This window comes from Rathayibacter sp. AY1F9, assembly GCF_002932155.1.
Taxonomy (GTDB): Bacteria; Actinomycetota; Actinomycetes; order Actinomycetales; family Microbacteriaceae; genus Rathayibacter.
In genome coordinates this window covers 1-46,900 of the sequence record NZ_PSVA01000027.1, presented here as the reverse complement: position 1 = coordinate 46,900, position 46,900 = coordinate 1, and the positions used below count along the sequence as shown (strand labels likewise).

Here is a 46,900-nt window from a genome sequence, read left to right as displayed (position 1 = left end):
TGACGACGAAGGAGGAATCCGCCCGATCGAGCACCGCCGAGCTCACCGCCGAATCGCGTTCCAGCGATTCGCCGTAGCGGTACGCTCCCCGCTCCACGACACGCCCCCACCTCGTACAGCCGACCGCGGAGCCGATGACGACGAAGGAGGAATCCGCCCGATCGAGCACCGCCGAGCTCACCGCCGAATCGCGTTCCAGCGATTCGCCGTAGCGGTACGCTCCCCGCTCCACGAAACGCCCCACCTCGTACAGCCGACCGCGGAACGGATGACGACGAAGGAGGAATCCGCTCAATCCAAGAGCAGCGCCGGTTCCTCCAGCACGCTGGCGACGTCGGCGACGAAGCGGCTGACGACGTCGCCGTCGACGACGCGGTGGTCGAAGGAGCCGCCGACCGTGGTGACGAAGCGGGGGCGGACCTCGCCGTCGACGACCCAGGGCTTCTGCTTGATCGTGCCGAGGGCGATGATCGCGACTTCGCCGGGGTTGAGGATCGGGGTGCCCGTGTCCATCCCGAAGACGCCGATGTTGGTGATGGTGATGGTGCCGTTCTGCATGTCGGCGGCGGTGGTCTTGCCGTCGCGGGCGTCGAGGGTGAGCTTCTCGAGGGCCTGGGCCAGTTCGAGGAGGCTCATCGACTGGGCGTCCTTGACGTTGGGGACGAGCAGTCCGCGCGGGGTGGCCGCGGCGATGCCGAGGTTGACGTAGTGGCGGACGACGATCTCGGTGTCGGTCCAGGCGGAGTTGACGGTGGGGTTGCGGCGGACGGCCCAGATGATGGCCTTGGCCATGATGAGCAGCGGCGAGACCTTGACGCCGGCGAAGTCGGGCGAGTTCTTGAGGCGCTTGACGAACTCCATGGTGCGGGTCGCGTCGACGTCGACGAAGACGCTGACGTGGGGCGCGGTGAACGCGCTCGTCGACATCGCGGCGGCGATCGCCTTGCGGACGCCGCGCACGGGGATGCGCTCCTCGCGGTCGTCGCCCCAGGCGGGGGTCTGGATGTTGCGGAAGACGCTGGCCTGGGAGGCGTGGCGGATGACGTCGTCGCGGGTGACCTCGCCGGCGAGGCCGGTGGCCTGCACCTCGAGGAGGTCGACGTCGAGGTCCTTCGCGAGCTTGCGGATCGGCGGCTTCGCGATGACGGGGAGCGCGGCGGCGGCCGGCACGGAGGCGGGCCGGGCCGGGGCCGTCGGGCGGGCGGCGACGCGGGCGCCGCGGACGCTGGTGCCCTGGGGGTCCAGCGGCGGGCTGACGACGGCGGCGCCGAGGCGGCCGGGAGCGGAGAGGACGAGGGCGCCCGAGACGCTCGACTTGGCGGGGACGCCGACCGCGCGCATCCAGCGGCCCGAGCCGTCGTAGACACCGCACGTCGCCATGACCGCGACCACGTCGCGCGCGACCGACGCCGGCACGACCCGCTCGCCGGTCCCCGGGTGCACGCCGCCGAACGCGAGGGTCGCGCCCATCGCGGCCAGGTCGCGGACGTCGACCAGCACGGCGCACGCCCGGGCGTACGCGGAGACGGCGTCGTCGGCGCTGCGATGCAGGGTGCCCTCCGCGCGCATCAGGTGCGCGAGGGCGTGATTCCGGTCGCCGAGGAGGTGCTCGTCGGCGGCGACGCTCTCGTCGACGGAGAGCGGGCGGCCGGCGAAGGCGGAGAGGCCGCGGAGGATCCGCTCGCTCCGGCCGTCGGCGTCGCCCCCGTCGACCAGGGCGGCGGTCAGCAGCGCTCCCGCGTTGACCATCGGGTTCGGCGGACGCCCGGTGCCGTTCTCGAGCTTGAGGGCGTCGAAGGCCTCGCCGGTGGGCTCGATGCCGACGCGGTCGAGCGCGTCGCCGCCGGTGTCGAGGAGCGCGAGCGCGAACAGGAACGGCTTCACGGCCGACTGGATGCTGAACCGCTCCTCCGCGTCGGCGCTCGCGCGGACGGACCCGTCGGGCAGGACGAGCGCGATCGCGCACAGACCCGGGTCGGCGTCCGCGAGCGCGGGGATGCTGTCGTCGACCTCGCCCCCGTCGTCCGGCAGCACCTCCCGGCGCAGCGCCTCGAGGTCGAAGGCCAGGGGATCGGGGAGGGGGCTCATCCGTCCACTCTGTCAGGGCGGGGAGCCCGTCGCGTCCCGGGCCTCAGACGAGCCCGAACTCCGCGTCCAGCGCGTCCAGCTCCGCGGCGAACGACGCGCGCAGACTCTCCTTCTCGTCGGCGGGCAGCCAGGAGGCCTCCGCTCCGGTGAGCGCCATCGCGCGCAGCTGCGCGGCGGTCGCGCCGATCGGGCCGGCGGTGAGGCGGTACTCGTCGGCGAGCGTGGTCGGGAACATCCCGGGATCGTCGGAGCAGGGCACGACCCGCAGTCCCGCGTCGAGCATCGCCCGGATGGACGCGCGCCGCCAGGGCCGCCAGGAGCGGCGAGAGGTCGTCGAGGCGACGGTGAACACGACGCCCTGCTCGCGGACGCGCTCGACGACGGCGGGGTCCTCGAGGACGAAGTAGCCGTGGTCGATCCGGTCGCAGCCCAGCAGATCGAGGCAGGTCGTCGTGTTGGCCGCGGTCGGGGCGTGCTCGGAGGAGTGGGCGGTCCGCCCAGGCCGGCCTCCCCGGCGAGGCGGTAGGCGTCGGCGAAGCGCTCGGGCGGACCCGCCGTCTCGAGGTTGTCGAGCCCGATCCCCGCCACGTACTCGTGGGGGTGGCGGACGACCTCGCGGACCAGCTCGAGCGCCTCCTCCCCGCTGCGGCCCGCGGCCTGAGCCGGGACGGTTCCCGACGGGGCCCGCGGGTCCGCGCGGCTCCGGGAAGCCGGACGCGGTCCCGCGGGTCGGACGCCGCTACGCCGTGAGCGCGACCGCCGTCCACGAGACGGGCGGGAGGGTCAGCGTCAGCACGCCGTCCTCGAGCGTCGCCGTGGCCTCGCGCAGGCGCACGCGGTTCTGGTCGTCACGCGTGTTCTTCGCGTAGGGGTCCTCGTCGAACAGGGCCAGCGCCTCCGCGATGCTCGAGACTCCGAGGCCGCTGACGTCGACGGTGACCTCGATCGGCTCCGTCTGCGACCGGTTCACCAGGAAGACGGCCGCGCGGCCCTCGTCGACGGTGGCGACGGAGTCGATGAGCGGAGCGTCGCCGTGACGGGCGGTCGAGTAGGTCCCCGCGTCGATCCGGGGGCGCAGCACCGAGCCGGAGGCCAGACGCGCGGTGGTCGAGAACGGGAAGAACGTGGTCTGGCGCCACGCGGCTCCGCCCGGCTCGGTCATGATCGGCGCGATCACGTTGACGAGCTGCGCGAGGGAGGCGGAGGTGACCCGGTCGGAGTTCTTCAGCAGCGTGATCATCAGGTTGCCGAGGACGACGGCGTCGGCGACGGAGTAGACGTCCTCGAGCAGGCGCGGGGCGTAGGCCCACTCGCGGGTGCTCTGGTCGCCCTCGGCGTCGGCCTTCTCCTTGGCCTGCCACTCCTCGAGGTACCAGACGTTCCACTCGTCGAAGGAGAGCTTGATGTCCTTCGTCTTCTTGAGCTTGAACTTCACGTGGTCCACGGTCGCCGCGACGGTGGCGATGAAGTACTCCATGTCGAGGGAGGAGGCGAGGAAGGAGCCGAGGTCTCCGTCGTACTCCTGGTAGTAGGCGTGGCACGAGACGTACTCGACGTCGTCGTACGCGTGCTCGAGGACCACGCGCTCCCACTCGCCGAAGGTCGGCATCGACGAGCTCGACGAGCCGCAGACGACCAGCTCGAGCGAGGGGTCGGCGATCTTGAGGGCCTTGGCGGTGCGGGAGGCGAGCTTGCCGTAGTCGTCGGCGCTCATGTGGCCGACCTGCCAGGGGCCGTCCATCTCGTTCCCGAGGCACCACATGCGGATGTCGTAGGGCTCGGTCCCGCCGTTGGCGATGCGCTGGTCGGCGAGAGCGGTGCCGGCCGGTCCGTTGGCGTACTCGAGGACGTCGAGCGCCTCGAGGACGCCGCGGGTGCCGAGGTTGACGGCGTACATGATCTCGCTGCCGGTCAGCTCCGCCCACTTCGCGAAGTCGTCCAGCCCGACCTCGTTGGTCTCGAGCGAGTGCCAGGCCAGGTCGCGGCGGCGGGGGCGCTCGGAGCGCGGGCCGACGCCGTCCTCCCAGCGGTAGCCCGAGACGAAGTTGCCGCCGGGGTAGCGGATCGTCGTGGTGCCCAGCTCCTTGACCAGCTCGACCACGTCGAGGCGGAAGCCGTCCTCGTTCGAGGCGGGGTGGCCGGGCTCGTAGATGCCGTCGTACACGCAGCGGCCGAGGTGCTCGACGAACGAGCCGAAGAGGCGCGGAGTGACGGGGGCGACGACCGCGGCGGGGTCGAGGCTGATGCGCGCGGTGGCGGCGGGGGCGTCGGTCATGAGGGCCTTTCGGGCTTCGGGCTCCCGCAGCGGGCTCGGCGGCGAGCGGTCTTTCTAACGTTGTACACGATGGTCCGCCCCGGCTCGGCCGCTGTCAAGAGCGGCACCGGCCCCCTCCTGCCTCGCTGCTCGCCGCTGCCGACGGCGGCAGACCTCTTCGGGCGTCGCGTCTCCCCGCCGCCGCTCAGCGCACCTGTGCTCGACTGGGCGGGTGCCCTCCTCCGATGCCGTCACCGACGCCTGCTCCGAGCTCGCCGACCGCGCCGACGCCCTCGCGGCGTCGCATCCCCGCCCGCGCGCGTTCCTCGCGGCCGTCGCGAAGGACGTCGCCGGCATCCGCAGCGCCCCGCTCGGCGCTCTCGACCTGGCGCACGGCGGCCGCAACCGGGTCCGGGGGAAGGGCTTCCGCCGCCCCTACGACGACGGCACCCGCGGCCAGGCCCGCCACTTCGCCGGCGTCGCGGGCGCCACGCTGTACCTCGGCGGCCCGCTCGCGCACCTGTTCCTCCGGACCGTCGGCGGCGACGTCCGCGGCTCGGCCGACGACCGGCTGACGACGCGGGCCGTGGAGTGGAGCCGGCTCCTCCGCCGCGGCGAGCTGGCCGTCGTGGACGCGGGAGCGTGGATCCGCCGCGAGATCTGCGGCAGCGGGACCTGCGCCTAGGCCCCGGCCGACGCCCAGCCGACCGGCGGGTCCTCCGCGATCGGCCGGCCCGCGGTCGACTCCCGGGCGACCACGGTGAACGCCGCCTCGTGGAGCGTCCCCGGGCCGGTGCGGGTGCCCTCGATCCGGGCCTGCAGCACCTCGACCGCGGTGCGCGCGATCTCGTCGCGCCCCGAGTCCACGCTGGAGAGGCTGGGGGAGGAGTAGCCCGCCTCGTCGATGTCGTCGAAGCCGATCACCGCCACCTCCTCGGGCACGCGGACCCCCGCCTCCTGGAGCGCGCGGACCGCGCCGAGCGCGAGGGTGTCGTTGAGCGCGAACACGGCGTCGAAGTCGAGCCCGGAGGCGAGCACGCGGCGCATCGCCTCGGCGCCGCCGGAGCGCCGCCACGGGCCCGAGACGCCGATCATCCGCTCGTCGTAGGCGATGCCGGCCTCGGCGAGCGCGGCGCGGTAGCCCTCGAGGCGGAGCGACGCCGAGCTGACCGCGGCGTCGGGGTGCGTCCCGAGCGCCACGATCCGGCGCCTTCCGGAGGCGAGCAGGTGCGCGGTGGCCGCGTGCGCCGCCGCAGTGTTCTGCATGGTGACGTGGTCGACCAGCCCGGTGAAGATCCGCTCGCCGAGCAGCACCAGGGGGAAGCCGACCGCGAGCGCGTCCTCGTCGGCGAGGCCCAGCGGGCTGAAGAGCAGCCCGTCGGTGAGCTGCCGGCGCTCGCTCGCCAGCACGCTCCGCTCGCGCTCGGGGTCGCCGCCGGTCTGCTCGATCAGCACCGTCAGGCCGCGCTCGTCGGCGGCGCGCATCACGCTGTCGGCGAGCTCGGCGAAGTAGGGGAGGCTCAGCTCCGGCAGGGCGAGGCCGATCACGCCGGTACGGCCGCGGCGCAGGCTCCGCGCGGAGAGGTTGGGCCGGTAGCCCAGCTGCGCGATGGCCGCCTGCACCCGGGAGCGGGTGGCCGGGCGCACGTGCGGATAGTCGTTGATCACGTTCGAGACGGTCTTGATCGAGACGTCGGCGGCGCGGGCGACGTCGTGCAGCGTGACGGCCACGGTCCTCCCTCCGCTCGGCCCTCACGCTACCCCGGGGCTCCGCTCCGGCCTGTCGCGGATCGACGCCGGGGCGGCGTGCGGGCGGGGCGCGTCGCCGGAGCAGGACGCGCCCCGCGGCCGATCAGGTGTACCAGCTGGGCTCGGGGACGGTGTCGAGCAGGGCGAAGACGCCGACCTCGCGGCGCTTGTAGGGCAGCGGATCGTGCAGGGAGTGGGTGCGGAGGTTCCGCCAGTAGAGGTCGAGTCCGACCGAGCTCGCGGAGGCGCGGGCGCCGGTCAGCTCGAAGACGCGGGTCGCCGTCGCGAGGCCGTCCTCCACGATCCGCGCCTTGGCCGCGGCGATCCGCACGGCGATCTCGCCGCGGCGCCGAGGCGTCAGCTCCTCGCGCGGAGCGTGCAGCGCGGCCGAGAGCGCGGCCCCCGTCGCGTCGATCAGCGCCTCGTCGGCCCAGAGCCGGGACTGCAGGTCGCCGTATCCCTCGAGCACGTACCACTCGTCGCCGGCGCGCTCCTTGTCGTCGCCGCCGTACGGCCAGGCCCGGGTGCGCTCGCGGGTGTACTGCGCCGCGCGCTCGAGCGCTCCCTGCGCGATGCCGAGGTAGAACTCGGCGAAGACCTGCTGGATGACGGGCACGTTGAGGGTGTTGTAGACGAGCGGACGGTAGACCTTGTCGACGAAGCCGGCCGCCGCCGCCCACGGCACGCGGACGCCGCGGATCTCGACGGAGCCGGACTCGGTGAGGCGCTGGCCGAGGCTGTCCCAGTCGCGGCCGAAGACGATCCCCTCCTGATCGGTGGGCACGATCGCGAAGAGGTGGGTGTCCGTCCCCTCGAGCACCCCCTCGAGCACGGTCAGGTCGCTGACCACGCCGCCGGTCGAGAACGACTTGCGGCCGGTGAAGACCAACTCGTCGCCCTCCTCCCGCACGGTGAGGTCGGAGTCGCGCGGGTTCACCGCGCCTCCGTAGAGGAGGTCCCCCTCGGTCGCGAGCTGCTCGACCGCGATGATCTGCTCAGGGGTCCCCACGAGGCGGGCCGCCCAGGCCCAGAGGTAGTGGTAGCCGAGCAGCTGGCCGATCGAGCCGTCGCCGCGCGCGACGGTGCGGACGACGCGGAGGGCGGTGGTCCACTCCTGGGCGCCGCCGCCGTGCTCGGCGGGCCCGAGCAGCGTGACGAGGCCGGCCGCCTTGAGCAGGGCGACCTCGGCGAAGGGGGCGGCGCCGGCGCGGTCGCGCTCGAGGGCGTCGGTCGCGAGCACGGCGGCGACCTCCTCGGCGCGGACGAGCCAGGCGTCGGGGGAGTCGGGCCGGGGGGCGGCCGACCAGTGCTCGGCGGCGGCGCCGATCGGCGTCGCGGCGTCGGCGCCGGTGGTCGTGGGTGCGGTGGTGGTCACGGTGTCCTCGTCTCGTCGGGGGCGGTGTGCAGCGACTGTGCCAGGGGCGAGGTGCTCGGAGCGAGGCGCGTGTCGCCCCGTGTCCGCGTGTGTCCGCGGATGACCGGCGGGCGCCTCTGCACGATTTTGACAATCGTTATCAATAGCCGTTAGCGTGGGGGCACCCGCCCGGCCCCTGACCCAGATCGGCTCACCGTGAAGACCCGCCTCCTCGCCCTCACCGCCCTCCTCGGCGGCACCGCGCTCGCCCTGAGCGGCTGCTCCGGAGCGGGCAGCGCCTCCGACAGCTCCTCCGCCGCCGCCGCGGGCGGGCCCGTGAAGGTCGTCGCGTCGACGAACGTCTACGGCGACCTCGTCTCGAGCATCGGCGGCGACCTGGTCGAGGTGACCAGCATCATCGACAGCCCGGACAAGGACCCGCACGAGTACGAGGCCACCGCCCGCGACCAGCTCGCCGTGTCCGGCGCGACCCTCGTGATCGAGAACGGCGGCGGCTACGACCACTTCCTCGACACCATGATCAGCGCGGCCGGCACCGAGGCCCCCGTCATCACGGCCACCGTGATCGCCGGCCTGGAGGACGTCCACGACCACGCGGAGGAGGAGTCGGAGGGCGGGCACGAGCACGCGGAGTTCAACGAGCACGTCTGGTACGACCTCTCGGTGATGAAGGAGGTCGCGGGGCGGATCGGCGACGAGCTCGCCGCGCTCGACCCCGACAACGCCTCCGCCTACTCCGCCAATCTCGCCACCCTCGACGAGGGGCTCGACGCCCTGATCGCCCGCGAGGGCGAGCTGAAGGGCACGCTCTCCGGCCGCTCCATCGCGATCACCGAGCCCGTCCCGCTGTACATGACCGATGCGCTCGGCCTGACCGACGCGACTCCCGAGGCCTTCAGCGAGGCGGTCGAGGAGGGCACCGACGTCCCCGCGACCACGCTCCAGGAGACGCTGGCGCTGTTCTCCGGCGAGGCCGTGGACGCGCTGATCTACAACGAGCAGACCGAGGGCGCGCAGACGGACGCGGTGCTCGACGCCGCGAAGGCCGCCGGGATCCCGGCCGTCCCCGTCACCGAGACGCTGCCCGAGGGCGACGACTACACCGGCTGGATGACCGCCAACCTCGACGCGATCGAGGGAGCCCTCTCCCAGTGAGCCACGACTCCCCGACCAGGCCCGTCTCCCCGGAGGCGGGCCCTTCGGCGTCCGTGCTGCGGCTGCGCGGCGCCGGCCTCCGCTTCGGCGACCGCGAGCTGTGGAGCGGCGTCGACCTCGACGTGCGCGCCGGCGAGTTCGTCGCGGTGCTCGGCGCGAACGGCTCCGGCAAGACGAGCCTCCTGCGCGCGGTGCTCGGCCAGCAGCAGCTGAGCGCGGGGGAGCTGCAGGTGCTCGGCGAGCCCGTGCACCGCGGCAACCGGCGCATCGGCTACATCCCGCAGCAGAAGCTCGCCGACGAGGGCACTCCGCTGCGCGCCCGCGATCTGCTCGGGCTCGGGATCGACGGCCACCGGTTCGGCCTGCCCCTGCCCTCCCGCTCCCGGCGCGCAGCCGTCGACGCGCTGCTCGAGGCCGTCGGCGCCACCGCCTTCGCCGACGCCCCCATCGGCAGCCTGTCCGGCGGCGAGCAGCAGCGCGTCCGCGTCGGCCAGGCGCTCGCGGGCGACCCGGCGCTCCTGCTCTGCGACGAGCCGCTGATCGCGCTCGACCTCGCCCACCAGCGGGCGGTCAGCGAGCTGATCGACCGGCACCGCCGCGAGCGGAACCTCGGCGTCCTCTTCGTCACGCACGACGTGAATCCGGTGCTCGGCATGGTGGACCGCGTGCTCTACCTCGCCGGCGGCCGGTTCCGGATCGGCACCCCCGACGAGGTCCTGCGCTCGGAGGTGCTAAGCGAGCTCTACGATGCACCCGTCGACGTGATCCGCGCCCGGGGCCGGGTCATCGTGGTCGGCGCACCCGACCACTCGCACGTGCACGAGCACGAGGAGGGGCAGTCGTGACGGACGTCTGGTCGCAGATCTTCGACTTCTCGGACTACGGAGCGCTGCTGTCGCTCCTGATGAACTCGGTGATCGCCGGCGCGGTCCTCGGAGTGGTCGGCGGGCTCATCGGCGTCTTCGTGATGTCGCGCGACATGGCCTTCGCGGTCCACGGCATCAGCGAGCTCTCGTTCGCGGGGGCGTCCGCGGGGCTGCTGCTGGGCGTCGGCGTCGTCGAGGGATCGATCGTCGGCTCGCTGATCGCGGCGGTCCTGATCGGCGTGCTCGGCTCGCGCGCCCGCGACCGCAACTCGATCATCGCGGTTCTGATGCCGTTCGGACTCGGCATCGGCATCCTCTGCCTGGCCCTCTACCCGGGCCGCAGCGCGAACAAGTTCGGCCTGCTCACGGGTCAGATCGTCGCGGTCGACGACCCGCAGCTCGGGTGGCTGATCGGCATCTCGGTGGTCGTCCTCGTCGGTCTCGCGCTGATCTGGCGCCCCCTCACCTTCGCGAGCGTCGACGCCGACGTGGCGGCCGCGCGCGGCATCCCCACCCGGGCGCTCTCGATCGCGTTCATGCTCCTGCTCGGCCTCGCGGTCGCCGTCTCGGTGCAGATCGTCGGCTCGCTGCTCGTGCTCGCGATCCTGGTGACGCCGGCGGCCGCGGCGCTGCGCCTGTCCGCCTCGCCGGTGGTCGTGCCGCTGCTGAGCGTGCTCTTCGCCGTCGGCGCGCTGGTGGGCGGCATCCTGCTCGCGCTGGGCGGATCGATCCCGATCAGCCCCTACGTGACGACGATCTCGTTCGCGATCTACGCGGTCTGCCGGATCATCGGCCGCAAGGGCGTCCGGCGCTCCCGGCTCGCCGTCGGCGGCGGGCGGTAGCGTGGCCCGGGTCGTGCGGAATGGAGGTGGTCCAGTGGTCAAGCGCAACACGTGGCAGCGCGAGGCGGTGCGCGAGGCTCTCGGGCGTCGCGAGGACTTCGTCAGCGCCCAGGGCCTGCACAGTGCGCTGCACGCCTCCGGCTCGCCGATCGGGCTCGCGACGGTCTACCGCGCGCTCTCGGACCTGGCCGTGGAGGGCGAGGCCGACTCGCTGCAGTCGCCCGAGGGCGAGAGCCTCTACCGCGCCTGCACGCCGGGGACGCACCACCACCACCTGATCTGCCGCCGCTGCGGGCTGACGGTCGAGATCGCGGCCGACGAGGTCGAGGAGTGGGCGCGCTCGGTCGCGTCGCAGAACGGATTCACGGACGCGCACCACGTCGTGGACGTCTTCGGGCTCTGCGCGGCCTGCACCACGGAGCTCGCCGAGGCCTGAGGCCGGTCCGGCCGGGAGCCCGTCCGCGGGCGACCGTCGATCCTGGTCCGGCTCAGGCCGGGAGGAACACCCCGATCGACCGGTCCTTCACCACGGAGCCGGCGGGCAGCACCCGCCCGCTCATCGCGAGGTAGACGCCCGGCGGCAGCAGCTGCACGGCGGCCACCGCGGTGCCGAGGTTGAACGCGGCGTCGCTGTCGAGCATCCGTGCGGGCTGCATCGCGCCGGTGAGGACGACCACCCGATCGCGGACGACGCCGAGGGCCTCGGCCGTCGCGGTCATCGTGTCGGTGCCGTGGGTGAGGACGATCCGGTCCTCCTCGGCGGCGAGCACCCGCTCGCGGATGAGGGCCCGATCGGCGTCGTCGAGCTCGAGGCTGTCCTTGGCGAGGACCTCCTCGACGCGGAACTCGAGCGTGGTGAGCACCGGGGAGAGCAGGCGCGGCACCATCGGGGCGCCGATCTCGAGCTCGCCGGCGAGCGAGTACTCCTTGTCGACGGTGCCACCGGTGGTGAGGACGAGGATGCGGTCAGTCACGCGATCAGACTAGGCGCCGCCTCCGACACCGGCACGTTCGTGCGCAGTGGCCGCGCCACGGCGGCGCCGGCGGCCCGCATCGGGAACGATGGAGCGCATGACATCCTCCTCCCCCTCCCTCCTCCGCACCGGCGCCAAGGTGCTCCTCGGCTCCGCCCTCCTCTTCGCGGGGGTGAGCCACCTCACCCGCAAGCGGGAGGAGTTCCAGGCGCAGGTCCCCGAGTGGGTGCCGCTGGACAAGGACGCGGTCGTGCTCGCCTCGGGCGTGGTCGAGATAGGGCTCGGCGCCTCGCTGGTGCTCGCGCGCCGCCGGGCGCCGCTGGTCGGGGCCGCGGCCGCCGCCTTCTTCACCGCGATCTTCCCGGGCAACGTCTCGCAGTGGGTGACGCGGACGAGCGCCTTCGGCCTCGACACCGACCGCAAGCGCGCCGTGCGCCTCGCGTTCCAGCCGCTGCTGGTGGCGTGGGCGCTCTGGTCGACCCGTCGTCCGCGGGGCTGATCCCACTCGGCTGATGCCGCTCGGTGGGCGGCACGGCGCCGGCCGCGAGCGCGTGCCGTCCGCCGCCGGCCGCGGAGGATTCCCTTCAGACGTCGTGCTGCGCCTCGGCCAGCAGCGGCGCGAGCAGCTCCTCGATCCGGCGCCGCGCCCCCTCGGCGTCGCCCGCGGCGATCGCCTCGACCAGCTCGGCGTGCTGGCGGGCGTGCACGTCCTCCTCGCCGACGACGTCCTCCTCCAGCACCGACTCGAACATGCCGGTGAGGCCGTCGTAGAGCTCGACGAACAGGTCGTTGTGAGTCGCGACGACGACGGCCCGGTGCAGCGCGGTGTCCGCGGCGATCCGCTCGGCGAGCTCCGGCGCCTCCCACGAGCGGGCCCGGCGGGCCAGCAGGGCGCGGAGGGAGGCGACGTCCTCCCCGGTGCGGCGCTCGGCCGCCAGCGCGGCCGTCGCCCCGTCGATCGCGAACCGCAGCTCGAGGCCCTCCCGGCGGGCGGCGCTCGGGATGCGGCGGCGCAGCGACTCGGCGAGCTGCGAGCGCGCGGTGACGAACGTGCCGCGCCCCTGCTCCCGCCGCACGAGGCCCGCCTGCACGAGGGCCTGGACGGCCTCGCGGACGGAGTTGCGTCCGGCGCCGGTCCAGCGGGCGAGCTCGGCCTCCACCGGGATCCGCTCGCCGACGGCCCAGCGGCCGGAGCGGATCTCCTCGTGGAACAGCGCCGTGACGTGGTCGATCACGCTCTCGCGCTGGAACGGCGCCGCGGGGCTAGACTCGCCAGAATTCATCCCATCATCCTATCTCTCGGGGACTCCATGACCGCAGCACCGACGCTCCGCGCCACCGCCCTCCTGGCCCTCGCCGCCATCGCGATCACCGCGCTGAACCTCCGCACCGCCGTCACCGGCTTCAGCCCGCTGCTCGACACGATCGGCGCCGATCTCGGCTTCGGGCCCTCGCTCTACGGGGCGCTGGGGACGATCGTCACCGCCTCCTTCGCCGTCTTCGGCTTCGTCGCCGCGGCCGTCTCGCGCCGGATCGGCCTGGAGCGCACGCTCGCGATCGCGACGCTGGTGACCACACTGGGCATCGCCCTCCGCGCGCTCAGCCCGAGCCCGGTCGCTCTGGTGCTCTCGACCGTCGTCGCCTTCGCGGGCGTGGGCACCACGAACGTGCTCATCGTGCCGATCGTGAAGCGGTACTTCGCCGAGCGGATCAAGACGGTCAGCTCGCTCTACCTGGCGCTGCTGCAGGTGGGCCAGTTCGTCGCTCCGCTGGTCGCGGTGCCGCTGGCCTCGACGGCGGGGTGGCGCTGGGCGATCGGGATCTGGGCCGTGATGACGGCCGCGGCCTGCCTGCTCTGGGCGGCGCTCGCGGCCCGCGGAGGAGGCGGGGCGGCTCCGGCCGCCGCCGGCGGCCGCGTGGACGGGGCCTGGCGCACGCCGCTGCTCTGGGCGATGGTGCTGATGCTCGGGATGACCGGTCTGCACACCTACGGGATCATCACCTGGCTGCCGACGATCCTCGTCGACGCGGGCGCGGATCCGGCGCAGGGCGGGGCGCTGCTGGCGCTGTTCTCGGTGTTCGGCCTCGCCGCCGCCTTCGTGGTGCCGCCGCTGACGCTGGGGATGCGCAACCCGGTCGTGGTCGTGGTGGTGTGCTGCGCGCTGCTCGCGGTCGGCTACGCCGGCCTCGTCGTCGCTCCGCTGGAGGGAGCCGTGGCGTGGGTGGTCTGCCTCGGGCTCGGCGTCAGCACGTTCCCGATGACGCTGACGCTCGTGAACGCGCGGACGCGGACGACCACCGGCTCCTCGACCCTCTCCGGCGCCACGCAGGGGCTCGGCTACGGGCTCGCCTGCCTCGGTCCGCTGCTGATCGGCGTGCTCTACGAGGCGCAGGGGGACTGGGGCGGCGCGTACGCGCTGCTGTTCGCCGGAGTGGCGGTGCTGCTGGTCAGCGGGATCGTCGCGTGCCGTCCGCGGTTCCTCGAGGACGAGGCGGCGCTCCGCCGGGCCTGAGCGGCGGCGCTCAGCGCGACGCGGCCGGAGCGAGCGCGGAGACGATCCGCCCCAGCCCGAAGCGCCAGGCGCTCTCCACATCGCCGCCGAGGGTGAAGGCGCCGGTGATCTCCATCCCGATGAACCCCGTCGCCCAGGCGGTCAGCGTGCGCGCCGCCTCGAGGGCGTCCTCCTCGCCCGCCAGCTGCGCGGTGAGGTCCAGCAGGCGGGCGCTCGCCGCGTCGCGGTACTCCTGGGCGGTGACGGGCGTGCCGGGAGCGGGGGCCGTCACGAGGAGGAACGCGGTCGGCCGGTCTCTGGCCGGAGCTCCTGGCCGAGCTGCGCGCAATGGGCCGCACCCTCGACGACGTGCGCGGCGTCGTGCTGACCCACGGCGACTCCGACCACGTGGGCTTCGCCGAGCGCCTGCGCCGCGACCACGGCGTGCCGGTCCACGTGCACGCCGCCGACGCCGAGCGGGCGAAGGGCGGGGCGAAGCCGAGGACCGCGACACCGCGGCTGCGCGTCCTGCCGCTCCTCGGCTTCGCGGCCTACGCGCTGCGGAAGGGCATCGCGACGGTCGCGCCGCTCACCGAGGTCGTCGAGGTGCACGACGGGCAGACGCTCGACCTGCCGGGCGCTCCCCGCGTGATCGCGCTCCCGGGCCACTCCCCGGGGAGCATCGCCGTGCACGTGCCGCTGGCCGACGCGGTCTTCGTCGGCGACGGGCTGACCACCCGCCACGTGCTCACCGGCCGCACGGGTCCGCAGCCCGCGCCCTTCACCGACGAGCCGGAGCAGGCGCTCGCGTCGCTCCGGGCGCTCCTGCCCACCGGGGCGCGCTGGGTGGTCCCGGGCCACGGAGCGCCGTGGAGCGGCGGTATCGAGGCGGCGGTCCGGCTGGTCGAGAGCGCCTGAGGCGCGGAGCCGTTCAGGAGGCGGGGACGAGCTTCCAGCGGTCGGCGAGGATCTCGAGGCCCTTGTCGAAGGTCGCCGACCACGCCGTGACGTCGTGGGCGCTGTCCGGCACCTCGAGGTAGGTGGCGCTCATGCCGGCGGCGACGGCCGCGGCGTAGACGGTCTTCGCCCCGGGGAGGAACGAGGTGTCCTCGGCGCCGACGCCGAAGATCGCGACGGTGCCGGTGTAGGGGGCGTTCGCCGCGAGGACGTTCACCGGCTTCGCGGCCTCGTAGGCGGCCTGGTCGTCGCCGAACCCCTGCGCGACCGTCGCCGCCTCGCTGCCGAGGGTCGGCGCGAGCTCGCCCGAGGCGTCGACGATGTTGCCGAAGAGCGACGGGTGGCCGGCGCCGAGCTGGATCGAGCAGGTCCCGCCCTGCGAGAGGCCGCCGATCGCCCAGTGCTGCGCGTCGCCGAGCACCGGCAGGTTGGCGCGGATCCAGTTCGGGACGTCGACGGTGAGGTAGGTGGCCGACTTCCCGAGCGGCGAGTCGACGCACATCGGGTTCCTGTCCGGATCGCCCAGCTGGTCGGGCGACACGACGATCGGCGCGAGGCCGGCGTGCGCGGCGGCGTAGGCGTCGAGGGTCTGCTGGAACTTCTCGGTCGAGAGCGGATCGGAGGGCGACCCCGGCTGCCCCGAGAGCATGATCATCACCGGCAGCAGCGGCGGGGTCGCGGTGAGGGCCGCGGGCGGGAGGTAGACCACGGCGTCGCGGGCCGGGAAGCCCGACGCGGTGGCGGGGATGGCGACCGTCGAGACCGAGCCGACGGCGGGCATCCCGGCCGGGGCCGTCCAGGTCGCGAGGTCCGAGTGCGGTCCGTCCGCGGCGGCGACCGGCACGGAGGAGTCGGAGTACGCGCTGATCCCGAGCGCGCTGCGCACCGTGGGGTACTGGCCGAAGTCGATGTTGACGGTCATCGCGGCCGCCGCGACGACGAGCACTCCGGCCGCGAGCGATGCGAGAACCCCCCGCGCGCGGCGGCGGGCGATCGCGTGCCCGAGGACGACCAGGGCGACGCCCAGCCCGCCGATCCCGAGGCCGATCGCGACCCGGGTGACCGGCGTGAAGTCGACGCCGAACGGGCCGTCGGGCCCGTCGACGAGGGCGGCCAGGGCGGCGCCGCCGATCAGGCCCAGGAGGAGGACCGCGACGGCGATCCCGCCGCGTCGGGAGCGCCCGCGGCGGGGAGCGCGGACGTGGGCGGCGAGCAGGAGGAGGAGCGCTCCGATCGCGAGCACGTAGACGGCGACGACGAGGGGGCCGGAGACGAGGCTCAGGTCGAGGAGAGAGGTCATGCGTCGATCCGGTCGGAGGGTGCTCGGGCGGGCGTCAGTCTGGCGGCGGTCTCTGGAGGAGAGCCGGGAGCTGTCGGGAGCGATTCTCCTCCCCGGGCGCGGATCCACCGAGCTCTCCACCGATCGGGCGCAACCCCGCGCGCCGCGCCGCCGCTCCCGCCTAGCGTGGGACTCCCGACGCACACCGCGCCCTCACGAAGGAGCCCGCACCATGACGCAGCACCCCCGCCTCGAGACCTCCTCCCGCGAGGCCCGCGCATGAGCCGCGGAGTCGCCGTCGTCACGGGCGGCACGGCCGGGCTCGGACGCGCCACGGTCCGCGAGCTCGCCTCCCGCGGCTGGGACGTCGCCGTGCTGGCGCGCGGCGAGGACGGACTGGCGGCCACGGTGGCCGAGATCGAGCAGAAGGGCCGGCGCGGGCTGGGCATCCCGACCGACGTGGCCGACCGCGAGGCCGTCGAGTCGGCGGCCGACCGGGTCGAGGCCGAGCTCGGCCCGATCGAGCTGTGGGTCAACGACGCGATGGTCGGCGTCTTCGGCGAGTTCCTCTCGACCGAGCCCGCCGACTTCGAGCGCGCCGTGGGCGTCAACTTCTTCGGCTTCGTCAACGGCACCCGCGCAGCCCTCTCCCGGATGACCCCGCGCGACCGCGGGCACGTCATCCAGGTCGGCTCCGCCCTCGCGCACCGGGGCATCCCGCTGCAGGCCGCGTACTGCGCCTCCAAGTTCGGCGCCCGAGGCTTCACCGAGGCCGTCACCGCGGAGCTGCTGCACGCGAAGAGCCGCGTGCGCCTGTCCGAGGTCGACATGCCGGCGCTCAACACCATCCAGTTCAACTGGGTGAAGTCGCAGCTGCCGCACCACCCGCAGCCCGTGCCGCCGATCTACGAGCCCGAGGTGGGCGCGATCGCGATCGCCGACGTGGCCGACAAGCCGCGCCGCCGCACCTGGGTCGGCGAGCCGACCGCTGGCACCATCCTCGGCGACCGCTTCGCCGGGCGCTTCATGGACTGGTACCTCGCCCGCAGCGCCTTCGACGGTCAGCAGGCCCCCGACAAGACGGAGCCGATGCTGCCGAACAACGTCTACGAGCCGGTCCCCGGCGATCACGGCGCCCGCGGCCTCTTCAGCGACCGCGCGCACACCATGACGCCCCAGATCTGGATGATCCGCCACCGCGCCCTGAGCTACGCGGGGGCCGCCGCGGCCCTCGCCGCCGGCGCCGCGGGCGTCGTCTCGGCCCTGCGGAGGAAGTGACCGTGGTCGACGCCGTCGTCATCGGGGCGGGCCCCAACGGCCTCGCCGCCGCGGTCACGCTCGCGCGGGCCGGGCTCTCGGTCACCGTGCTCGAGCGCAACGAGACGATCGGCGGCGGCGCGCGCACGGCGGAGCTGACGCTGCCCGGCTTCCACCACGACGTCTGCTCGGCGGTGCACCCGATGGCCCTCGCGTCCGGCTTCTTCCGCGCCTTCGGGCTCGACCGGCGCATCGAGCTGGTCGTCCCCGCGGTCTCGTACGCGCATCCGCTCGACGGCGGCCGCGCGGGCATCGCCTACCGCGACCTCGACCGCACGGTCGAGGCGCTGGGGCGCGACGGAGCGGCGTGGCGCGCCCTGATGGGACCTCTCTCCGAGCGGGCCGACCGCGTCGCGGGCTTCACCAACGACGCGCTGCTGCGGATCCCGACCGACCCGAGCGTGCTGATCCGCTTCGGACTGCGGGTGCTCGAGCAGGGCACCCCGGTGTGGAATCTGCGCTTCCGCGAGGACGTCGCCCCGGCGATGTTCTCCGGGGTCGCCGCGCACTCGATCCGCCCGATGCCGAGCCCGTCGACGGCCGCGGCCGCCCTGGCGCTCGGCGCCTACGCCCACGCGCGCGGCTGGCCGGTGCCGATCGGAGGCAGCCAGTCGATCGTCGACGCGCTCGCCGACGACCTCCGGGCGCACGGCGGCACCATCGAGACCGGCGTCGAGGTGACCTCGCTCTCGGAGCTGCCCCCGGCCCGCGCCGTGCTCGTCGACGGCACGCCGACGGCGCTGCTCGCGATGGCGGGGGACCGGCTGCCCCCGGCGTACGCCGCGGCCCTCCAGCGCTTCCGCTACGGCAACGGCGTGGCCAAGGTCGACTTCGCCCTCGACGGACCGGTGCCGTGGACGAACCCGGAGCTCGCCAGCGCAGGCACGCTGCACGTGGGAGGCAGCCGCGCCGAGATCGCGGCCGCCGAGCGCGACGTGAAGCGCGGCCGGCACAGCCGCAGCCCCTACGTGCTGGTGGCGCAGCCCTCGATCGTCGATCCGACCCGGGCGCCCGAGGGCAAGCACGTCCTCTGGGCGTACACGCACGTCCCCCGGTACTCGCCCGCCGACCAGCAGGAGGCGATCACCGCCCAGATCGAGCGCTTCGCCCCCGGGTTCCGCGACCGCGTGATCGGCGCCTCCTCGATGACCGCCCGCGACATGCAGGCCTACAACCCGAACTACCTGGGCGGGGACATCGCCGCCGGAGCCGCGAGCGTCGCGCAGCTGCTCTCGCGCCCGGTCCTCACGACCGACCCGTGGCGGACGCCCGCGAAGGGGCTCTACCTCTGCTCCTCGTCCACCCCACCCGGGCCGGGCGTGCACGGCATGGCCGGCTGGCACGCCGCCCGCAGCGCGCTGCGGCACGAGTTCGGGGTGCGCGAGTCCCCCGACCTGTCGCCGGAGGCGCACCCGGCCTGAGCCGCCGCCGTTGCGCTGCGCCCGTCGCCGCCCCCGGCCTGCCAGGCTGAGGGACGGCGCCGCCACGCGCCCCACCACCACTCGAAGGAGTCCGCGATGTCCCGCACCACCCGCGTCGTCCACTGCCCGCCCGAGTCCGTCTTCGCGGTGCTCGCCTCCGGCTGGCTGTTCCCGAGCTGGGTCGTCGGCGCGTCGCGGATGCGGAAGGTCGACGCCGACTTCCCGCACGTGGGCTCGCAGCTGCACCACTCCTTCGGCCTCTGGCCGCTCGTGATCGACGACCGCACCACGGTCCTCGAGTGGGACCCGCCGCGCCGGATGGTCATCCAGGCCGCCGGCTGGCCGCTCGGCGAGGCCCGGGTGCGCGTCGAGGTCGAGCCGCACGCGCGCGGCGCGAAGGTGCGGATGCACGAGGCGCCCGTGAAGGGCCCGGGCACGCTCGTCCCGAAGCCGCTGATGCACTCGTTCCTCTGGATCCGCAACCGCGAGGCCGTGCGCCGGCTCGCCCACATGGCCGAGGCGGGAGCCGCGGGCCGCACGCTCGCGCCCGCCTCGCTCCCCTCGCCCGCCGACCGCGCCGGGATCGACCGGCCGAAGCACGTCTGGGCGCGCCTGACCGGAGCGATCGGGTCGATCGCGGTCGGGACGCTCGTGGTCCGCGGCGTCCTCGCGGCCGTGCGGCGCGCCCGGAGCTGACGGGCCCGGACCCGACGGCGCCCGGAGTCGGCGGCGCCCCGGAGACGACGGCGCCCGGGTCGGACGCCGCTCGGCTCGGACGCCGCCCGGGTCAGACGATCCGCTCGACCAGCCGCACGTGCTGCACCGCGACGCGCTTCGGCTCGCCCGCGAAGGCGGCGTCGCGCTCGGGCGAGGCCAGGTACGCCCGCTCGACCTCGGCGAACGCGTCGGCGTCGCCGGCCGTGCTGACCGCCCAGACGAACTCGTTCACCTCGCGGTCGGCGTAGGCGAACTCGATCCGGAAGCCGTGGGCCTCGCGCGCCGGCACGATCCGCTCGGGGAACCAGGCGAGGAAGTCGTCCATCACCCCGTCCATCAGCTCGTAGCGTCGGAGTTGGATCGTCCTGGTCTCGGCTGCAGCGCTCATGCTGCGACGGTACCCGCCCGGCGGCCGCGCCGTCGCCGCGCTACGCTCGCCGCCGACAGCCCCACGACGAGGAGGACAGCACGGACCCCCGCCACCGCTCCCTCGCGCTGCTCGTCGCCGGCTGCTTCTTCATGGAGAACCTCGACGCCACGATCGTGACGACCGCCGCGCCCGCGATCGCCGCCGACCTGGGCGTCGACTCCGCCGCGGTCTCGATCACCGTCACCGCGTTCCTCCTCACCGTCGCCGTCCTCATCCCGGCCTCGGGCTGGCTCAGCGAGCGCTTCGGCGTGCGCCGCGTCTTCACCACCGCGATCGCCGTCTTCACCCTCGCCTCCCTGCTCTGCGCGCTCAGCCCCACGCTGCCGCTGCTGGTCGGCGCCCGGGTCCTGCAGGGCGTCGGCGGCGCGCTGATGGTGCCGGTCGGCCGGCTCGCGGTGCTGCGGGCGACTCCGCGGGAGGGGATCATCCACGCCATCGCGATCCTGGTCTGGCCGGGACTGGTCGCCCCCGTGATCGCGCCGTTCCTCGGCGGGCTGCTCACCACCGTCGCCTCCTGGCACTGGATCTTTTTGATCAACCTGCCCCTCGGGGTCGTCGCGTTCGCGATCGCGCGCCGGATCGTCCCCGCCACCTCCGAGAGCGCGCCGACCCCGCTCGACGTCACGGGGCTGGTGCTCGTCGCGGTCGGGCTCGGCGCGCTGGTCGGAGCGGCGGGGCTCCTCACCGGCTCCGAGCTGGACGGGCGGGCGGTGGCGCCGCTGCTCGTCGGCGCGGTCGTGACGGCGCTCGCCGTGCGGCACCTGCGCCGCGCCGAGCATCCGCTCGTGCGGCTCGACGCCTTCCGCTTCCGCACCTTCCGGGTCGCCAACGCGAGCGGATCGCTCTACCGGGCGACCGTGAACGCGGTGCCGTTCCTGCTCCCGCTGCTGTTCCAGGACGCGTTCGGCTGGAGCCCGGTGCAGGCCGGCTCCGTGGTGCTGGCGCTCTTCGCCGGCAACCTGGCGATCAAGCCGGCTACGACTCCGCTGCTGCGGCGCCTCGGCTTCCGCGGGGTGCTGGTCGCGGCGAGCGCGGTCGGGGCGGCGTGCATGGCGGCGATGGCGTTCCTCGAGCCTGCGACTCCGGTGGCGCTCGTGGTGGCGCTGCTGGTGCTGAGCGGAGTGGCCCGCTCGGCGGGCTTCACGGCCTACAACACCGTCACGTTCGCCGAGGTCCCGCAGGAGGGGATGTCGGGCGCGAACACCCTCAACGCCACCACGCAGCAGATCGCGGCCGGCCTCGGAGTCGCGGTGGGCGCGGTGGCGCTCTCCGTCGGCACCGCGATCGGGCCCGGCCTCGTCCCGTACCGCGTCGCCTTCCTCGCCCTCGCGGTGCTGACCCTCGTGCCGCTCGCCGCCGCCGCCCGGCTCCCGCGCGACTCCGGGAGCGCCCTCACCGCCTGACCCGCGCGGGCGTCAGGCGAGGCCGAGCGCGATGCCGTCGAGGATGTCGTGCGCGGTCGAGTGGACCCGGTCGACGCCCGGCGATGCCTCGTGGACCGCGCGGAGGACCTCGCCCCAGACCAGCGCGCCGGCCGCCAGCACGTCCTCGCGCCCCGGGCGGACCCAGGGGAGGGCCGCCGTCCCCTCCGGAGACAGCGCGGCGAGCTCGTCGCAGGCGGCGAGGACGTCGGAGAGGGGGAGGGACGTCTCGAGCGCGGCGCGGTCGGTGGTGCGGAGGACGTGCGCGGTGATCGTCAGCACGGTCGCGGCGACGCCGACGACGCTCCGGGCCTGCGAGAGGTCGACGGAGGAGGCGGCCAGCGCGGCGCCCACGTCCGCCCGCATCGCCGCGCGCTCGCCCTCCGTCGGTTCGGCGGCCCGGCGGTGGCGCTCGGTCAGGCGGACGCTGCCGACGTCCATCGAGTGCGCCTGCTCCGGCTCCGCTCCGCCGAGCACGAGCTCGGTCGAGCCGCCGCCGAGGTCGACGACCAGCACGGGCCGGGCGGAGTCGACGGCCGAGACCGCGCCGCGGAAGGAGAGCCGCGCCTCCTCCTCGCCGGAGATCGTCTCCGGGGTGACGCCGAGGATCCGCTCGACGGCGGCGAGGAAGTCCTCGCGGTCGGCCGCGTCGCGGGTGGCCGAGGTGGCGACGAAGCGGAGGCGCTCGGCGCCGGCCTCCTGCGCGGCGGCCGCGTACTCGCGGGTGACGGCGAGGGTCCGCTCGAGCGCGGCCGGGTCGAAGCGGCCGGTGCGGTCGACCCCGCGGCCCAGCCGCACGAGCTCGGTGCGGCGCTGGACGTCCCGGAGGCGGCCGCCCTCCACGTCGGCGATCAGCAGGCGGAGGGAGTTGGTGCCGCAGTCGAGCGCCGCGACGCGCGTGGGGGAGGACATCCGCCCATTCTGCCCGCGCGGCCCGGGCCGGAGGCGGGCGATAGCCTGGGGGAGAGACGAAGGAGCCGCCCGTGCACGAACACCACGTCCGCGTCCACCGCAGCGACGAGGAGCTCCCGCGACACGGGCAGCTCGCCCACGCGCTCGCCGAGGTCGCCGCCGATCCGGTCGAGATCGACGACGAGGTCGCCGAGATGGTGGTCAACCGGGTCATCGACAACGCCGCCGTCGCCACCGCGTCGCTCCTGCGCCGCCCGGTCGTCGCCGCCCGCGCGCAGGCTCTCGCGCACCCCGCCTCCATCGGCGGCCAGGGCTCGGTCGTCCTCGGCGTCGACCCGGCCCGCCGGGTCTCGCCCGAGTGGGCGGCCTGGGCCAACGGAGTCGCCGTGCGCGAGCTCGACTACCACGACACGTTCCTGGCGGCCGAGTACTCGCACCCGGGCGACAACATCCCTCCGCTGATCGCCGTCGCCCAGCACGCGGGCATCGGCGGGGCGCAGCTCGTCCGCGGCATCGTCACCGGCTACGAGGTCCAGGTGGACCTGGTGCGCGCGATCAGCCTGCACCGGCACAAGATCGACCACGTGGCGCACCTCGGCCCCTCGGCCGCCGCCGGGATCGGCACGCTGCTCGGCCTCGACGTCGCGACCATCGAGCAGGCCGTCGCGCAGGCCCTGCACACGACGACCGCCACGCGGCAGTCGCGCAAGGGCGAGATCTCGAGCTGGAAGGCGTACGCGCCGGCCTTCGCGGGGAAGATGGCGATCGAGGCGGTCGACCGGGCGATGCGCGGCGAGGCCAGCCCGTCGCCGATCTACGAGGGCGAGGACGGCGTCATCGCCTGGATGCTCGACGGCGCCGACGCGAGCTACGACGTCCCGCTGCCCGACCGCGGCGAGGCCAAGCGCGCGATCCTCGACACGTACACGAAGGAGCACTCGGCCGAGTACCAGGCGCAGGCGCTGATCGACCTCGCCCGCCGCCTGCACCGGACGCACCCCGAGGCCGCCGATCCCGAGCGCGTCGAGCGGATCGTCCTGCACACCTCGCACCACACGCACTTCGTGATCGGCTCGGGCGCGAACGACCCGCAGAAGTACGACCCGGCCGCGTCCCGCGAGACGCTGGACCACTCCGTGCCGTACATCTTCACGGTGGCGCTGCAGGACGGCGCCTGGCACCACGTGCACAGCTACGCCCCCGAGCGGGCCGCCCGCGCCGACACCATCGCGCTCTGGCACCGGGTCACGACGCAGGAGGACGCGGAGTGGACGCGCCGCTACCACTCCACCGATCCGGGCGAGAAGGCGTTCGGCGCGCGCGTCGAGATCCTGATGACGGACGGCACGACGATCGTCGACGAGATCGCGGTGGCGGACGCGCATCCGCTGGGCGCGCATCCGTTCAGCCGCGAGCAGTACGTGTCGAAGTTCCGCACGCTCGCCGCCGACGTGCTCGAGGAGTCCGAGATCGAGCGCTTCCTCGACCTCGCGCAGCGCCTGCCCGAGCTGACCCCGGAGGAGGTCGGCCGCCTCAGCGTGATCGCCGCTCCCGGCGTCCTCGCCTCGATCGAGCCCCCGCGCGGCCTGTTCTGATCCCTCCGCGGGAGGGTCGTCCGCACGCACGGTGACGCGCGCACGGACGGCCTCCCGCGGCGGGGAGCGCCGTCGTCAGGCGGTCTGCTCGGCGACCCAGTCCTGGATCTCGGCGATGAAGCGCCGGCGCGAGAAGACCCGGGTGCGAGCCCGGAAGGCGTCGACGTCGAGCGCGAGCGCACGCCGCAGCAGGTCGCTCCAGTCGGGATCGCCCTCGAGGTCGGCGATGACGCCCCCGCCGGCGAGGGACACGCTCTCGCGCACTCCGCCGATGTCGGTCCCGATGACCGGCGTCCCGCAGGCCATCGCCTCGACGGGCATGATCCCGAAGTCCTCGACGGCGGGGAAGACGTACACGAGCGCCTGCGCGTAGAGCGCGCGGATCAGCTGGTCGGAGGGCGAGATGACGAAGGTCACGTCGGCCCGGATCTCCTCGGCGTAGGCGCGGAGCCGCGCCTCCCAGGGGCCGTGCCCGGCGATGACGACCGGGAGCCCGGTGCGGGCTCCGGCGTCCATGACCTTCTCGAGGCGCTTGTAGGGGACGAACCGCGAGGCGCCCAGGATGAACGGCCGGGCGAGCGAGTCGAGGAGGCGCAGCTCGTCGTCGTCGAGCGGGGAGCGCCAGTCGGTGATCGTCGAGAGCAGCTCGGTGTTCACCGGCGGGTAGATGACCCGCGACGGCTGGTGCCACGCGTCGCGCACCCGCTGCCCGGTGAAGAGGCTGTTCACGGCGATGGAGGAGGCCTCGGCGGCGCGGAGGCGGTCGATCGGCTTGAGGAGCAGGCTCGCGGTGCGGGCGGCGAGGCTGCTGCCGCGGCCGTCGCGGTCGGGCTCCCAGATGTAGCGGGCCGGGGTGTGCGCGTAGACGAGCTTGCGGGTCGGTCCGCTGGTGCGGACGTGGTGGGCGAAGAGGTGCGAGCTGACCAGCACCCACTCGCGGGAGGCGCCGACCGGGAGCCGCCACGTGGGCAGCATCGCCGGCAGGGCGAGGACCTTGTGGCGGCGCAGCGGCGTGCGCGCCAGCCAGGACTCCGATACGGGCCTGCCGACGACCTCGGCGCAGTCGCTCCAGAGGACGCGGACGTCGGCGTCGGCGAAGGCCTCGGTCATCGCCTCGAGCACGCGCTCGGCGCCTCCGCGACGCTCGACCCACTCGTGCACGATCAGGCCGGGACCGACCGGCGGGACGGATCGGGAACGGGTGGTCGCGTCGATGACGGCAGTGATGATGGGCCCCTTCCCCCGGGCGTGCGGTGAGGATCGGGCGGCCATCCGGAGACGGGAGCGGCTCCGAATGCTTATCCGTCGTCGGTGACCGATCAGCAGTGCAGTAGAAGCTAACCGGCTCGTGGAGAAGGAATCGAAAGGCGAGTACGAGTCGTCGCAGAACGACGGGGAAAGGAGAGTCCGATAATCCGGATAAGCCGCGAGTGGAATGGCGAGGATCGTCTGGAGTGCGTCGCGGAGGCGCTATTCCCTCGGAGATCACAACGATGGAGGAGAGTCGCGGAGAAGAAGAAATCACTCTTTCAGTGACGCCGTGCCGGAAGGATCAGGAGACGCCGATGCGCTGCAGGGTCTGCCACCGCCACTGGTCGCGGACGCCCTCGCGGACGGTGCGCACCGCCCGCCAGCCCAGCTCCCGCTCGGCGCGTGCCGGGTCGGCCCAGCTCGCCGCGAGGTCGCCCGGCCGGCGCCCCACGGCCCGCCACCGGACCGTCTCCCCGCTCGCGCGCTCGACCTCGTCGATCAGCTCGAGGACGCTCGTCGGCGAGCCCGTGCCGAGGTTGTAGACCCGGTGCCCGGGCCGCGCGCGCTCGAGCGCCGCGACGTGCCCGGCCGCGAGATCGCAGACGTGGATGTAGTCGCGCAGCCCCGTGCCGTCGGGGGTCGGGTAGTCGTCGCCGAGGACGTCGACGCACCGGGAGGGGTCGCCCGCGGCCCGCGTCAGCACGGGCAGGAGGCTCCCCGGCGCCGTAGCCGGATCCTCGCCGATGCGCCCCGACGGGTGCGCGCCGATGGGATTGAAGTAGCGGAGGCTGACCGCGCGCAGGAGGGGATCGGCGCGCGCGGCGTCGCCGAGGATCTCCTCGATGACGCGCTTGGTCGCGCCGTAGGGGCTCGCCGCGCTCAGCCCGGCGGGGGAGTCCTCCCCGACCGGCATCGCGCCGCCCGGGCTGTAGACGGCCGCCGAGCTCGAGAACACGACGGTGCGGATCCCCGATTCCGCCGCGACCGAGAACGCCGCGGTGGCGAGCCCGACGTTGACCGTCCAGTACTCGAGGGGCCGCCGCACCGAGTCGCCGACCGACTTGAGCCCGGCGAGCAGGACCAGGGCGTCGACCGGTCCGTGGGCGGCGAGGAAGCGGGTCAGCGCGGCCGTGTCGCGCGCGTCGGCGATCAGGCGGGGGACCACTGAGCCGGTCAGCTCCTCCACCGCGTCGAGGGTCCGCTCGCTCGCGTGCGAGAGGTCGTCCACGACCAGCACCTCGTGGCCGCTCTCGAGGAGCGCGACGGCGGTGTGGCTCCCGATGTAGCCCGCTCCGCCCACCAGAAGGACTCGCATGCGGGGGAGCCTAGATCGGCTCCCGCACGGCGTCGGCGCCGCTGCCGGGCCCGCGGGTCCGTCGATCCGCGCCGCCGTCACCCGTGCGCGGGACGCCCTCTGCCGCGGTCGTAGCCCGCGATCGCCGCGGACTCGACGGCGAGCGCGACCAGCTTCTCGCCGACCGGGCGGGGCACCACTCCGAGCGCGGCGTCCGCGACTCCCGCGACCAGTGCCGTCCGCCGCTCGCTCCCGCCGCGGGCCAGGAGGCGCACGGCCGCGTCCCACGCGCCGGCCGCGGGCACCGCCTCCCGCACCTGCTCGGGGTGCAGCCGCTCGAAGGTGCGGCGGGCCGCCCCCGAGAGGAACGCGCGCCGGCTGCGGACCGCCGCCGAGACGGAGGCGCCGTGGTGCAGGGCCTCGGCGCCGGGCTCGATCCGCACCGGCACTCCCAGGCGGTGCAGCCGGTAGCCCCAGTCGACGTCCTCCCAGCCGTACTCGCGGTAGTCGGTGCTGTAGCCGCCGACCCGGTCGTACGTCGCCCGCGTCACCGAGACGTTGCCGCCCCAGTAGCGCCAGGAGGCGTCGGAACCCGCCGCGTAGGCGCCGCGGCGGAAGCGCTCGCCGGCGGGCCGGCCGTAGGCGCGGGAGTAGGCGGTGCCCGGGTCGACGTCGGGGCAGAGGCCGACGACGCCGGCGACCGCGTCCCGATGGGCCCCGACGTGCGCGGCGGCCCAGCCCGGGCCGGGCTCGAGGTCGTCGTCGCAGCGGATCAGCACGTCGCCCCGCGCGGCGTCGAAGCCGGCGGTGAGCGCGGCGGAGCGCCCCCGGTTCTCGGGGAGCACGACGCGGCGCACGGGCACGGGGGAGGCGTCGAGGGCGCGCTCGCTGGCATCGACGACGCCGTCGAGGACCACGACCACGTCGAGGTCGCGGTGGGTCTGAGCCGCGAGGGCGGCGAGGAGGCGGGGCAGGCGCGCCGCACCCGCGTAGCTGGGGACGACGACGCTCGCGACGCTCATCGGGACTCCTCGCCGCGCGGGCTGCTCTCGACCAGGAGCAGCTCCTCCAGCCCGCTCAGCACGCGCGCCAGGTCGTCGGCGATGGCGCCGGGATCGGTGGTGTGGAGGCGGGCGAGCCGGTCGGCCAGGCCGGAGAAGTCCTGCGGCTCGTCGTCGAGCGCGCGCCAGGTCGCGGCCACGCTCTCGCGCAGCGCGTAGGGGCTGCCCATCGGGGAGACGTCCAGCGGGAGCACCAGGACGCGCCCGTTCAGATCGACGGAGGCCGTGTCCGGGCGGCGCCGCCAGAGAAGGAGCCGGGGGTCCTCTGCCATCTTCTCCGCGTCCTCTCCGCTGATCGCCGCCACTGCGAGTAGAAATCCGCCAGCGCCTCTTATCGCGACGCCTCTCTCGCTATGTTTGCCGCCGACGCGCCAAGGGGTGTACGTCGAGCGACAGCACCGGAGGGCCGCCAATGTCGGAGTCTAATCCGCTCGCATCCAGCGATATCAGCGATAAGAGCGAGAAGAAGAGCGCGAATTCCGCGGGCGTCTTCGCACGGCGGACGGTCGTGGCCGGAGCGGTCTGGTCGGTGCCCGCGGTGATGCTGGCGCAGTCCGCCTCCGCCGTCTCGATCAGCTGCTTCCCGGTGGGCACGGTCTTCCAGGCGGTCGCCCGCGGACGCCTCCTCAGCGGCTTCCTCGGCGGCGTGAACCTCGACAATGTCGCCGGTGTCTCGGGCGTGACGGCGACTGCGCCGGCGTCGGGACCGAATCCGCCCGACCCGGTCGTCGTGACGGGCGGCGTCAACGCCACGGTACTGAACGGCATCGCCGTGAACGCGACCGGGCTGACCGGCACGCTCTCCTCCCTCCTCACGCTGGCGGCTCCCGCCGGCGTCGGCACCCTCAACCAGTACGCGGAGGCGAGCACCACCGGCACCGTCCGCGGAGCCTCCGGTGCGATCACCAATGCCGGCCAGCTGGCGCTGACCCCGACGTCGGGGAGCTACCCCGACTTCGGCACCGTCAACCTGCAGGCGATCCTCGCCGCCGTCGGCGGGCCTGGTCTGTCTGACCTCCTGACCAACGTTGCCGGGCTCACTCTGCAGATCGGCGCCGTCACCGGACGCGCAGCTCTTCAGTCGGCCTGCGTGCCCGGGTCGGACAACCTGCAGCGCGACTACCAGATCACCAGGCTGAACCTGGTGCTCACGTCGACGGCGCTGACAGCTCTCGTCACTCAAGTGACGACCGCCCTGACGACGATCGGCAATATCGGTCTTGTCACCGTCGACACCGCCGCCATCCTCGCGGGGAACCTGCCGGGTGGAGGTCAGCCGATCCAGGCGAGCCTCGGGACGACTCCGGCGACACTGACCATCGATCTCGCCTCCCTCCTCGGGCCGGCTCCCGGGCAGCCCGGGAACACGCAGTTCGGCTCCTACTCCGCCTTCCTCAACAACCTCCCGCCGAACTCGACGCTCCTCGTGGACAGCGGACTCGGCGTTCCGGCGGCGGCCCTGACCGCCTTCACGACGTCGCTGGTCACCGTGCTCACACAGCGGCTGCGCGAGAACATCAGGATCCTCGGGATCCCGCTGAACGGCGCTGGCGTGCTCGCCAGCGTCTTGACCCTGGTCCTGAACGTGCTGAACCCGCTGCTCGCGGCCCTGCCTGCTCTTGTCGGAGCCGTTGTCACCACCGCGATCACCCCGGTCTTCGCCGCCCTGCGGGACGTCATCCAGATCGACGTCAACGCGCAGAACCGCTCGACCAACCCGACCGGGCCCGCCGCCCTCGAGGCGCTCCCCGTCGGCCGCTACGACGTCGCGGCGCTCTACATCCGCGCGGTGGGGCTCGTGAACCTGCTCGACCTGTTCATCGCCCGCGGCTCCGTCGGGCCGAACGTCCGCACGGGCTAGCCGCGCGCTCGGCGCCGTCAGGCGCCGTGGACCACGAGGCCGTGCTCGACCATCGCGTCGAGCACGGCCTCGACGTGCGCCCGGGGGTCGCCCGCGGGCGGGGCGCCGTGCTCGGCGATGACGGCCCCGGTCAGCGCGTCGACCGTCGCGGGCGTTCTGAGAGCACGCCACAGCACCGGGCCGATCCCGGTCAGCGTCTCGACCCGCTCGTCGAGGAGGCAGCTGACCACTCCGTCGCGCTCGACCCACTCGACGCCGGCGGCGCGCGCGAGCAGGCCCGGGCCGGGCGCCGCCGGATCGGCCTCGGGTGCATCGGCGACGACCGGCGACGGCTCCCCGATCCGCTCCAGGAGCGGCAGCACGGTCTCCGCCTCGCGGTAGCGGAGCACCTGCGCCCCGCCGACGGAGTCGAGCAGCCCGGCGAGGTGGTGCAGCGCCGCGGGCAGCCGTGCGAAGTGGCTCAGCTCGGGCAGCAGCACCGAGAGCGCCTCGTCGAAGGCGATCGGCTCGAGCCGGGGCTCCGCCGGGCCGGAGGGGTCGCGGGCGATCAGGAGCAGGGTGGCCAGGCGCAGCGGAGCGTCCGGCAGCGGCTGCAGGCCCATCGCGGCGGGGGAGCGGTGCCGCTTCCAGTCGCCGCCGTCGAGGAGGGCGACGGGCTTCCGGAACGGCAGCACCCGCCCGTCGCGGCGGACGGCGAGCGTCTCGTCGGTCACGTACCCGTACCGCCGAGCGGCGAGGCTCACGAGGGTCGACTTCCCGGCACCGGGCCGGCCGACGAACGCGACGACGCGGCCGTCGGTCAGGGCGACCGCGGAGGCGTGCACGCTGAGCAGCCGGCCCTCGCAGGCGTCGGCCGCCGCGAGGGTGAGCGCGGCGCCGATGTGCTCGGCGAGGGCGTCCTCGGTCGGCTGCGCGATCACTCCCGGCTCCCCGACCGGCTCGGTCAGCGACACCCGGTACTCGGAGCCCGGGCGATCGGCGTCGTCGTCCACGTCGTTCCACGACTCCTCCACCTCCGTCACGAAGCGGTCGGGGACGGTGTCGTCGAAGGTGAAGCGCACGCCGAGCCCGAAGGGGGCGCGGATCAGCCGGCGGGTCATGTCAGGTCCTGTCCGTCCGTCGGAGGTGGTCCCACGCGAGCGGAGCCGTGCGGGCGCCGCGGCGCAGCCGCCGCCACCAGCCGGCCGCCACGTCGATCCGGCGCGGGCCGATGGCGGGGTCGGCGGCACGCAGGGCGTGGGGAGCGGGGAAGACGGCGCGGGCGAGGAGCAGCGGCCGCTGCCGCCAGCCGGCCGCGCGCACGGCCTGCACCCACCCCGCGGAGGCGTGGGGCGAGCTCGCGTTGATCCGCCACGCCCGCAGCTCGGCCGCGGGCACCTCCCCGGCGCGCGCGCGGATGCCGAGCGCGTCGAGGAAGGGCTGCGCGGTCTGGACGGCGCCGAGCTCCTCCGCAGCCGCCCGGAGCGGAGCGTGCAGCTCCGCGCGGGCGGCCACCGCCTCGACGAGCAGGTCGTAGTCGGAGGGCCGCGTGAGGCGCGGGTCGGTGATCTGCCAGGCGTCGCGGAGCGCGTGCAGCGCCAGCACGAGTGCCGAGTCGGCGACGCTGGCGGTCGCGACCGGACGGCCGGCCAGCTCCACGATCCGGTGCCGGCTCCACAGCGCCTCGAAGGCGTCGCGCGGCGGCACGAGGAATCCCGGCCACCGCCAGTGCACGTCGATGTCGACCGGCCACGCGGCGTGCCGGTAGGAGCGCGAGTGCTTGGCCGCGAGCGTCGGTCCGTCCGGCCAGGGCCGCTCGGTCCAGCCGTCGGCGGCCAGGAGAGCCAGGATCCGGGGCAGGTCGTCGGGGGCGACCAGCAGGTCGACGTCGCCGGAGGCGCGGGGCGGCCGGAGCCGGTCGGCGGCGGCGGTCGGTCCCTTGAGCACGAGTGCGCGCAGGCCCGCCGCGTCGGCCCGCCGGTGGACGAACGCCGACACCAGCGGCACGGCCTCGTCGGCCCAGAGAACGCCCACGAGCTCCATCCGGTCAGTATTCCAGCGCTCCCGCGGCCCGCGGAGCCCGTCCGGGGCGGTGGAGCCGGGCGCTCGTCTCGGTGAGGATGGGCCCGCGGGCCGCGGGGGCGCCGCACGGAGGCGGGCGGGGCGGCGGATGATCCACGGGGGAGCGGGCGGCGCCGGGCGGCCTCCGGTGGCGCTCGCGACCAACAACGGCGACATCGGCGGCGGCGAGGTGATGCTGCTGAGCATCGCGGAGGCGCTGGAGGCGCTCGAGGTCCCTGTCGTGGTCGTCGGCCCCTCGGAGCCGCGTGCGCTCGTCGCCGCCGCCCTCGCCGCCGGCCACCGGGTCGTCGAGCTCGAGGCCGCGGGCAGACCCGCCTGGATGCGCGCGCTGCGGCGCTGGGACGCCTCCTCCCGCGAGGGCGTGCTGTGGTGCAACGGGCTGGTGCCGGCCGTCGCGACCGCAGGGCGTCCGCGGCGGATCGTGCATCTGCACCAGCGCCCGTCCGGCCTGCAGCGGCTGCTCGCGCCCGTGGCCCGCCGCGGCGCGCTGGCGACCCTCGTCCCCTCTCGCTACCTCGCGGGGGTCGTCCCCGGGTCGACCGTGCTGCCGAACTGGAGCCGCCGCGTCGAGCTGCCGGAGGCGCGGCCGCGGAAGGACGGGACGACCGTCCTCGGCTTCCTCGGGCGTCCCTCGCTCGCGAAGGGGGTGCGGGTCCTCACCGAGGCGCTGGCGCTGCTGGAGGCCGGGGAACCGGGCGCGTATCGCCTGGTGCTGGCGGGCGAGCCCCGTTTCGTGGCGGAGCGGGAGCGTCGCGAGGTGGAGGCGGCCCTCGCTCCGGTCGCCGCTCTGGTGGACCGGCCGGGGTGGATCGAGCCCGGCGACCTCTTCGCGCGGATCGACCTCCTGGTGGTGCCGTCGGTGCAGCCGGAGTCGTTCGGCCTGGTCGTGACGGAGGCGATGTCGGCCGGCGTCCCCGTGGTGGTGAGCGACGCCGGTGCGCTCCCCGAGGTCGTCGGCCCGTCGATCGGCGCCACGTTCCGAGCCGGGGATCCGAGGGCTCTGGCCGAGCTGATCAGAGCCCGGAAGAAGAGAGGACTATCGGAGTCGCGGGAGAGGGATCGTGCCCGCTGGAACGATTCCTACTCGCCGTCCTCCGGGAAGTCGGCTATCGACGGACTTCTGGCGCGGATGGCCCTCTCCGATGATTCCTGATCCTCCCGCCAGGAGACCGATCCGCTTTCCGGGGAATGCCGCGGGGAGCCTCTCCTCCTCCCTCGGGAAAGGACGACGATGACCCGCGAACCGGAAGTCCTCAGAGTGCTCGGACTGTTCCTCAAGCACTCGACACTGCGCCTGGCTCCGGGCGAGCCCTTCGCCCGCGGGAGGCTGCCGTACCGGGCCGACCTCCTCCGGGACGACTCGACGCGGCTCCTCGTCCCCGGTCACGCGTCTCGGCCCGCGCACGTGAAGCTCCGCGACGTCGTGGAGCACCGCACGGGGCTGAACGTGGACACGCAGCTGCGCGCACTCCGGGCGGTCCGCTCGGCCGACGCGGTGCTCTGCGTGCTCGAGCCGGAGGCGGGCCTCCCCGCCCTGCTCCGGCGCGCGCGGCTCGGGCCGTACGGCCGCACGCCGCTCGTGGTCCTCTCCTGCTGGTGGGCGGAGGAGCTGCTCAACGGCTCGCCGGAGCGGCGCCGACAGGTGGTCCGGCTGCTCCAGGGCGTGGACCGGCTCGTCGTGCTCAGCGAGAACCAGCGCGAGGTCTTCGCCCGGCACGGCGTCGACGAGCGGCGGATCGCACCGGTGCTCTTCGGGGTCGACTCCGACTACTACCGGCCCGTTCCGCCGCGTCCGAAGCGGTTCGAGGTGCTCGCCGTCGGGGTCGACCGCGGGCGCGACTTCGACTCGCTGGTCGCCGCCGCCGAGCGCCTGCCGCACCGGCGGTTCGACATCGTGACCACTCCTGCACGGCGGCCGTCGCGAGTGCTGCCGGCCAACGTCGTCCTGCACGATCCCGTCCCGGTCGGCCGGCACCGCGACAACCTGCGCGACGCCGAGCTCGTCGTCGTCACCAGCCACGACCTCGCCTACCCGACGGGCCAGAGCGTCCTGCTGGAGGCCTCCGGCTGCGGGACCTGCACGGCGGTCACCGCGAGCGCCGCGATGACCGGCTACGTCCGCGACGGCGAGACGTCCTTCGCGCTGCCCCTGCACGACCCGGCGGGGATCGCGGCGGTGCTGGAGGCGGTGCTGAGCGACGACGGGAAGCGGGCCGAGGTCGCCCGCGCGGGCCGGGAGCGGGTGCTGGCCGAGCTGAACGCGCGGCACATGTGGGCGGGCGTCCGCGCGGTCCTCCGCGACGCGGTCCGCGAGCGCGGCCGCGTCTGAGCGGCGGTCGGCCGGGGCCCCACCAGGCGACCTCCGTCGCGCCGGGAAGGGCCCGCCGACCGGGACCTCCGCGCCCCGGACCCGTGGATCCGCGCCGGATCGGGCGGACGCGGGAGGCGCTACTCCGGCGGCAGAGCGCGGGCGCGAGCGGACCGCTCCGCGAGCAGAGCGAGACCCGCGCCGATCACGACGAACGAGATCGGGGCGAAGAACACCTCGCCCAGCTGCGTCGCGCACAGCAGCACCAGGATGCTCGCCGCGCCGACCGCGTGCCCCGGGCGGCTCCCGGCCCCGGCGGCCGTCGTCGCGAAGCCGGCCACGAGCACGGTGCCGACGACGCCGACGAGCAGCACGACGCCGCCCTCGGCCATCAGCGCCAGGTAGGAGTTGTGGAAGAACCAGTCGATCCCGTCGACCCGCGCGGTCGCCTCGCCGAGTCCGGAGCCGGTCCACGGCGAGAGCGCCACCTTGTCGACCGAGGCGTCGAGGATGCGGGCGCGCAGGGCGTCGGAGCCGGCCCGCTCCACCCCGTAGTCGCCCGCCGTCGCCAGGTTCCGCTCGGCCCAGAGGAACAGCAGGACGAGGCCGCCGCCGAGGAGCGCGCGGAAGAGCAGGCGCAGGTACGGCGCCGCGACGAGCCACACGAGCGCGCAGGCGTAGGCCGCCATCGACGTGCGGGAGTCGGTGGCGACGACCGCAGCGGCTCCGAGCGCGAGCACGCCGATCCGCAGCCACAGCCGCGAGCTGAGCGCCGAGACCAGCAGCGCCGCCGCTCCGTAGACGAGACCGGCCACGTTCTTGTCCTGCAGGTAGCCGGTCAGGGCGCCCTGGTAGCTGTCCGGGGCGAGTCCCGCGACGAACAGCACGGCGTTCAGCGACAGCGCCGCGGCGAGTCCTTTGAGCCCCGAGACCACGTCGATCCGCCCGCTCGCGAGGAAGCCCGCGGCGAGCATGACGAGCGCGATGTTCGCCGCCCGGCGCAGGGCGTCGAGGCCGTCGAAGGACGAGCCGGCGAGGACGAAGGCGAGCAGGGCGAGGCACAGCCACGGGTACCAGGCGGCCCGTCCGAGACGGCGGGTGGGCCGCCGGAAGAGGCTGACGAGGACCAGGGCGGCCAGCGCCGTCTGGGCCAGCGGGATGCTCCCAGGGAGGAAGGGGGTGGGGAGCCGGTAGACCAGGAGGCCCATCAGGACGGCATCGAGTATCCGAGCGGAATGTGCTATCGGAAAGGCCGCGTGAACGAGCGGGGAACGCCTCTCGACGACGATCTCTCCCCCTGGCGCGGACATGTCGTCATCCTCGCAGAAAGGGCCTCCCGAGGGGTCGGGGACCGCCTAGGGAAAGGCGCTCCGCATTGCTAGCGTGACCGACACCTCAGCATCGTCGTGCGGCGCATGCGCGGCACGCAGAAAGGTGCGCAGTGACTGTCGTCGATCTCATCGCATTCATCCGGCGGAACTGGCGGACCCTCGTGGTCGCCGTGCTCGTCGGAGCCCTGGCGATGGCCGCCTTCTCGTTCCTCACTCCGAAGGTCTACGAGTCGAGCTCGGCCGGATTCGTGATCGCCGCGAGCGACGGCAGCTCGGCCGATGCGATCAGCGGGTCGCAGACCGCAGTGACCCGGGCCAACGCCTACCTGCCGCTGATCTCGAGCAGCGCCGTCTCCGAGCGGATCGAGGCCGACCCGGAGGCGAACCCCGGCGGAGAGGCCCTGAGCGGCCGCCTCACCGCGAGGGTCGCTCCGGGCAGCACCCTGATCGAGGTCACCGCCGCGGCCGGGACCGCGCAGAACGCCGCAGCCCTGGCCAACGGGGCGCTCGCGGCGCTGGCGGCCGTCATCACCGACATCGAGACGCAGTCCACCGCCGACCGCACACCGCAGATCACCGTCGTCCCGCTCGAGAACGCGGAGCCGCCCGCCGCCCCGACGAGCCCCGACTGGGTGCGGAACATCCTGCTCGGCGCCCTGGGCGGCCTGGTGCTCGGCTTCGGTCTCGCCTTCCTCCGCCGGGCCCTCGACATCCGCGTGCGGACCGTCGACGACCTCACCGAGCTCTTCGGCGTCGGCGTCCTCGGGCGCATCCCCAAGGCCGGACGCCCGGGCCGGACCGGCGGCCGCCGCGGCACCGACGCGCTCACCGCGGAGGCGTTCCGCTCGCTCCGGACGGGCCTGCGCTTCTCCAGCGTCGACGAGGAGACGCGCAGCGTCGTGATCACCAGCGCCAACCAGGCCGAGGGCAAGTCCACGATCGCCGCCGGACTGGCCCGCGTCACCGCGGAGTCCGGGCAGCGCACCCTCCTGGTCGACGCGGACCTCCGCCGGCCCTCCGTGGCGCGGATGCTGGACATCGACGGCGCCATCGGCCTCAGCGAGGTCCTCAGCCACCAGATCCCTGTGGACGACGCGATCCGCCCCACCGGCACCGCGGGCCTCTACGCCCTCCCGGCCGGGCACATCCCGCCGAACCCGTCCGAGATGCTCGGCTCCGAGGCGATGCGCGCCCTGGTCGCGCGCCTCTCGAAGGACTACTTCGTCATCATCGACGCGCCGCCCGTGCTGCCCGTCACCGACGCCTCCATCGTCGCGACCGTCGTCGACGGCGTCGTCTTCGTCGTCGCCTCGAACCAGACGCACCGGCCCGAGGTGGTCGCCGCCCGGCGGATCGTCCAGCAGGTCCGCGCCCGCGTGCTCGGCACCGTGCTCAACATGGTCACCGCCCGTGACGGCGACACCGGGTACTACTACTACGACCGCAAGAACGCGTACTACGCCGAGCCGCAGCCGGCGACGGGGCGCAAGCGCGCGGCGGCGGCACCGCGCCGGTCCGAGCTCGCCCCGGTGGAGTCGCGGGCCCTGCCTCCGCAGACGTCCCGCCGGGCGGCTCGATGAGCGGGCGCCTGCTCCTGCTCTGCCATGCGAACGTGGCCCGGTCGCCCTCGGCCGAGCTGATCGCGGCGCGCCTGCTCGGCGCCGGCTCCGACTGGCGGGTCGAGAGCGCGGGAACGCACGCGGAGGCCGGCCGCGGGCTCGACCCCGAGCTCAGCGATGCGCTGCGGGCCCGCGGACTCTCCACGGCCGGGCACCGCGCGCGCCAGGCCGACGGCCGGATGCTCGCCGGCACCGATCCCGTGCTGGTGTTCGAGGCGGGCCAGCGGGAGTGGGTCACCCGCCACTTCCCGGCCGCCGCGCGCCGCACCACCACGGTCCGCCGGGCGGCGCGGCTGGCGGGAGCCGCCCCCGGCGTCCCGCTCCTGCGGCTGCTCGCCGACGACACCGCCCCCTACGGCGCCGAGGACGACTTCGCCGACCCGTTCGGGCGCGGACCGGACGTCGCCGCGGCGGCCGTCGAGGACATCGACGCCCTGCTCCGGGTGATCCTCCCCGCTCTCGGTGCTCTGCCCGTCGGCGCGGAGCCCCCGGCCGCCACCGTCCGGAGCACCCGCCGCTCGCTCCGCCGGGACCGCGCCGCCGAGACGGTCGCGAGGTGACCGCCGAGGGGGTGAGCGTCGTGATCCCGCACTACGGCGACCCCGCGCCCGCGCTCGCCCTCGTCGAGCGGCTCCGCAGCCAGGAGTCGCCCCCCGCCCTCGAGATCGTCGTCGTCGACGACGCCTCCCCGGTCCCGTTCCCGGCCGGGATCGACGGAGTGGAGGTCGTGCGGCGCGAGCGGAACGGCGGCTTCGGCGCCGCGGTGAACACGGGCGCCGCCCGGGCGCGCCACCCGCTGCTCCTGGTGCTCAACAGCGACCTCGTCGTCGGACCCTCCTTCCTCCGCGACCTGCTCGAGGCGGGACGGCCGTGGCTGCCCGCGGTCGTCGCTCCGGACCTCGTCGACGCGGGCGGGGAGCGGCAGTGGGTCGGCCGGCGCTTCCCGCGGCTGCGCCACTACGTCGTGGAGTGGCTCACTCCGCTCGCGCGCTGGCGCCCGCGGCTGCACGCCGCCGTCGGCCACGACACCCGGTGCGCCCCGGGCGCGACGGTGCCGGTGGACTGGGTGGTGGGCGCCGTGATGCTGCTGCCGGTGGCCGAGTTCCGCGCGGTCGGCGGGTTCGACGAGTCCTTCCACATGAACTGCGAGGAGGTCGACCTCCAGCGCCGGCTGCGCGAGCGCGGCGTGCCCTCGGTCTTCGCCGGCTCCGTCGTCGCCGAGCACACGGGAGGCGGCTCCTCCGACCCCGCGCGCCGGCTGATCTGGCTGGTCGCCTCGCGCCTGCGCTACGCCCGCAAGTGGGGCGGGCGCCCCGCCGCCCTCGCCGCGGCCCTGCGCGCCGCCTCCGCCGTGAACCTCGCCGCCAACGCGGTGCGTGCCGCCGCCGGCAGCGACGTGCGCCCGCTGGCCGTCCTCCGGCGCGAGCTCCGGCTCGTCGCCGCCGCCGAGGCGGCGTCCCGGTGAGCGGGCCCGTGCTCGTGGTGAGCCCGGTCTTCCACGGCTACTGGGAGGCGCTCGAATCGGCGCTGGCCCACCTGGGCGACGACGTGGTCGTCCACCGCTACGACGCCGCGACCGGGCTGAGCCACGTGCGCGACGCACTCGGCCACCGGCTCCCCGGGGGCCGGCTCCGGCGCTCGTCGATGCGCGCCGAGACCGACCGCGCGATCGCGGCGCTGCGGGCCGTCCGGCCCCGGGCCGTCCTCGTGGTGAAGGGCGACTCCCTCGGCGACGCCTGGTGGGAGGAGATCGGCCGCGCCGGCGTCCCCGTGGTGCTCTGGCTCTACGACGAGCTCCGCAACATGGGGCACCCCGTCGACCGTCTGCGCTCCCTCGCCGGGGAGGCGGTGTCGATCGTCAGTTACTCCGTCGCCGACGTCGCCGAGCTCGTCCGCGCGGGGGTTCCGGCCGGGCACCTGCCCGACGCCTTCGACTCCCTCCTCTCCTTCCGCCCCCGCCCCTCCTCCGCGGTGACCTTCGTCGGCGCCCGCTACCCCGAGCGCGAGCGCGTGCTGCGGGAGCTCGCGGCCGGCGGGGTCGCGGTCGAGGCGTACGGGCGGCAGTGGTCGCGCCATCCCTGGGACGTGGCGCGCACCGGCCGCTGGCGCTCGGCCGGCGTCCCCGCCCGCCGCGACGTCCCGCGGGCGGGCTACTACGGAGTGATGGCCGGCTCGACCGCGACCCTGGCGCTGCACGGCGCGGGCCACGGCGGGCTCTCGATGCGCGCCTTCGAGGCCCCGGGCGTCGGGGCGCTGACCCTGATCGACCGCCCCGAGGTGGCGGAGTTCTACGAGGTGGGCAGCGAGGTGCTCGTCTTCGAGGAGCGGGACCAGCTCGTCGAGCACGTGCGGCGGGCGGGCGCGGACCCCTCGTGGGCGCGGCGCATCCGCGAGGCGGGCGCGCGCCGCACCGGCGCCGAGCACACCTTCGTGCACCGGATGCGGGAGGTGAGGGCCCTGTGGCGCTGACGCACCCGACCGATCTGGAGGCCTGGCGCCGCTGGCAGCGCGGCCGCGACCCGCTGCGCACCGCCCGGGCGGCGCTCCGGCGCTCCGAGCCGACCCGCCTGGTGCTGCACGTGCGCGGCGACCGGCCCGCGGTCCTGCTCGCGGTGGAGGCGTCGACGGCGAGCGCCCTCGCTTCGACCGCGGCCTCGCTCGCTCCTCTCGGCGGGGCTCCTGCGGCGGTCCTCGCTCCCTCCGGAGCCGGCGACGCGCTGTCCGGGCTGCTGCCGGGCCGCTGGAGGGCGCACCCGGTCGACCCGGAGGCGGACCCGCCCGCCGAGCTGCGGGGCCTCCGCGCCGTGATAGCCACCGGCCACTTCCTCGCGGCGGGAGCGGCCGCCCACCGCTGGTCCGGAATCCTCGGCGCCCGCTTCCTGGTCGTGCAGCACGGCCTGCTCACCCCCTCCGCCCCTCCGCTCCCGCCCGGAGCGACGCTGCTGGCGTTCTCGGAGGAGGACGCGGCCTTCTGGACCTCCGGCCGCAGCGACGTGGAGACCGAGGTCGTCGGCAGCCAGCTGCTCTGGACCGCGTCGCGCCGCCCGCGCCCCGAGCGGCTCGAGGAGCGGCCCCTGTTCCTCGGCCAGCTGCACGGCGCGGAGCTGCCCCGGCGGACGGCCGCGGCCACCGCCTCCCGCTTCTGCCGCGAGGCGGGCGCCGACTACCGCCCCCACCCCGCCGAGGTCGACCGCCGCTCGCGCTGGCAGCACGCGCGGTGGGAGCGCCGCGGCATCCGGGTGCTCCGCGGCGGCGACCTCGCCGCGCAGGCCCGGCCGGTCGCCTCGATCTTCTCGACCGGGGTCCTCGAGGCCGCGGCCGCCGGGATCCCCGCGTGGGTCGTCTGCGATGACCCGCCCGCCTGGGTGCTCGAGTTCTGGAGCCGGTACCGGCTCGCGCGCTGGGGCGGGGAGACGCCGACCGCGGCTCCGCCCGTCCCGTCCGTCGAGCCGGCCGTCGCCGTCGCCCGCCGGGCACTCGCCATCGCCGAAGGAGGCACCCCGTGACCGTTCTCTGCGTCATCCCCGTGCGCGGGGGCTCGAAGGGCGTCCCGCGCAAGAACGCCCGCCCCGTCGCGGGCCGCCCGCTGGTGGTCTGGAGCATCGAGCAGGCGCTCGCCGCCGGTCTCGACGTGCTCGTGTCGACCGACGACCCCGAGCTGGCCGCGATCGCGGAGGGGGCGGGAGCGGACGTGCCGTTCCTCCGGCCCGCCGAGCTGGCGCGCGACGAGACGGCGACCGAGCCCGTCGTGCTCCACGCGATCGAGCACCGGGCCGCGCTGGGGCGCCGCCCGGACGCGGTGATGCTCCTCCAGGCGACCTCGCCGATCCGGCTCCCGGGCACCCTCGCCCGCGCGCTCGAGCAGTTCGCCTCGACGGGGGTCGACTCGCTGGTGGGCGTCGTCCCGCAGACGCCGTTCCTCTGGCGGCTGCAGGAGGGCGCCTCCGTGCCGCAGTACGACGTCACGGCCCGGCCGCGGCGCCAGGACCTCGCCGAGGCCGACTTCTTCTACCGGGAGACGGGGTCCCTCTACCTCACCCGCACCGAGGTCTACGAGCGCGAGCGCAACCGGATCGGCGGCCGGGTCGGCCTGTTCGTCATGGACGAGGCGGAGGGCGGGGACATCGACACCGAGGCGGACCTCGCGGTGGTCGAGCAGACCCTCCTCGGCCTCGCGGCGGGAGGCGGCGCATGATCATCGACCGCCACCTCGCCCCGTTCATCGTCTTCGCCGAGGACCCGGTGCTCACCGCGCTGGCCAAGATCAACGCGAACAAGCAGCGGATCGTCTTCTGCGTCGACGGGCACGGGATCCTCCGCGGGTCGGTGTCCGACGGCGACTTCCGCCGCTGGATCATCGCGAACCCGACGGCCTCCCTCGACGTCCCGGCCCTCGCCGTCGCGAACACCGCCGTCCGCACGGCGGGAGCGGACGAGCCGGCCACCGCGATCGCCGCCCGGCTCGGCCGCGACGGGATCAGCCACCTCCCGCTCGTCGACGATCGCGGGCACCTCGTCGCGATCGCGGTCGAGGGCGACCGGGCGCTGCGGATCGGCCGCCACGAGGTGGGCGACGGCCACCCGGCCTTCCTGATCGCGGAGATCGGCAACAACCACAACGGCTCGGTCGATCTGGCGCGGCGGCTGGTCGACCTCGCGGTCGAGGCGGGCGCCGACGCGGTGAAGTTCCAGCTGCGCGACCTCGACTCCCTCTACCGGCGCGCCGGCGGGGCCACCGCGGGGGAGGACCTCGGCGCCCAGTACACGATCGACCTCCTGCGCCGCTTCTCGCTGCCCGCCGAGCCGCTCCTCCGGGTCTTCGACCACGCGGCCGAGGCCGGGATCGACGTCCTTTGCACCCCGTGGGACGCCCCGAGCGTGCAGGCCCTCGTCGACTACGGGATCCCGGGCCTCAAGATCGCCTCGGCGGACCTCACCAACCACGGCCTGATCGAGGACGCCGGCACCCGGGGGCTGCCCCTGCTGCTCAGCACCGGGATGTCCCGCGAGTCCGAGATCCTCGAGTCGGTCGCGCTGCTGCGCTCGCTCGGCACCTCCTTCGCCCTGCTGCACACCCAGTCGACGTACCCGGCGCCCTACCGCGACCTCAACCTCGCCTACCTCGACCGGCTCGCCGAGATCGGCGGCGGCGTCGTCGGCTACTCCGGCCACGAGCGGGGCTGGCACGTCCCCATCGCCGCCGTCGCCCGCGGGGCCCGCATCGTCGAGAAGCACTTCACGGTCGACCGGGGGATGGAGGGCAACGACCACACGGTGTCCCTGCTCCCGGACGAGTTCCGCCGCATGGTCGGCGAGATCCGCGACATCGAGGACTCGCTCGGCACGCGCGACGCCCGATCGGTCTCGACGGGCGAGTCGATGAACCGCGTCTCGCTCGCGAAGTCGCTGGTCGCCTCCCGCGACCTCTCGATCGGGGACGTGGTGCGCGCCGCCGACGTCGTCGTCCGCAGCCCCGGCCGGGGCCTCCAGCCCAACGAGCTGCCGCAGCTGCTCGGCCGCGCCCTCCACCGCGACGTCGAGGAGGGCGGGTTCTTCTTCGCCGGCGACCTGCGCGAGAGCACGCCGTCCGGCCGGCCGTTCCGGTTCCGCCGCCCCTGGGGCCTGCCTGTGCGGTACCACGACCACGCGGCGCTCGCCGCGGAGTCGAACGCCGACTTCCTCGAGTTCCACTTCTCGTACCGCGACCTCGAGATCGAGCCGGACGACGTGTTCACCCGCCGCCTCGACTCCGGCTTCACCACCCACCTGCCGGACCTGTTCGCGGGCGACTTCCTCGTCGACCTCGCCTCCTTCGACGACGACTTGTGGGAGCGCTCGATCGCGGAGGTGCAGCGCACCGTCGAGACCACCCGGAGCCTCGCGCGCTGGTTCCGCCAGGAGGAGGACCCGATGATGGTCGTCACGATGGGCGGCTTCACCCGGCACGCGCACGTGGCTCCGGATCAGCGCGCTCCCCTCTACGAGCGCGTCGCCGACGCCCTCGAGCGGATCGACGCGAGCGGCGTCCGCGTGCTGGCGCAGACCCTCCCGCCCTACCCGTGGCTCATGGGCGGGCAGCAGTTCCACAACCTCTTCGTGGACCCGCGCGACACCGCCGAGTTCGCGGCCGCGACCGGCACGCCGCTCTGCCTCGACGCCTCGCACACCAAGCTCGCGGCGAACCACCTCGGGCTCGCCTTCTCGGAGGCGGTGGCGCTGCTCGCTCCGCTCAGCGCGCACCTGCACCTCGTCGACGCGACGGGTGTCGATGGCGAGGGGGTGCAGATCGGCGAGGGCGAGATCGACTGGCCGGACTTCGCGGCGTCGCTCGACGAGCTGGCGCCCGGGGTGTCGTTCATCCCCGAGATCTGGCAGGGGCACGTCAACAGCGGCGAGGGCTTCTGGACCGCGCTCGAGCGGCTGGAGGAGTGGCTGTGACCCCGCTCGCGCTCTGGGCGGTGCCGGTCGGCGAGTTCGGCGGGGTGGCCCGCCACGTCCTCGACGCCGCCCGGAACGGGATCCCCGGCCACCGGCTCGTCGTGCTCTGCCCGGAGGGAGCGCTCGCCGAGCGGCTGCGGGAGCAGGGCTCGGCCGTGACGACCGGGCGCTTCGGAGTGTCCGCCGGTGCCGCCGCCTCCGTGGCGACCCTGCGCGCGACCGCGGCGGCTCTCCGCCCGGCGGTCGTCCACTCCCACCTCGCCCACGCCGACCTCGTGACCGCGGCGACCCCGCTGCCCCGCGGGGTCCGCCGCGTCACGACGGAGCACGGCATCGCCGGGCCCGACGTCTACCACCGCACCGCCCTGCGGGCGCGGACGACCGCGGCGGCGCACCACGCGCGGCTGCGGTCGTTCGACGGCGCGATCGCCGTCTCGGAGGCCACCCGCCGCACCATGATCGAGAAGTGGCGTCCGAGCCTGCCGGTGCAGGTCGTGCTGAACGGAGTCGACGCCGCGCCCCGCGACCGCGAGCCGGGGGAGCCGGGCTCCCTCCGGGTCCTCTCGCTCGCGCGCCTGGCGCCGGAGAAGCGCCTGGACGCGCTGCTCGAGGCCTTCGCGGTGCTGCGCCGGCGCGTCCCCGGCGCCACGCTGACCGTCGCCGGCGAGGGTCCGCTCGACGGCACCCTGCGCGCCCGGGCCGAGCGGCTCGGCCTCGGCGACGCCGTGTCGTTCCCCGGCTTCGCTGATCCGGAGGCGGCGCTCGCCGCGGCGGACGTCGTCGCCCAGCTCTCGGTCTGGGAGAACTGCTCCTACACGCTGCTCGACGCGGCCGCCAGCGGGATCGGCGTGGTCGCCTCCGCGGTGGGCGGGAACCCCGAAATCGTCGAGCGGGACTCGCTGGTCGACGCCGACGACCCGGAGGCGGTGGCCGCGGCGCTGGAGCGGCAGGCGTCGAGGGCCGCGGCTCCTCGCGCCGTGCGGGACGTCGCCGCCATGTGCGGCGGGATCGCCGCCGTGTACGAGGGGGTGGCGGCGTGAGCGGCGGGTCCCTGCGACCGGGGCTGCGCACCCTCCTCTCGCTGGCCGGCGCCGCCTCTCCGGGCTGGATCACCGCCGCCGTCGCGGGCTCCCTCGCGCTCGCGGTCCTCGACACCCTGGGCGTCGCCGCGATGGTGCCGCTCATGGCGCTGCTCACCGGGACCGACACCACCACGGGCGCGCTCGGCGTCCTCTCCGGCGTCCTCGGCTCGACCGACGTCCAGACCCTCCTCCCGATCATCGCCGGCTTCGTCGCGGTCGTCTTCGTGCTCAAGAGCGCCGGGACGATCGTCTTCCGGTGGTGGCTGCTCGGCCGCACCACGCGGATCTCGGCCGACGCTGCGACGGAGCTGCTCCGGCGGTACGTCCTCGCGCCCTACGCCGTCCACCGCTCCCGGCGCCTCGCCGAGGTGTACCGGACCATCAACGACGCCAGCGCGCAGGCGGCCGGCGTGCTGCTCGGCGTGATCGGCATCGCCTCCGACCTGCTGGTGCTCGTCGCGATCGTGGCGATCCTGCTGGTCGCCTCGCCGGTCGCGACCCTGTTCGCGGCCGTCTTCTTCGCGGTGCTGCTCGGCGGCGTCCAGGCCCTCCTGCGGCGGCGGCAGGGCCGGATCGGCGAGGAGATGGCGGAGGCGGCGCTGGAGTCGTGGCAGTTCCTGCTCCCCTCGCTCGACGGGTTCCGCGAGGCGCGCCTCACGTCGAGCGCGGCGAGCCTGGTCGCCGGCTTCAGCGGGGCCAAGCGCCGCAGCGCCCAGGCTCTGCGCTCCCTCTCGCTCGTCTCGGAGCTGCCGAAGTACCTGCTCGAGATCGGCTTCGTCGTCGCCGTCGTGGGCGTCTCGGGGATCCTCGTCGCCACCGGCTCCGGCGCCGAGGCGCTCTCCGTCCTGGGCGTCTTCGCGGCCGCCTCCCTCCGCGCCCTGCCGACGCTCAACCGCGTCTCGGCCACGTTCGCGATCGTGCGCAGCGGGCAGGCGGGGCTGCGGATCGTCTCCGAGGCGGCCGAGGAGCTCGCCTCCGAGGGGGCGCACGACGAGACGCCCGGGCCGGGCGGCCGCTACTCCGGCGACATCGCGCTCGAGCACGTCACGTACCGCTACGCCGACTCCGACGTGGACGTGGTGCGGGACGTCTCCCTGGTGATCCAGCGGAACGCCACGACCGCCTTCGTCGGATCCAGCGGCGCCGGCAAGAGCACCCTCCTCGACCTGGTCCTCGGCCTGCTCCCGCCCACGAGCGGTCGGATCCTCTGCGGCGGGCGGCCGATCGACGAGGACCCGGCGGCCTGGTACGCGGGGCTCGGCGTGGTGCCGCAGGACGTGTTCCTCCTGGACGCGACCGTCGCCGCGAACGTCGCCTTCGGGGTGCCGGCGGCCGAGGTCGACCACGAGCGCGTGCGCGAGGTGCTGCGGACGGCGCAGCTCGAGGAGTTCGTCGGCGGGCTGCCGCAGGGTCTGGACACCCGCGCGGGCGAGCGCGGCGTCCGCCTCTCCGGCGGCCAGCGCCAGCGGCTCGGCCTCGCCCGGGCGCTGTACCGGCGCCCCTCGGTCCTCGTCCTCGACGAGGCGACCTCGGCGCTCGACAACCGCACGGAGCACGAGATCTCGCGGGCCGTCGCCGAGCTGCACGGCAGCATGACCGTCCTCGTGGTCGCCCACCGGCTCTCGACCGTGCGCGGCGCCGACCGGCTGCTCTTCCTCGACGGCGGCCGGATCGAGGGGGCCGGCACCTTCGAGGAGGTGCGGGCCGCGCACCCCGGCTTCGCCCAGCTCGTGGCGCTCGGAGAGCTCTCGTGAGCGGGGGAGGCCCGCGGTGGTGACGCTCGGCGACGTCCGCTCGACGCTGCTGGCGCCCCTCCGCCGACGGGGCACGACGGTGCTGCTGCCCGGCGAGTCGTTCGGGGTCGGGAACCTCGCCTACTTCTGGCTGCAGGCCCACGCCCGTCGGAGCCGCGGGGTGCCGACCGCGGTGCGCGCGACGCGGCGGACCGCGGAGTGGGCGGAGGTCTTCCCGCGGGTCGTCGAGGAGCTCGTGGTGCCCCCGGCGGGGATGTCGTTCTTCAGCCCCCGCGAGCTCGGGAGCGTCCACCAGGATTTCGGCGTGGAGTTCACGGCGGACGAGCTGGCGGACTTCGTCGCGACGATGCTGCTCCCGCCCGGCGGCCCCTTCACCGCTCTGGTGGCGGCGGCGCGACCGGAGGCGGACCTCACCGTGAACATCCGGCGCGGCGACTACTACAGCGTCCCGGCCTTCCGCGGCCGCTACTCCTTCGACGTGGTCGAGTACGTCGACGCGGCGCTCGCCCTGGCCCGCGAGCGGGAGCCCGTGCGCAGCGTCCTGATCGTGTCGGACGACCTCGACTGGTGCCGGGTGAAGCTGGCCCGCGTCCTCGAGGGCCTCGAGGTGCGCTTCCCGGGGGCGGGGACGCCGGTGCCGCAGCAGCTCGCCCTGCTGGCCGCGTCCCGCCGCCTGGTGCTGACGAACTCGACCTTCTCGTACTGGGGCGCGCATCTCGGCGACCACGTGCACGGCGGCGCCGAGGTGATCGCGCCGTGGTTCCACAGCCGCGCGTGGAACGGAGGGGCGGCGACGCAGCTCGACCCGCGCTGGCGGGTGGTCCGCGACCTCCCCGGCGGCTGGGACGGCTGACGCGGCGGGTCGGAGGCGGCCGGCGGCGCGGGGCTCGCGGGTACCGGCGTGGGCCGCGGGCGCTCCTCGCGACGTGACCGGGCTGGAGGCGGAGCGCAACGTCTTCCGCCGCCTGCCCTACGACTCCGCCGTGCTGGTGCGCC

General features: G+C 74.7%; 45 protein-coding genes. 26 read left to right on the top strand and 19 right to left on the bottom strand.

The annotated features are described in order from the left end of the window. The 4 genes from C5C37_RS14850 to C5C37_RS14835 form a co-directional block, all read right to left on the bottom strand. A partial coding sequence (locus C5C37_RS14850) for a hypothetical protein (protein WP_146085246.1) occupies positions 1 to 295 on the bottom strand: 295 nt, incomplete at its 3' end. Continuing rightward, on the bottom strand, positions 292 to 2,088 hold the full coding sequence (gene glsA, locus C5C37_RS14845) for a glutaminase A (RefSeq protein WP_104339182.1): 1,797 nt from the start codon (positions 2,086 to 2,088) through the stop codon (positions 292 to 294). The genes C5C37_RS14850 and glsA, both read right to left, overlap by 4 nt. Positions 2,089 to 2,131: 43 nt before the next feature. Further along, positions 2,132 to 2,524, bottom strand: coding sequence for a hypothetical protein (locus C5C37_RS14840; RefSeq protein ID WP_258074160.1), 393 nt, complete (start codon positions 2,522 to 2,524; stop codon positions 2,132 to 2,134). A 303-nt stretch (positions 2,525 to 2,827) separates the two neighbouring features. Next, positions 2,828 to 4,363, bottom strand: coding sequence for an alpha-N-arabinofuranosidase (locus C5C37_RS14835; RefSeq protein WP_104227228.1), 1,536 nt, complete (start codon positions 4,361 to 4,363; stop codon positions 2,828 to 2,830). Positions 4,364 to 4,574: 211 nt separating this feature from the next. Here C5C37_RS14835 and C5C37_RS14830 point away from each other — a divergent pair, with 211 nt between their 5' ends. Continuing rightward, complete coding sequence (locus C5C37_RS14830) at positions 4,575 to 5,027, top strand: hypothetical protein (RefSeq protein WP_104267827.1); 453 nt, start codon at positions 4,575 to 4,577, stop codon at positions 5,025 to 5,027. Here C5C37_RS14830 and C5C37_RS14825 read toward each other — a convergent pair. Both C5C37_RS14825 and C5C37_RS14820 read right to left on the bottom strand, forming a co-directional pair. After that, positions 5,024 to 6,073, bottom strand: a complete 1,050-nt coding sequence (locus C5C37_RS14825) for a LacI family DNA-binding transcriptional regulator (protein WP_104339181.1) — start codon at positions 6,071 to 6,073, stop codon at positions 5,024 to 5,026. The genes C5C37_RS14830 and C5C37_RS14825 overlap by 4 nt on opposite strands. 121 nt (positions 6,074 to 6,194) lie before the next feature. Then, the gene (locus C5C37_RS14820; RefSeq protein WP_258072316.1) at positions 6,195 to 7,466 is read right to left on the bottom strand and encodes an acyl-CoA dehydrogenase family protein; all 1,272 of its coding nucleotides are present in this window, start codon (positions 7,464 to 7,466) and stop codon (positions 6,195 to 6,197) included. Positions 7,467 to 7,661: 195 nt separating this feature from the next. Between C5C37_RS14820 and C5C37_RS14815 the strand changes: the two genes are divergently transcribed. The 4 genes from C5C37_RS14815 to C5C37_RS14800 are packed head-to-tail and all read left to right on the top strand — an operon-like array spanning position 7,662 to position 10,765. After that, positions 7,662 to 8,621, top strand: a complete 960-nt coding sequence (locus C5C37_RS14815; RefSeq protein WP_104269548.1) for a metal ABC transporter solute-binding protein, Zn/Mn family — start codon at positions 7,662 to 7,664, stop codon at positions 8,619 to 8,621. Continuing rightward, the gene (locus tag C5C37_RS14810; protein ID WP_104227225.1) at positions 8,618 to 9,466 is read left to right on the top strand and encodes a metal ABC transporter ATP-binding protein; all 849 of its coding nucleotides are present in this window, start codon (positions 8,618 to 8,620) and stop codon (positions 9,464 to 9,466) included. Before C5C37_RS14815 ends, C5C37_RS14810 begins: the two co-directional genes overlap by 4 nt. Positions 9,467 to 9,525: 59 nt before the next feature. Continuing rightward, positions 9,526 to 10,329: a metal ABC transporter permease gene (locus C5C37_RS14805; protein WP_104224551.1), complete on the top strand. Its 804-nt coding sequence runs from the start codon at positions 9,526 to 9,528 to the stop codon at positions 10,327 to 10,329. 34 nt (positions 10,330 to 10,363) lie between these two features. Then, positions 10,364 to 10,765: a Fur family transcriptional regulator gene (locus C5C37_RS14800; RefSeq protein WP_104296046.1), complete on the top strand. Its 402-nt coding sequence runs from the start codon at positions 10,364 to 10,366 to the stop codon at positions 10,763 to 10,765. Between the two features lie 52 nt (positions 10,766 to 10,817). Here C5C37_RS14800 and C5C37_RS14795 read toward each other — a convergent pair whose 3' ends face one another. Beyond that, complete coding sequence (locus C5C37_RS14795) at positions 10,818 to 11,303, bottom strand: asparaginase domain-containing protein (protein ID WP_104263356.1); 486 nt, start codon at positions 11,301 to 11,303, stop codon at positions 10,818 to 10,820. Between the two features lie 88 nt (positions 11,304 to 11,391). Here C5C37_RS14795 and C5C37_RS14790 point away from each other — a divergent pair, with 88 nt between their 5' ends. Next, complete coding sequence (locus C5C37_RS14790; protein ID WP_181027249.1) at positions 11,392 to 11,802, top strand: hypothetical protein; 411 nt, start codon at positions 11,392 to 11,394, stop codon at positions 11,800 to 11,802. A gap of 85 nt (positions 11,803 to 11,887) precedes the next feature. On the opposite strand, the gene C5C37_RS14785 is transcribed toward C5C37_RS14790, so the two are convergent. Next, complete coding sequence (locus tag C5C37_RS14785; RefSeq protein ID WP_104309969.1) at positions 11,888 to 12,586, bottom strand: FadR/GntR family transcriptional regulator; 699 nt, start codon at positions 12,584 to 12,586, stop codon at positions 11,888 to 11,890. A gap of 27 nt (positions 12,587 to 12,613) precedes the next feature. Here C5C37_RS14785 and C5C37_RS14780 point away from each other — a divergent pair, with 27 nt between their 5' ends. Continuing rightward, positions 12,614 to 13,816 (top strand): MFS transporter, encoded by a 1,203-nt coding sequence (locus tag C5C37_RS14780; RefSeq protein ID WP_104263355.1) that lies wholly within the window; start codon positions 12,614 to 12,616, stop codon positions 13,814 to 13,816. A 10-nt stretch (positions 13,817 to 13,826) separates the two neighbouring features. On the opposite strand, the gene C5C37_RS14775 is transcribed toward C5C37_RS14780, so the two are convergent. Beyond that, complete coding sequence (locus C5C37_RS14775) at positions 13,827 to 14,087, bottom strand: TetR-like C-terminal domain-containing protein (protein WP_104261301.1); 261 nt, start codon at positions 14,085 to 14,087, stop codon at positions 13,827 to 13,829. Positions 14,088 to 14,125: 38 nt separating this feature from the next. Between C5C37_RS14775 and C5C37_RS14770 the strand changes: the two genes are divergently transcribed. After that, entirely contained in the window at positions 14,126 to 14,713 is a 588-nt protein-coding gene (locus C5C37_RS14770; protein ID WP_308471056.1) for an MBL fold metallo-hydrolase, read from the top strand. Between the two features lie 13 nt (positions 14,714 to 14,726). Here C5C37_RS14770 and C5C37_RS14765 read toward each other — a convergent pair whose 3' ends face one another. Further along, positions 14,727 to 16,052 carry an esterase family protein gene (locus C5C37_RS14765; RefSeq protein WP_104339179.1) on the bottom strand — a complete coding sequence of 442 codons (1,326 nt, stop codon included), beginning with the start codon at positions 16,050 to 16,052 and terminating at the stop codon, positions 14,727 to 14,729. 258 nt (positions 16,053 to 16,310) lie between these two features. On the opposite strand from C5C37_RS14765, the gene C5C37_RS14760 reads away from it, so the two are divergent. The 3 genes from C5C37_RS14760 to C5C37_RS14750 all read left to right on the top strand — a co-directional run bounded on the left by C5C37_RS14760 (position 16,311) and on the right by C5C37_RS14750 (position 19,465). Further along, complete coding sequence (locus C5C37_RS14760; protein WP_104233564.1) at positions 16,311 to 17,309, top strand: SDR family oxidoreductase; 999 nt, start codon at positions 16,311 to 16,313, stop codon at positions 17,307 to 17,309. Positions 17,310 to 17,311: 2 nt separating this feature from the next. Further along, positions 17,312 to 18,769, top strand: coding sequence for a phytoene desaturase family protein (locus tag C5C37_RS14755; RefSeq protein WP_374953827.1), 1,458 nt, complete (start codon positions 17,312 to 17,314; stop codon positions 18,767 to 18,769). 96 nt (positions 18,770 to 18,865) lie between these two features. Beyond that, positions 18,866 to 19,465 carry an SRPBCC domain-containing protein gene (locus tag C5C37_RS14750; RefSeq protein ID WP_104233566.1) on the top strand — a complete coding sequence of 200 codons (600 nt, stop codon included), beginning with the start codon at positions 18,866 to 18,868 and terminating at the stop codon, positions 19,463 to 19,465. Positions 19,466 to 19,556: 91 nt separating this feature from the next. Here the strand turns inward: C5C37_RS14750 and C5C37_RS14745 are convergent, their stop codons facing one another. Further along, complete coding sequence (locus C5C37_RS14745) at positions 19,557 to 19,874, bottom strand: NIPSNAP family protein (protein WP_104224531.1); 318 nt, start codon at positions 19,872 to 19,874, stop codon at positions 19,557 to 19,559. A gap of 131 nt (positions 19,875 to 20,005) precedes the next feature. Here C5C37_RS14745 and C5C37_RS14740 point away from each other — a divergent pair, with 131 nt between their 5' ends. Then, entirely contained in the window at positions 20,006 to 21,319 is a 1,314-nt protein-coding gene (locus C5C37_RS14740) for an MFS transporter (protein ID WP_104339178.1), read from the top strand. 12 nt (positions 21,320 to 21,331) lie between these two features. Here C5C37_RS14740 and C5C37_RS14735 read toward each other — a convergent pair whose 3' ends face one another. Further along, entirely contained in the window at positions 21,332 to 22,249 is a 918-nt protein-coding gene (locus C5C37_RS14735) for an exopolyphosphatase (protein WP_104339177.1), read from the bottom strand. Between the two features lie 71 nt (positions 22,250 to 22,320). Here C5C37_RS14735 and C5C37_RS14730 point away from each other — a divergent pair, with 71 nt between their 5' ends. Beyond that, positions 22,321 to 23,844: an MmgE/PrpD family protein gene (locus C5C37_RS14730; RefSeq protein WP_104339176.1), complete on the top strand. Its 1,524-nt coding sequence runs from the start codon at positions 22,321 to 22,323 to the stop codon at positions 23,842 to 23,844. A gap of 75 nt (positions 23,845 to 23,919) precedes the next feature. Here the strand turns inward: C5C37_RS14730 and C5C37_RS14725 are convergent, their stop codons facing one another. The 4 genes from C5C37_RS14725 to C5C37_RS14710 all read right to left on the bottom strand — a co-directional run bounded on the left by C5C37_RS14725 (position 23,920) and on the right by C5C37_RS14710 (position 27,722). Beyond that, on the bottom strand, positions 23,920 to 25,116 hold the full coding sequence (locus tag C5C37_RS14725; protein WP_104224527.1) for a glycosyltransferase: 1,197 nt from the start codon (positions 25,114 to 25,116) through the stop codon (positions 23,920 to 23,922). Positions 25,117 to 25,396: 280 nt separating this feature from the next. After that, entirely contained in the window at positions 25,397 to 26,410 is a 1,014-nt protein-coding gene (gene galE / locus C5C37_RS14720; protein ID WP_104324644.1) for a UDP-glucose 4-epimerase GalE, read from the bottom strand. Between the two features lie 77 nt (positions 26,411 to 26,487). Continuing rightward, positions 26,488 to 27,411, bottom strand: coding sequence for a glycosyltransferase family 2 protein (locus C5C37_RS14715; RefSeq protein ID WP_104248009.1), 924 nt, complete (start codon positions 27,409 to 27,411; stop codon positions 26,488 to 26,490). Beyond that, on the bottom strand, positions 27,408 to 27,722 hold the full coding sequence (locus C5C37_RS14710) for a hypothetical protein (protein WP_104309962.1): 315 nt from the start codon (positions 27,720 to 27,722) through the stop codon (positions 27,408 to 27,410). Before C5C37_RS14710 ends, C5C37_RS14715 begins: the two co-directional genes overlap by 4 nt. Before the next feature lie 140 nt (positions 27,723 to 27,862). Between C5C37_RS14710 and C5C37_RS14705 the strand changes: the two genes are divergently transcribed. Next, the gene (locus tag C5C37_RS14705; protein WP_146081518.1) at positions 27,863 to 29,311 is read left to right on the top strand and encodes a choice-of-anchor G family protein; all 1,449 of its coding nucleotides are present in this window, start codon (positions 27,863 to 27,865) and stop codon (positions 29,309 to 29,311) included. Between the two features lie 17 nt (positions 29,312 to 29,328). Here C5C37_RS14705 and C5C37_RS14700 read toward each other — a convergent pair whose 3' ends face one another. Further along, positions 29,329 to 30,411, bottom strand: a complete 1,083-nt coding sequence (locus tag C5C37_RS14700; protein ID WP_104339174.1) for a PqqD family protein — start codon at positions 30,409 to 30,411, stop codon at positions 29,329 to 29,331. Position 30,412: 1 nt separating this feature from the next. Then, on the bottom strand, positions 30,413 to 31,333 hold the full coding sequence (locus C5C37_RS14695; RefSeq protein WP_104248013.1) for a nucleotidyltransferase family protein: 921 nt from the start codon (positions 31,331 to 31,333) through the stop codon (positions 30,413 to 30,415). 127 nt (positions 31,334 to 31,460) lie between these two features. Between C5C37_RS14695 and C5C37_RS14690 the strand changes: the two genes are divergently transcribed. Both C5C37_RS14690 and C5C37_RS14685 read left to right on the top strand, forming a co-directional pair. Further along, positions 31,461 to 32,525, top strand: coding sequence for a glycosyltransferase family 4 protein (locus C5C37_RS14690; RefSeq protein ID WP_104339172.1), 1,065 nt, complete (start codon positions 31,461 to 31,463; stop codon positions 32,523 to 32,525). Between the two features lie 78 nt (positions 32,526 to 32,603). After that, complete coding sequence (locus C5C37_RS14685; RefSeq protein WP_104339171.1) at positions 32,604 to 33,701, top strand: glycosyltransferase family 4 protein; 1,098 nt, start codon at positions 32,604 to 32,606, stop codon at positions 33,699 to 33,701. 119 nt (positions 33,702 to 33,820) lie between these two features. Here C5C37_RS14685 and C5C37_RS14680 read toward each other — a convergent pair whose 3' ends face one another. Beyond that, positions 33,821 to 34,888, bottom strand: a complete 1,068-nt coding sequence (locus C5C37_RS14680) for an O-antigen ligase family protein (protein ID WP_104339170.1) — start codon at positions 34,886 to 34,888, stop codon at positions 33,821 to 33,823. A 233-nt stretch (positions 34,889 to 35,121) separates the two neighbouring features. Here C5C37_RS14680 and C5C37_RS14675 point away from each other — a divergent pair, with 233 nt between their 5' ends. The 10 genes from C5C37_RS14675 to C5C37_RS17645 are packed head-to-tail and all read left to right on the top strand — an operon-like array spanning position 35,122 to position 46,757. Further along, the gene (locus C5C37_RS14675; RefSeq protein WP_104339169.1) at positions 35,122 to 36,591 is read left to right on the top strand and encodes a polysaccharide biosynthesis tyrosine autokinase; all 1,470 of its coding nucleotides are present in this window, start codon (positions 35,122 to 35,124) and stop codon (positions 36,589 to 36,591) included. Then, a complete protein-coding gene (locus C5C37_RS14670) occupies positions 36,588 to 37,190 on the top strand; it encodes a hypothetical protein (RefSeq protein WP_104227202.1) in 603 nt (200 codons plus the stop codon). The genes C5C37_RS14675 and C5C37_RS14670 overlap by 4 nt, the downstream gene beginning before the upstream one ends. After that, positions 37,187 to 38,095, top strand: a complete 909-nt coding sequence (locus C5C37_RS14665; protein ID WP_104297711.1) for a glycosyltransferase family 2 protein — start codon at positions 37,187 to 37,189, stop codon at positions 38,093 to 38,095. Before C5C37_RS14670 ends, C5C37_RS14665 begins: the two co-directional genes overlap by 4 nt. Then, positions 38,092 to 39,099 (top strand): glycosyltransferase, encoded by a 1,008-nt coding sequence (locus C5C37_RS14660; RefSeq protein WP_104339168.1) that lies wholly within the window; start codon positions 38,092 to 38,094, stop codon positions 39,097 to 39,099. The genes C5C37_RS14665 and C5C37_RS14660 overlap by 4 nt, the downstream gene beginning before the upstream one ends. Then, the gene (locus C5C37_RS14655; RefSeq protein WP_104339167.1) at positions 39,090 to 40,136 is read left to right on the top strand and encodes a hypothetical protein; all 1,047 of its coding nucleotides are present in this window, start codon (positions 39,090 to 39,092) and stop codon (positions 40,134 to 40,136) included. The genes C5C37_RS14660 and C5C37_RS14655 overlap by 10 nt, the downstream gene beginning before the upstream one ends. Next, positions 40,133 to 40,825: a cytidylyltransferase domain-containing protein gene (locus C5C37_RS14650; RefSeq protein ID WP_104269529.1), complete on the top strand. Its 693-nt coding sequence runs from the start codon at positions 40,133 to 40,135 to the stop codon at positions 40,823 to 40,825. The genes C5C37_RS14655 and C5C37_RS14650 overlap by 4 nt, the downstream gene beginning before the upstream one ends. Then, entirely contained in the window at positions 40,822 to 43,068 is a 2,247-nt protein-coding gene (locus tag C5C37_RS14645) for an N-acetylneuraminate synthase family protein (RefSeq protein WP_104339166.1), read from the top strand. The genes C5C37_RS14650 and C5C37_RS14645 overlap by 4 nt, the downstream gene beginning before the upstream one ends. After that, positions 43,065 to 44,108 (top strand): glycosyltransferase family 4 protein, encoded by a 1,044-nt coding sequence (locus C5C37_RS14640; RefSeq protein WP_104339165.1) that lies wholly within the window; start codon positions 43,065 to 43,067, stop codon positions 44,106 to 44,108. The genes C5C37_RS14645 and C5C37_RS14640 overlap by 4 nt, the downstream gene beginning before the upstream one ends. Further along, positions 44,105 to 45,904 (top strand): ABC transporter ATP-binding protein, encoded by a 1,800-nt coding sequence (locus C5C37_RS14635; RefSeq protein ID WP_104339164.1) that lies wholly within the window; start codon positions 44,105 to 44,107, stop codon positions 45,902 to 45,904. Before C5C37_RS14640 ends, C5C37_RS14635 begins: the two co-directional genes overlap by 4 nt. A gap of 16 nt (positions 45,905 to 45,920) precedes the next feature. Next, positions 45,921 to 46,757 (top strand): alpha-1,2-fucosyltransferase, encoded by an 837-nt coding sequence (locus tag C5C37_RS17645; protein WP_104327966.1) that lies wholly within the window; start codon positions 45,921 to 45,923, stop codon positions 46,755 to 46,757. Positions 46,758 to 46,900: the final 143 nt, after the last annotated feature.

Bases quoted from the DNA above. Each gene is read 5' to 3' on its own strand.
- glsA (WP_104339182.1), bottom strand. From the start codon at position 2,088: ATGAGCCCCCTCCCCGATCCCCTGGCCTTCGACCTCGAGGCGCTGCGC.
- C5C37_RS14835 (WP_104227228.1), bottom strand. From the start codon at position 4,363: ATGACCGACGCCCCCGCCGCCACCGCGCGCATCAGCCTCGACCCCGCC.
- C5C37_RS14805 (WP_104224551.1), top strand. From the start codon at position 9,526: ATGAACTCGGTGATCGCCGGCGCGGTCCTCGGAGTGGTCGGCGGGCTC.
- C5C37_RS14790 (WP_181027249.1), top strand. From the start codon at position 11,392: ATGGAGCGCATGACATCCTCCTCCCCCTCCCTCCTCCGCACCGGCGCC.
- C5C37_RS14785 (WP_104309969.1), bottom strand. From the start codon at position 12,586: ATGAATTCTGGCGAGTCTAGCCCCGCGGCGCCGTTCCAGCGCGAGAGC.
- C5C37_RS14780 (WP_104263355.1), top strand. From the start codon at position 12,614: ATGACCGCAGCACCGACGCTCCGCGCCACCGCCCTCCTGGCCCTCGCC.
- C5C37_RS14765 (WP_104339179.1), bottom strand. From the start codon at position 16,052: ATGACCTCTCTCCTCGACCTGAGCCTCGTCTCCGGCCCCCTCGTCGTC.
- C5C37_RS14760 (WP_104233564.1), top strand. From the start codon at position 16,311: ATGAGCCGCGGAGTCGCCGTCGTCACGGGCGGCACGGCCGGGCTCGGA.
- C5C37_RS14750 (WP_104233566.1), top strand. From the start codon at position 18,866: ATGTCCCGCACCACCCGCGTCGTCCACTGCCCGCCCGAGTCCGTCTTC.
- C5C37_RS14745 (WP_104224531.1), bottom strand. From the start codon at position 19,874: ATGAGCGCTGCAGCCGAGACCAGGACGATCCAACTCCGACGCTACGAG.
- C5C37_RS14740 (WP_104339178.1), top strand. From the start codon at position 20,006: ATGGAGAACCTCGACGCCACGATCGTGACGACCGCCGCGCCCGCGATC.
- C5C37_RS14735 (WP_104339177.1), bottom strand. From the start codon at position 22,249: ATGTCCTCCCCCACGCGCGTCGCGGCGCTCGACTGCGGCACCAACTCC.
- C5C37_RS14725 (WP_104224527.1), bottom strand. From the start codon at position 25,116: ATGGCCGCCCGATCCTCACCGCACGCCCGGGGGAAGGGGCCCATCATC.
- galE (WP_104324644.1), bottom strand. From the start codon at position 26,410: ATGCGAGTCCTTCTGGTGGGCGGAGCGGGCTACATCGGGAGCCACACC.
- C5C37_RS14715 (WP_104248009.1), bottom strand. From the start codon at position 27,411: ATGAGCGTCGCGAGCGTCGTCGTCCCCAGCTACGCGGGTGCGGCGCGC.
- C5C37_RS14710 (WP_104309962.1), bottom strand. From the start codon at position 27,722: ATGGCAGAGGACCCCCGGCTCCTTCTCTGGCGGCGCCGCCCGGACACG.
- C5C37_RS14705 (WP_146081518.1), top strand. From the start codon at position 27,863: ATGTCGGAGTCTAATCCGCTCGCATCCAGCGATATCAGCGATAAGAGC.
- C5C37_RS14700 (WP_104339174.1), bottom strand. From the start codon at position 30,411: ATGACCCGCCGGCTGATCCGCGCCCCCTTCGGGCTCGGCGTGCGCTTC.
- C5C37_RS14695 (WP_104248013.1), bottom strand. From the start codon at position 31,333: ATGGAGCTCGTGGGCGTTCTCTGGGCCGACGAGGCCGTGCCGCTGGTG.
- C5C37_RS14690 (WP_104339172.1), top strand. From the start codon at position 31,461: ATGATCCACGGGGGAGCGGGCGGCGCCGGGCGGCCTCCGGTGGCGCTC.
- C5C37_RS14685 (WP_104339171.1), top strand. From the start codon at position 32,604: ATGACCCGCGAACCGGAAGTCCTCAGAGTGCTCGGACTGTTCCTCAAG.
- C5C37_RS14680 (WP_104339170.1), bottom strand. From the start codon at position 34,888: ATGGGCCTCCTGGTCTACCGGCTCCCCACCCCCTTCCTCCCTGGGAGC.
- C5C37_RS14670 (WP_104227202.1), top strand. From the start codon at position 36,588: ATGAGCGGGCGCCTGCTCCTGCTCTGCCATGCGAACGTGGCCCGGTCG.
- C5C37_RS14645 (WP_104339166.1), top strand. From the start codon at position 40,822: ATGATCATCGACCGCCACCTCGCCCCGTTCATCGTCTTCGCCGAGGAC.